The sequence below is a fragment of the Pedobacter psychroterrae genome (genome assembly GCF_004331695.1).
Lineage (GTDB): Bacteria > Bacteroidota > Bacteroidia > Sphingobacteriales > Sphingobacteriaceae > Pedobacter > Pedobacter psychroterrae.
Window position 1 is genome coordinate 864713 of sequence record NZ_SJSL01000002.1, and the last position, 57671, is coordinate 922383.

General features: G+C 42.1%; 55 protein-coding genes and 3 tRNA genes (1 of these 58 cut by a window edge). 35 read left to right on the top strand and 23 right to left on the bottom strand.

The genetic code is table 11. The annotated features are described in order from the left end of the window. The 3 genes in view from EZ437_RS12040 to EZ437_RS12050 are tightly spaced (at most 56 nt apart) and all read left to right on the top strand, a layout consistent with a single transcriptional unit that may run on beyond the window. Positions 1–1901, top strand: the 3' portion of a protein-coding gene (locus tag EZ437_RS12040) for an endonuclease MutS2 (protein ID WP_131596265.1). The gene continues 472 nt to the left of window position 1, outside the view; the window shows 1901 of its 2373 coding nt (coding positions 473–2373); its start codon lies off the left edge, out of view; the stop codon is at positions 1899–1901. A gap of 56 nt (positions 1902–1957) precedes the next feature. Further along, the gene (locus tag EZ437_RS12045) at positions 1958–2659 is read left to right on the top strand and encodes a CoA transferase subunit A (RefSeq protein WP_131596266.1); all 702 of its coding nucleotides are present in this window, start codon (positions 1958–1960) and stop codon (positions 2657–2659) included. 7 nt (positions 2660–2666) lie between these two features. Then, positions 2667–3326, top strand: a complete 660-nt coding sequence (locus EZ437_RS12050; RefSeq protein WP_131596267.1) for a CoA transferase subunit B — start codon at positions 2667–2669, stop codon at positions 3324–3326. Here EZ437_RS12050 and EZ437_RS12055 read toward each other — a convergent pair. Both EZ437_RS12055 and EZ437_RS12060 read right to left on the bottom strand, forming a co-directional pair. Next, positions 3323–3967 (bottom strand): uridine kinase family protein, encoded by a 645-nt coding sequence (locus EZ437_RS12055; RefSeq protein ID WP_131596268.1) that lies wholly within the window; start codon positions 3965–3967, stop codon positions 3323–3325. The genes EZ437_RS12050 and EZ437_RS12055 overlap by 4 nt on opposite strands. Next, positions 3954–5117, bottom strand: a complete 1164-nt coding sequence (locus EZ437_RS12060) for a LysM peptidoglycan-binding domain-containing protein (protein ID WP_131596269.1) — start codon at positions 5115–5117, stop codon at positions 3954–3956. Before EZ437_RS12060 ends, EZ437_RS12055 begins: the two co-directional genes overlap by 14 nt. Positions 5118–5303: 186 nt before the next feature. Between EZ437_RS12060 and EZ437_RS12065 the strand changes: the two genes are divergently transcribed. Continuing rightward, on the top strand, positions 5304–5783 hold the full coding sequence (locus EZ437_RS12065) for a Dps family protein (RefSeq protein WP_131596270.1): 480 nt from the start codon (positions 5304–5306) through the stop codon (positions 5781–5783). Between the two features lie 20 nt (positions 5784–5803). Beyond that, positions 5804–7633, top strand: a complete 1830-nt coding sequence (locus EZ437_RS12070) for a UbiD family decarboxylase (RefSeq protein WP_131596271.1) — start codon at positions 5804–5806, stop codon at positions 7631–7633. 91 nt (positions 7634–7724) lie between these two features. Here EZ437_RS12070 and EZ437_RS12075 read toward each other — a convergent pair whose 3' ends face one another. Further along, positions 7725–9218: an OmpP1/FadL family transporter gene (locus tag EZ437_RS12075; protein ID WP_131596272.1), complete on the bottom strand. Its 1494-nt coding sequence runs from the start codon at positions 9216–9218 to the stop codon at positions 7725–7727. A gap of 57 nt (positions 9219–9275) precedes the next feature. Further along, the gene (locus tag EZ437_RS12080; protein WP_131596273.1) at positions 9276–10241 is read right to left on the bottom strand and encodes a hypothetical protein; all 966 of its coding nucleotides are present in this window, start codon (positions 10239–10241) and stop codon (positions 9276–9278) included. A gap of 105 nt (positions 10242–10346) precedes the next feature. Here EZ437_RS12080 and proS point away from each other — a divergent pair, with 105 nt between their 5' ends. The 4 genes from proS to EZ437_RS12100 all read left to right on the top strand — a co-directional run bounded on the left by proS (position 10347) and on the right by EZ437_RS12100 (position 14463). After that, entirely contained in the window at positions 10347–11819 is a 1473-nt protein-coding gene (gene proS, locus EZ437_RS12085) for a proline--tRNA ligase (protein WP_131596274.1), read from the top strand. Positions 11820–11829: 10 nt separating this feature from the next. Next, the gene (locus tag EZ437_RS12090; protein ID WP_131596275.1) at positions 11830–12969 is read left to right on the top strand and encodes a cystathionine gamma-synthase; all 1140 of its coding nucleotides are present in this window, start codon (positions 11830–11832) and stop codon (positions 12967–12969) included. A 23-nt stretch (positions 12970–12992) separates the two neighbouring features. Continuing rightward, positions 12993–13859, top strand: a complete 867-nt coding sequence (locus tag EZ437_RS12095; protein WP_131596276.1) for a TIGR02757 family protein — start codon at positions 12993–12995, stop codon at positions 13857–13859. An 88-nt stretch (positions 13860–13947) separates the two neighbouring features. Continuing rightward, a complete protein-coding gene (locus EZ437_RS12100; RefSeq protein ID WP_131596277.1) occupies positions 13948–14463 on the top strand; it encodes a YdeI/OmpD-associated family protein in 516 nt (171 codons plus the stop codon). Here EZ437_RS12100 and EZ437_RS12105 read toward each other — a convergent pair. From EZ437_RS12105 to EZ437_RS12135, 7 genes are all read right to left on the bottom strand, one after another. Further along, on the bottom strand, positions 14460–15194 hold the full coding sequence (locus EZ437_RS12105; RefSeq protein ID WP_131596278.1) for a polyprenol monophosphomannose synthase: 735 nt from the start codon (positions 15192–15194) through the stop codon (positions 14460–14462). The genes EZ437_RS12100 and EZ437_RS12105 overlap by 4 nt on opposite strands. A 49-nt stretch (positions 15195–15243) precedes the next feature. Then, positions 15244–16797: a peptide MFS transporter gene (locus EZ437_RS12110; protein WP_131596279.1), complete on the bottom strand. Its 1554-nt coding sequence runs from the start codon at positions 16795–16797 to the stop codon at positions 15244–15246. A 26-nt stretch (positions 16798–16823) separates the two neighbouring features. After that, a complete protein-coding gene (locus EZ437_RS12115; protein WP_131596280.1) occupies positions 16824–18578 on the bottom strand; it encodes a peptide MFS transporter in 1755 nt (584 codons plus the stop codon). 113 nt (positions 18579–18691) lie between these two features. Beyond that, on the bottom strand, positions 18692–19573 hold the full coding sequence (locus EZ437_RS12120; protein ID WP_225869562.1) for a hypothetical protein: 882 nt from the start codon (positions 19571–19573) through the stop codon (positions 18692–18694). Positions 19574–19600: 27 nt separating this feature from the next. Next, positions 19601–20779: an acetyl-CoA C-acyltransferase gene (locus EZ437_RS12125; RefSeq protein WP_131596281.1), complete on the bottom strand. Its 1179-nt coding sequence runs from the start codon at positions 20777–20779 to the stop codon at positions 19601–19603. 79 nt (positions 20780–20858) lie between these two features. Beyond that, positions 20859–21035 carry an Arc family DNA binding domain-containing protein gene (locus EZ437_RS12130; protein ID WP_131596282.1) on the bottom strand — a complete coding sequence of 59 codons (177 nt, stop codon included), beginning with the start codon at positions 21033–21035 and terminating at the stop codon, positions 20859–20861. Positions 21036–21075: 40 nt separating this feature from the next. Continuing rightward, positions 21076–21933 carry an SPFH domain-containing protein gene (locus EZ437_RS12135; protein WP_131596283.1) on the bottom strand — a complete coding sequence of 286 codons (858 nt, stop codon included), beginning with the start codon at positions 21931–21933 and terminating at the stop codon, positions 21076–21078. 418 nt (positions 21934–22351) lie between these two features. On the opposite strand from EZ437_RS12135, the gene EZ437_RS12140 reads away from it, so the two are divergent. The 6 genes from EZ437_RS12140 (at position 22352) to EZ437_RS12165 (ending at position 27198) form a co-directional block, all read left to right on the top strand. Then, on the top strand, positions 22352–24358 hold the full coding sequence (locus EZ437_RS12140) for an HD family phosphohydrolase (protein WP_131596630.1): 2007 nt from the start codon (positions 22352–22354) through the stop codon (positions 24356–24358). 63 nt (positions 24359–24421) lie between these two features. Then, a tRNA-Ser gene (locus EZ437_RS12145) sits at positions 24422–24508 on the top strand. Positions 24509–24617: 109 nt separating this feature from the next. Continuing rightward, positions 24618–24691, top strand: a tRNA-Pro gene (locus tag EZ437_RS12150). A gap of 53 nt (positions 24692–24744) precedes the next feature. Continuing rightward, positions 24745–24818, top strand: a tRNA-Pro gene (locus EZ437_RS12155). A gap of 459 nt (positions 24819–25277) precedes the next feature. Beyond that, positions 25278–26501, top strand: coding sequence for a site-specific integrase (locus EZ437_RS12160; protein ID WP_131596284.1), 1224 nt, complete (start codon positions 25278–25280; stop codon positions 26499–26501). Positions 26502–26511: 10 nt separating this feature from the next. Beyond that, positions 26512–27198 (top strand): metallophosphoesterase, encoded by a 687-nt coding sequence (locus EZ437_RS12165; RefSeq protein WP_131596285.1) that lies wholly within the window; start codon positions 26512–26514, stop codon positions 27196–27198. Positions 27199–27269: 71 nt separating this feature from the next. Here the strand turns inward: EZ437_RS12165 and EZ437_RS12170 are convergent, their stop codons facing one another. Then, complete coding sequence (locus EZ437_RS12170) at positions 27270–27980, bottom strand: hypothetical protein (RefSeq protein ID WP_131596286.1); 711 nt, start codon at positions 27978–27980, stop codon at positions 27270–27272. 534 nt (positions 27981–28514) lie between these two features. On the opposite strand from EZ437_RS12170, the gene EZ437_RS12175 reads away from it, so the two are divergent. From EZ437_RS12175 to EZ437_RS12210, 8 genes are all read left to right on the top strand, one after another. Further along, entirely contained in the window at positions 28515–28781 is a 267-nt protein-coding gene (locus EZ437_RS12175; RefSeq protein WP_131596287.1) for a helix-turn-helix domain-containing protein, read from the top strand. 415 nt (positions 28782–29196) lie between these two features. Next, positions 29197–29379: a hypothetical protein gene (locus tag EZ437_RS12180; RefSeq protein WP_131596288.1), complete on the top strand. Its 183-nt coding sequence runs from the start codon at positions 29197–29199 to the stop codon at positions 29377–29379. A gap of 116 nt (positions 29380–29495) precedes the next feature. Continuing rightward, positions 29496–30044, top strand: a complete 549-nt coding sequence (locus tag EZ437_RS12185; RefSeq protein ID WP_131596289.1) for a BfmA/BtgA family mobilization protein — start codon at positions 29496–29498, stop codon at positions 30042–30044. Positions 30045–30046: 2 nt separating this feature from the next. Continuing rightward, positions 30047–31027 carry a DUF5712 family protein gene (locus EZ437_RS12190; protein ID WP_131596290.1) on the top strand — a complete coding sequence of 327 codons (981 nt, stop codon included), beginning with the start codon at positions 30047–30049 and terminating at the stop codon, positions 31025–31027. A gap of 24 nt (positions 31028–31051) precedes the next feature. Beyond that, positions 31052–31573 carry a hypothetical protein gene (locus EZ437_RS12195; protein ID WP_131596291.1) on the top strand — a complete coding sequence of 174 codons (522 nt, stop codon included), beginning with the start codon at positions 31052–31054 and terminating at the stop codon, positions 31571–31573. Between the two features lie 2 nt (positions 31574–31575). Then, positions 31576–31947, top strand: coding sequence for a hypothetical protein (locus EZ437_RS12200; protein ID WP_131596292.1), 372 nt, complete (start codon positions 31576–31578; stop codon positions 31945–31947). Positions 31948–32034: 87 nt separating this feature from the next. Next, positions 32035–32352 carry a DUF6922 domain-containing protein gene (locus tag EZ437_RS12205; protein ID WP_131596293.1) on the top strand — a complete coding sequence of 106 codons (318 nt, stop codon included), beginning with the start codon at positions 32035–32037 and terminating at the stop codon, positions 32350–32352. Next, on the top strand, positions 32307–33035 hold the full coding sequence (locus EZ437_RS12210; RefSeq protein WP_131596294.1) for a nucleotidyl transferase AbiEii/AbiGii toxin family protein: 729 nt from the start codon (positions 32307–32309) through the stop codon (positions 33033–33035). The genes EZ437_RS12205 and EZ437_RS12210 overlap by 46 nt, the downstream gene beginning before the upstream one ends. 117 nt (positions 33036–33152) lie before the next feature. On the opposite strand, the gene EZ437_RS12215 is transcribed toward EZ437_RS12210, so the two are convergent. Then, positions 33153–33674, bottom strand: coding sequence for a helix-turn-helix domain-containing protein (locus EZ437_RS12215; RefSeq protein WP_225869563.1), 522 nt, complete (start codon positions 33672–33674; stop codon positions 33153–33155). Positions 33675–33941: 267 nt separating this feature from the next. Between EZ437_RS12215 and EZ437_RS12220 the strand changes: the two genes are divergently transcribed. Beyond that, positions 33942–34616, top strand: a complete 675-nt coding sequence (locus tag EZ437_RS12220; RefSeq protein WP_225869564.1) for a BON domain-containing protein — start codon at positions 33942–33944, stop codon at positions 34614–34616. 101 nt (positions 34617–34717) lie between these two features. Here the strand turns inward: EZ437_RS12220 and EZ437_RS12225 are convergent, their stop codons facing one another. Both EZ437_RS12225 and EZ437_RS12230 read right to left on the bottom strand, forming a co-directional pair. Continuing rightward, entirely contained in the window at positions 34718–35770 is a 1053-nt protein-coding gene (locus EZ437_RS12225; RefSeq protein WP_131596296.1) for a response regulator, read from the bottom strand. Then, a complete protein-coding gene (locus EZ437_RS12230; protein ID WP_131596297.1) occupies positions 35767–37017 on the bottom strand; it encodes a PAS domain-containing sensor histidine kinase in 1251 nt (416 codons plus the stop codon). Before EZ437_RS12230 ends, EZ437_RS12225 begins: the two co-directional genes overlap by 4 nt. A gap of 254 nt (positions 37018–37271) precedes the next feature. Here EZ437_RS12230 and EZ437_RS12235 point away from each other — a divergent pair, with 254 nt between their 5' ends. The 5 genes from EZ437_RS12235 to EZ437_RS12255 all read left to right on the top strand — a co-directional run bounded on the left by EZ437_RS12235 (position 37272) and on the right by EZ437_RS12255 (position 42788). Continuing rightward, on the top strand, positions 37272–39992 hold the full coding sequence (locus EZ437_RS12235) for a cation-translocating P-type ATPase (protein ID WP_131596298.1): 2721 nt from the start codon (positions 37272–37274) through the stop codon (positions 39990–39992). Between the two features lie 122 nt (positions 39993–40114). Beyond that, positions 40115–40351, top strand: coding sequence for a hypothetical protein (locus tag EZ437_RS12240; RefSeq protein WP_131596299.1), 237 nt, complete (start codon positions 40115–40117; stop codon positions 40349–40351). A gap of 47 nt (positions 40352–40398) precedes the next feature. Further along, positions 40399–40620 (top strand): SHOCT domain-containing protein, encoded by a 222-nt coding sequence (locus EZ437_RS12245; protein WP_205942692.1) that lies wholly within the window; start codon positions 40399–40401, stop codon positions 40618–40620. Between the two features lie 35 nt (positions 40621–40655). Next, positions 40656–42038: an NAD-dependent succinate-semialdehyde dehydrogenase gene (locus EZ437_RS12250; protein WP_131596301.1), complete on the top strand. Its 1383-nt coding sequence runs from the start codon at positions 40656–40658 to the stop codon at positions 42036–42038. Positions 42039–42050: 12 nt separating this feature from the next. Continuing rightward, positions 42051–42788 carry a YoaK family protein gene (locus EZ437_RS12255; protein WP_131596302.1) on the top strand — a complete coding sequence of 246 codons (738 nt, stop codon included), beginning with the start codon at positions 42051–42053 and terminating at the stop codon, positions 42786–42788. Here the strand turns inward: EZ437_RS12255 and EZ437_RS12260 are convergent. Next, the gene (locus EZ437_RS12260; protein ID WP_131596303.1) at positions 42739–44019 is read right to left on the bottom strand and encodes an isocitrate dehydrogenase (NADP(+)); all 1281 of its coding nucleotides are present in this window, start codon (positions 44017–44019) and stop codon (positions 42739–42741) included. The two genes, EZ437_RS12255 and EZ437_RS12260, sit on opposite strands and share 50 nt — an antisense overlap. Positions 44020–44100: 81 nt before the next feature. Between EZ437_RS12260 and EZ437_RS12265 the strand changes: the two genes are divergently transcribed. Continuing rightward, complete coding sequence (locus EZ437_RS12265) at positions 44101–45033, top strand: universal stress protein (protein WP_131596304.1); 933 nt, start codon at positions 44101–44103, stop codon at positions 45031–45033. Between the two features lie 145 nt (positions 45034–45178). After that, positions 45179–48736, top strand: a complete 3558-nt coding sequence (locus EZ437_RS12270; protein ID WP_131596305.1) for a chemotaxis protein CheB — start codon at positions 45179–45181, stop codon at positions 48734–48736. On the opposite strand, the gene EZ437_RS12275 is transcribed toward EZ437_RS12270, so the two are convergent. Genes EZ437_RS12275 through EZ437_RS12295 form a run of 5 tightly spaced genes read right to left on the bottom strand, consistent with a single transcriptional unit; the run spans position 48716 to position 52793 of the window. After that, positions 48716–49744 carry a glycoside hydrolase family 130 protein gene (locus EZ437_RS12275; RefSeq protein ID WP_131596306.1) on the bottom strand — a complete coding sequence of 343 codons (1029 nt, stop codon included), beginning with the start codon at positions 49742–49744 and terminating at the stop codon, positions 48716–48718. The genes EZ437_RS12270 and EZ437_RS12275 overlap by 21 nt on opposite strands. A 21-nt stretch (positions 49745–49765) precedes the next feature. Then, positions 49766–50197 carry a universal stress protein gene (locus tag EZ437_RS12280; RefSeq protein WP_131596307.1) on the bottom strand — a complete coding sequence of 144 codons (432 nt, stop codon included), beginning with the start codon at positions 50195–50197 and terminating at the stop codon, positions 49766–49768. A 54-nt stretch (positions 50198–50251) separates the two neighbouring features. Continuing rightward, a complete protein-coding gene (locus tag EZ437_RS12285) occupies positions 50252–51262 on the bottom strand; it encodes an MlaD family protein (RefSeq protein ID WP_131596308.1) in 1011 nt (336 codons plus the stop codon). A gap of 11 nt (positions 51263–51273) precedes the next feature. Next, positions 51274–52017 carry an ABC transporter ATP-binding protein gene (locus EZ437_RS12290; RefSeq protein WP_131596309.1) on the bottom strand — a complete coding sequence of 248 codons (744 nt, stop codon included), beginning with the start codon at positions 52015–52017 and terminating at the stop codon, positions 51274–51276. 5 nt (positions 52018–52022) lie between these two features. After that, positions 52023–52793 (bottom strand): MlaE family ABC transporter permease, encoded by a 771-nt coding sequence (locus EZ437_RS12295; RefSeq protein WP_131596310.1) that lies wholly within the window; start codon positions 52791–52793, stop codon positions 52023–52025. Positions 52794–52828: 35 nt separating this feature from the next. Between EZ437_RS12295 and EZ437_RS12300 the strand changes: the two genes are divergently transcribed. The 4 genes from EZ437_RS12300 to EZ437_RS12315 are packed head-to-tail and all read left to right on the top strand — an operon-like array spanning position 52829 to position 56033. Further along, the gene (locus tag EZ437_RS12300) at positions 52829–53506 is read left to right on the top strand and encodes a DUF1003 domain-containing protein (RefSeq protein WP_225869565.1); all 678 of its coding nucleotides are present in this window, start codon (positions 52829–52831) and stop codon (positions 53504–53506) included. A gap of 59 nt (positions 53507–53565) precedes the next feature. Then, positions 53566–54447 carry a L,D-transpeptidase scaffold domain-containing protein gene (locus tag EZ437_RS12305; protein ID WP_131596311.1) on the top strand — a complete coding sequence of 294 codons (882 nt, stop codon included), beginning with the start codon at positions 53566–53568 and terminating at the stop codon, positions 54445–54447. Beyond that, the gene (locus EZ437_RS12310) at positions 54447–55292 is read left to right on the top strand and encodes a universal stress protein (protein ID WP_131596312.1); all 846 of its coding nucleotides are present in this window, start codon (positions 54447–54449) and stop codon (positions 55290–55292) included. Before EZ437_RS12305 ends, EZ437_RS12310 begins: the two co-directional genes overlap by 1 nt. Positions 55293–55313: 21 nt before the next feature. Further along, positions 55314–56033, top strand: a complete 720-nt coding sequence (locus tag EZ437_RS12315; RefSeq protein WP_131596313.1) for an LOG family protein — start codon at positions 55314–55316, stop codon at positions 56031–56033. A 40-nt stretch (positions 56034–56073) separates the two neighbouring features. Here the strand turns inward: EZ437_RS12315 and EZ437_RS12320 are convergent, their stop codons facing one another. Together EZ437_RS12320 and EZ437_RS12325 are read right to left on the bottom strand one after the other, a co-directional pair. Next, positions 56074–56859 carry a DUF6920 family protein gene (locus EZ437_RS12320; protein WP_131596314.1) on the bottom strand — a complete coding sequence of 262 codons (786 nt, stop codon included), beginning with the start codon at positions 56857–56859 and terminating at the stop codon, positions 56074–56076. A gap of 40 nt (positions 56860–56899) precedes the next feature. Then, a complete protein-coding gene (locus EZ437_RS12325; protein WP_131596315.1) occupies positions 56900–57388 on the bottom strand; it encodes a universal stress protein in 489 nt (162 codons plus the stop codon). Between the last annotated feature and the right edge of the window lie 283 nt (positions 57389–57671).

Here is a 57671-nt window from a genome sequence, read left to right on the forward strand (position 1 = left end):
TTGCTGAAATAGCCAAAGCGGAGCAGGATGTGAGGAAGCGGATGGATTCCATCTATAAGCAGGCAGTCAGCAACAACTGGGTGGCTGATGGCAGCCTGACCATACGTGACGGCAGGATGTGTATTCCTGTTCTGGCCGAAAATAAACGGAAGCTAAAGGGATTTATACATGATGAATCGGCAAGCGGACAGACGGTATACATAGAACCGGAGGAAGTATTTACGCTGAACAATAAGTTGCGGGACCTGGAGTTTGACAAGCGCAGGGAAATCATCAAAATCCTCATAGCACTGACAGATGACCTAAGGCCTTATACGCATTTACTGCTTTCTTATCATGGTTTTCTTACCAAGCTGGATTTTGTGAGGGCAAAAGCGTTGTTTGCGATTGACGTGGAGGCCGATATGCCTGTGCTGATCAAAGAAGCCAAAACGAAGCTGGTCAATGCACGTCATCCCTTGCTGCACCTTTCCTTTAAGGAAGACCGTAAAACAGTAGTGCCTTTAAATATTCATATCAATGAGCATTTGAGGATTGTATTGGTGTCTGGGCCCAATGCAGGTGGGAAATCGGTATGTATGAAGACCGTTGGGTTACTGCAACTAATGGTGCAATCGGGACTGCTAATTCCGGTGCATGAATCGTCTGAGGTTGGTGTTTTTGACCAGATCTTTGCCGATATCGGGGATGATCAGTCGATAGAAAGCGACCTGAGTACTTACAGTGCGCACCTCACGAAGATGCGTTATTTTGTGGCACATGCTACGCCAAAATCGCTGGTGCTGATAGATGAGTTTGGTACAGGTACCGACCCGCAGTTTGGCGGCCCTATGGCCGAAGCAGTACTGGAAGTGCTGAACAATAAAAAGGCAAGGGGCGTAATCACTACCCATTACTCCAATTTGAAGTTGTTTGCAGGCAATACCCCCGGACTGGAAAACGCGTCCATGTTGTTTGATAACGACCGGATGAAGCCCATGTATGTGCTGGAAATAGGCAAACCGGGTAGTTCTTATGCTTTTGAAATAGCACAAAATATTGGCTTGCAGAAAGAAGTGCTGGAATTGGCGCGTTTGAAAACCGGAACCAATCAGAACAGGATAGACAGTTTGCTGGTGGACTTAGAGCGAGAGAAAAAGCAGATTTATGATACGAAAATACACCTGGCCAATCAGCAGAACAAAGTGAAGAACCTGGTGGCAGAGAATGAAAAGCTAAAGCTGTTCCTGGATGAGAACCGAAAGATACTGATCAAGGAGGCCAAGCTGGAGGCACAGGCCATCATTAAGAATGCCAATAAGTTGGTAGAGAATACCATAGCAGAGATTAAAGAAAAGCAAGCAGATAAGGTGGTGACTAAAGAGCTGCGCCAAAACCTGCATAAGCAATTGGTGCAGCACCATGTAAAGGAAGAGAAAAAGCCGGAGCCTGTTTCGGTACTGAATACACCTATTGAGGTGGGCGACTGGGTGCAGCTGAACAATTCGGAGACCACCGGTCAGGTACTGGAGATCAACCGTGATAACCTTGTTTTGGCATTGGGCGACCTGCGCTCTGTATTGAAAAAGAACAGGGTGCATAAGATCTCTAATAAGCAGGCTAAAAAAGCGGTACAGGCCAATTCCTATACAGGAAGTATTTCTGAAGCAATTGGTAGTTTTACCGCCGAACTGGATCTTCGTGGTATGCGCGGCGACAATGCCCTGCATGAAGTAGAGAAGTATTTGGATAAATCTATCATGCTGGGTTTTCCGTTTATTAAGCTCATCCACGGAAAAGGAGATGGGATACTGAGAAAACTGATCAGGGAATACCTTAAAAAATACAGTCAGGTAAACAGGGTAGAGGATGAGCATGCTGATAGAGGAGGCGATGGCATCACCTATGTTTATTTTAATTAGTTTTTATTAGGGTCTAAGCCCATTTATAGTATAATTTAGCCAACAAAACTTTTAGTATGATAAATAAGGTTGTTTCAGGTGCTAAAGAGGCCATAAGAGATATTGAAGACGGGCATACCTTGATGCTGGGCGGATTTGGTCTGTGCGGAATTCCGGAGAATTGTATCAATGCGTTGGTAGAGAAGGATGTAAAGGAGCTGACTTGTATCTCTAACAATGCAGGAGTAGATGATTTTGGGATCGGCCTAATGCTTCATAAGCACCAGGTAAAGAAAATGATCGCTTCGTATGTAGGAGAAAATGCTGAGTTTGAACGTCAGTTGCTGAGTGGTGAACTGGAAGTAGAACTGGTACCGCAGGGAACGCTTGCTACGCGATGTATGGCTGCCGGATACGGAATGCCCGTAATATATACGCCTGCAGGAGTGGGGACTGAAGTAGCAGAAGGTAAAGAAGTCAGGAATTTTAATGGCAAAGATTACCTGATGGAATATGCTTTTGAAGCAGACTTTGCCATTGTAAAAGCCTGGAAAGGCGATACTGCGGGCAACCTGATCTACCGTTCTACCAGCCGTAATTTTAATCCGGTAATGGCCATGGCCGGTAAGGTGACCATTGCTGAAGTGGAGGAACTGGTAGCGGCGGGCCAACTGGATCCCGACCATATCCATACACCAGGGGTATATGTACACCGTATTTTTCAGGGGCAGGATTATGAAAAGAGAATCGAGCAGCGTACTGTAAGGACCAAAAACTAAATTATTTATGCTGGATAAGAATGGAATTGCGAGGCGCATCGCAAAAGAGATAAAAGACGGGTATTATGTAAACCTGGGGATCGGGATACCAACACTGGTGGCCAATTATATACCCGACGGGATCAACATAGTTTTGCAGTCGGAGAACGGACTGTTGGGTATGGGCCCGTTTCCTTATGAAGGCGAGGAAGATGCTGATCTGATCAATGCGGGTAAGCAAACAATCACTACTTTGCCGGGCTCGTCCATATTTGATTCTGCGATGAGCTTTGGGATGATCAGGAGCCAGAAAATAGACCTAACGATATTGGGTGCTATGGAAGTTTCGGAGCATGGTGATATTGCCAACTGGAAGATACCAGGCAAAATGGTAAAAGGAATGGGAGGGGCGATGGATCTGGTAGCTTCTGCAAAGAACATCATAGTGGCCATGCAGCATGTGAACAAGGCAGGTGAGAGTAAGTTGCTGCCGTCCTGTACTCTGCCGCTTACGGGGGTTAGGTGTATCAAAAAGGTGGTGACGGAATTAGCTGTGCTCGATATTTTACCAGAAGGAGGGTTTAAGTTGATAGAACGAGCGCCCGGTGTGAGTGTGGAGTATATCAGACAGTCTACTTTAGGTAAGCTGTATGCTGATGACAATACGCCGGAAATGTCTCTGGATTAATCTCTTTTACAGTATTGTACTTTTAAATCGTCTGAGATCTCCTGGGTGATCTTTATAATGTCATCGGGAGTATCATAGTTGTTGATGATCACTTTATTACATTCGTTTTTGTAGGGCAAAAGGAATTCCTTGTAGGCGGGAACTACGTGGTTGTGCCATTTATATAGTACATCATCTTCCGGATAGCCGCGTTCCATACCATCGCGTTTTATCCTTCGGCGAAGCGCAACATTTTCTTCTGCATCCACAAAAATCTTATGGTCAAGTAATGCAGCAATCTCTTTGAAATGGAGGATGAAGAGTCCTTCGACAATGATGATAGGAGCGGGATTGATTTCCAGTATCTTGACTATGGCAAGTGGGTTATTAAAATTGTATTCCTTCTTATACACCGCCTCACCCTTCACCAGCTGATTGATGTCTCGCAGGAACTGATGGTCATCAATGGTAGATGGCAGATCAAAATTATATAGCTTATTTTCTTCCTGGGTCATTTCCCCTGCGGGGATATAATAATCATCCTGAGATACCAATGTCACCTCATCATTCTTGAAATGGTGGAGGAAACAATTTAAAAAGAAGGTCTTACCTGAGCCGCTACCGCCCGCAATACCAATGATGAAAGGTTTATTTTTGTTCATTCTCCTGTCCGCCGTATGTTATGTTGCAAAAAAACCGTTTGTCCAGCGCACCCAGTGCATCGGCAACCGCTTTTGTCATTACAATGATCACATCTTTTGTAGTTTCATTCTCCGTAAATTTACCAACAACCTTTGCAAAGGTCACTCTGTTGCTCATTGGATTGGTGATTTTTATGATGCCGCCAATTGGAGCTGTGCGGTGCAGCACAAGCATCTTTGTAGGGTCCAGATCAGGATCAGTGATCCAGGTGGCAGTTCCTTTTTCATCAATCTCATTTAAGCCGTATCTGCTGGCAGGCAACCTTAATGCAGGTTTCTTAAGCGTGGAGTCTGTCTTGTCGTCGTCATCTGCCGTGGTTGGCGGTACGTATGCTTGTTTGACAGGATATTGTCCCTTGATCAGTAACTTCTGGCCTACGCGCAGACCGTTGTCTGTAAGGTTGTTTTTGGCCTTCAACTGATCAATGGTCAATTTATAGCGGGTAGCAATGGAATAAATGGTTTCATTGGATGCCACAGTATGTTCCACAAATTCTTCTGACGGCACTGTTGCCGGAGGGGCTGCTATGGTGACAGGTGCAGCAGCAGGTTTGCTGACCTGCTGTATTTGTTTGACGGGTTCTGGTTTTACTGTGGTGGTCACCACAGGTTGGGTTACCGTTTCAACTGGCGTTGTTTCCTCAGCTATATTGTTGGCCGGTATCTTTAGTATTTGACCTATCTGCAGGTTGATAGACCTAAGGTTATTGATCCTTTTTATTTCATTGACTGTGGTGCCGTATTTTTCAGCCAGCATGTTCAGGTTTTCTTTCTTTTGGACAGCATGTTCAATAAGATTGCCTTCCGGGGGTGCTTGTGTGGTTGCTGTACTTGGGGTAGCAGGCGTTTTTTCTGAAAAAGGAAGGTTGGTAGGCACCTTGATAATTACCCCTATTTGCAGGTATTTATTATCATTGAAGGCCATGATGTCTTTCGGTGGGATGTTGTATCTTCTGCCAATAGAATAGTAAGTGTCTTTAGCAACTGTTTGGTGAACGATAACTTTTTTGCCATTGTTATTTTCAATCCCTATAGAATCTCTGGTGTTTGCGTTGGCTATCGTTAGGTTTATTAGTACAGCAAAAAAAGATAAAATATAAAGTTTATACATTAATGTTCTGATAAAATTAATAGGCAATAATACGAATAATATAACGAACCCTTTAAATGATGGTTGTCTTATAAACGCTCAGTACGACCTACTATTGTCTTCAGGGAACATTTTTGAAACCAATTCAATTTAGGGTTGTTGTTATTACATGTGCTTATCAAGGCAACAAAATAAAAAATAAATATCATGGATGCAAAAGAAATAAGTTTAAATGAAAAAGAAGTAAAACCCGTAGTAGATATGCTGAATGAATATCTGGCGAATTACCACATTCATTATCAGAAGTTAAGAGGTTGCCACTGGAATGTAAAAGGCAATAATTTCTTTACTTTACATATCAAATTTGAAGAGTTATATACCAATGCACAGCAAACTATTGATGAAATTGCAGAACGTGTGCTAACACTTGGTAAACCACCACACAGCCGTTTTGCTGATTATATAAAAGAATCTAAAATAAAAGAAATAAATACCATCGGCATGAAAGACATGGATATGGTAGACGCTATTTTGGAAGATATGGCCGTGCTGATCCAGCTGGAGCGTGATGTGATGGAAGAAAGTGACAAAGCGGGGGATGATGGTACCAATGATATGGTCAATAAATTCATGCAGTTTAAAGAAAAAACTACCTGGATGCTGAGATCATTTGCCGGAAAGAAGTAAGCTTGTATCTTTGACCTGTAATGGGATATAAAAGTTTAGCAGAATGCGTTGCAGATCTTGAAAAGCATGGTCACTTGCTTCGTATTAAAGAAGAAGTGGATCCTTATCTCGAAATGGCAGCGATACACCTTCGTGTATATGAGCAAAGAGGACCGGCATTATATTTTGAGAACATAAAAGGCAGTAAGTTCCCGGCAGTTTCCAATCTGTTTGGAACACTGGAGCGATCGAAATTTATGTTTCGGGACAGTCTGCCAAAAGTGGAGCGACTGGTAAACCTTCGTTCAGATCCCGTAAAGGCGTTAAAAAATCCTTTTAAGCTTCCTGCTATCGGATTTACCGCATTGACGGCACTTCCTTTGAAACAAAGCCTTTTTAAGAACACATTTGAGAAAACGACCATTAGCGAGTTGCCGCAAATAGTAAACTGGCCGATGGACGGTGGTCCATTCATCACTATGCCACAGGTTTATACAGAGGATGTGGATAAACCCGGGATACTAAATGCCAATCTGGGTATGTACCGCATCCAACTGGGAGGAAACGATTATATACCTAATAAAGAAATAGGTTTGCATTATCAGATCCACAGAGGGATTGGGGTGCACCAGTCTAAGGCCAATGCAAAAGGGCAACCGCTGAAAGTAAGTATTTTTGTGGGCGGTCCGCCCTCGCACCCACTCGCTGCAGTGATGCCGCTGCCTGAGGGCTTATCAGAGATGACTTTTGCAGGTGCTTTAGGCAACAGAAGGTTCAGGTATTTTTATGATGAAGAGGGCTTCTGCATTTCAGCAGATGCTGATTTTGTGATCACAGGTACTGTCTATCCACAGGAAAATAAGCCTGAAGGGCCTTTTGGGGATCACCTTGGTTATTACAGTCTTACGCATCCTTTTCCTTTGATGAAGGTTCATCAGGTGTATCATAGAAAAGATGCGATCTGGTCGTTTACTGTGGTAGGGAGACCTCCGCAGGAAGATACCAGTTTCGGGGCATTGATCCACGAAATAGCAGGATCGGCACTGCCCAAAGAAATACACGGTTTGAAAGAAGTAAATGCCGTTGACGCTGCTGGCGTGCACCCTTTGCTGTTCGCAATAGGCAGTGAAAGATATACACCTTTTCTGAAAGAACGGAGGCCGCAGGAGATACTGACCATTGCAAACCATATACTTGGGAAAAACCAATTGAGTCTGGCAAAGTATTTATTCATTGCGGCAAGGGAAGATGATGAAAGTTTGGGTACACATGACCTTTCTGCTTTTATGCAGCATGCGCTTTCAAGAATGGATTTTGGCAGAGACCTGCACTTTCATACCCAAACGACCATCGATACGCTTGATTATAGTGGAGATGGCTTGAATAGCGGTTCTAAGGTTGTATTTGCTGCGGCAGGAAATGTAAAACGTTTATTGGCTGAACACCTTCCTGAGGGGCTCACATTATCCTCAGGATTTATAGCCAGGTTAGCCATCCCCGGAGTGCTGACCCTAAGCGGAAACCAATATCAGACCGCCGAAAAAACTCAACAGGAGATTGATCTGCTGAATACAAATTTAAAGGGGCAGGACCTAAGCGGTCTGGCACTGATCGTGCTTTGTGATGATGCGGATTTTACTGCTGAAAACATCAATAACCTGGTTTGGATTACTTTTACGCGAAGTAACCCTGCTATGGACATACATGGTATCGGAGCTTTTATAAAAGACAAGCATTGGGGCTGTAGTGGTCCTATAATTATTGACGCCCGTAAAAAACCACATCATGCGCCAGAATTAATTAAAGATGAGGAAGTGGAACGTAAGATCGGGCGATTTTTTGTTGAGGGAGCGGTATTGCATGCAGGTTGATCAGAAGAAATACATAGTTAATCAATTGACTATAAACAACAAAAGCCGGATCATGTCCGGCTTTTGTTGTTTATAACGAGCATTCAGGTATTTAAAATCTTACACCAAAAGTTAAGAATACATTGTTTCTTATAGTTTTAATATTGGCTACAGGTTCTTCCGGAGCACTTGCAGGTCCCACCTCATAAGGAGATAGATCTGTATTCGTTTCCATGCGCTGGTAGGCAAGATCCAGGTAATAATTGTTGACACGATAACCCAGACCACCAGTATAAAAGTTGGTGTCAAAGTAACCGCTGTCATCATCTTTTATAGCGCTTCCGTTCAATCCATATCCGCCTCTAAGACTAACCTGGCTGTTTACTTTGTATTCTGCACCAAGCCGGTAGTTTACAGCACTTTTGTAACTGTTTCTCACAATGTTGTTTTCTTCCATAATGGTTTCAGGTTCGCTTCCCTGATCGGTTGAAAAACGAATAGAACTGTAGTCGACGAAATCTACATCAGCAGAAATCAGGGCTTTACCTGCTACTACGTAACTGGCCCCAAGGGCACCTTTTAAAGGCGTACGAACCCGGTAATTAAAAATATAATTAACTGGTTGATTGGTATAAGTCCCTGGGTTGCTACCCGTGGTGATCCTCGAATCAACCACGAGCGTAGTATTGTCCTGGATAAACAACCATGAAGGAGATTGCAGGGTGGCGCCAATTCTAAAATTATCAGCAGGGCGGAAAATAACCCCTAAGCGGGCATTATAGCCAGAGCCTGTTGTCTCCTGGCTTTGACGCATGGATAGGCTGTAATCCGAAGCTTCGGTTACATTGTACCCCGACTCCACAAATTCGCTGTCATTGATGTATCTTACGTTGACCAATCCTACACTCGCACCAATATATACCTGATTAGAAATGTTTATTGCTCCTGAAGCGGTCAGTTCGGATGTGGATCCTGATCTGACTTCATTCTTCGCCTGGTCATTATTAACATCTGTTTGAGGAAAGTATCCATCGGCATCATGTCCGATAATGAATCCCTCATAGGCCATCTGTGGCAAGCCTGCTCTTAGCTGGTCTGGTTCAAGTCCAGTGCCGTTAGCCAATTCACTGAAATAGTCAGCAATGGAATTCTTTGGATTTCGGCCTTCGTAGTTAAATTCTGCACCAAAATCATTGTTCCTGTTATAACCAATTCCAAATACCGTACTGATTACCCCTTTTTGGGCATCCTGTCCTTTCATCCTGAAAGTAGGGCTGTAGAATACTACACCAATATTGTTTAAGTTCAGCCGGTCTTTAGTGGATTCTACCTGTGTGTTAAGATAGGTAGATTTTCCCATCATGCTGTTGAATTCAGGTGTTAAGCTAAATTCGGATTTAGTGAAGAGGCCAAGTCCTGCGGGATTACCGCCCAAAGAACTCATGTCGCCGCCAACACCTATTTGTGCACCGCCCATGGCTTTAAATCTTGCCGAACTCCCAAAGTTTGTCTGAGAGAATTTTAGCGCATCCGGGGCGTAGCTTTGGCCATATAATGTGCCTGTAGTAGCAGCAATTGCTACTATCGATAGCATCAGTCTTTTCATTTTAATATGTATAAGAGTTTGAATTATCCTGCAGTATCGTAACTGCAGGATCGTTAATTAGCCTCTGCCAGCCCTTGCAGGTCTTGCGGAACTACCGCTGCCACTGCTGCTGCTTGAACCCCTGCTACTTTCAGTCCTTGCCGGAGGGGGAGAACTTGGCCTGCTTTCAGTTCTTGCCGGTCTGGCAGATTCTGTTCTTGCAGGAGCTTCAGTTCTTGCCGGCCTTGCTTGCTGAGCCGGAGGTCTGGTAGTTTCCGCACGTGAAGGTCTGGTGGAACTACCTCTGTCTACTCTTGATGGCGCATTTGCGTCAGGATTGTAGCGTTCAGACCTGGTTCTGCCAGGAATCACGTTTCCATTAGCATCGGTTCTTACTACCGAGCTTCTTGGATTACCATATCTTGAGTTATATCCCACACCGTCTTCTCTTCCCAAACGTGGTCTTGAACGGTAATCAGGTACATTGGTGGTCCTGCCTGTATAGTAACCACCACCGTAGAGGCCTCCGCCATAATATCCGCCACCATAGTAGCCTCCGCCCATAAAGCCGCCACCATAGTAATTGTTCCATCCCCAGTTATTATAACCCCAGTTGTTCCATCCAAAGCCTAATCCTAAGCCCCAACCCATGTTGTTATATCCCCATGGCGAATGCATGTAACCCCAGCCCATGCCACCGTAACCGCCCCAACCGAAGTCAGAATTCCAGCCACTGTAATAGTATGGGTCGTAGTAAGTCCGCCATGGACTTGCATAGTAAAATCTGTTGATCCTTGAAGAATAATCCTGATCGTAATAAGGATCACTTGTACCGTAGTAATCATCCTCGTTATATGCAGGTTCTTCTTGTTGTTGACTTTGAGCTACAACTACTGGCGCCGGAGTATATACTTTGGCCGTCGCCGTGGTGTTATAAACATCATCATCACTGTTAGATTGCTGTGCCATTCTGGGCGCAGAGCATGACGTAACAACTATCGTTGTCAGGGCAAGCATACTTGTCAATAAATGGATAGGTTTCATAACTATTTGTGTTGTTTGTGTGTTGCAATTTTTTTGTAGGTATAAATTTATAAATTTGTAGCCTACGATACAAGTTATTTAACACAAAAAACGTTCCAACGAGACATGAGCAAAGGTATTACAAGTAAAAACGAAGATTATTCCCAGTGGTATAACGACATTGTTATAAAAGCCGACCTGGCCGAGCATTCATCTGTAAAAGGGTGTATGGTCATAAAACCCTATGGATACTCCATCTGGGAGAAGATACAGGCGGTTTTGGACCAAAAATTTAAAGATACCGGACACAGTAATGCTTATTTCCCATTATTCATCCCTAAGTCATATTTCTCCAAGGAAGCGTCACATGTAGAGGGCTTTGCGACAGAATGTGCCGTTGTGACACACTATCGTCTTAAAAATGATGGGAATGGCAACATCATCGTTGATGAAACTGCGAAACTGGAAGAAGAACTGATCGTTCGGCCTACTTCTGAAACGATCATCTGGAATACTTATAAAGGATGGATCCAGTCGTACAGGGACCTGCCTTTGCTAATCAACCAATGGGCTAATGTCGTAAGGTGGGAGATGCGTACCAGGTTATTTCTGCGTACTACAGAATTTCTGTGGCAGGAGGGGCATACTGCACATGCTACAGCAGAGGAAGCAGTAGAAGAAACAAGGAAAATGCTGGATGTGTATGCAGATTTTGCAGAAAACTGGATGGCAGTACCTGTAGTAAAAGGGGTGAAGACGGCTAACGAGCGTTTTGCAGGAGCCTTAGATACGTATTGCATAGAGGCATTGATGCAGGACGGAAAAGCCTTGCAGGCAGGAACTTCACATTTCCTGGGACAGAACTTTGCCAAGGCATTTGATGTTAAGTTTACCAATAAAGAAGGCAAGATAGAGCATGTTTGGGCAACGTCATGGGGGGTATCTACCCGTCTAATGGGTGCGCTGATCATGGCACATAGCGATGATGCGGGTCTTGTGCTTCCGCCAAAACTGGCGCCTATACAAGTGGTGATCGTTCCGATCTACAGAAGTGAAGAAGAACTTGCCAAGATTTCTGTATTTGTGGATGAGCTCATGCCTAAATTAAAACGCCAGGGTATTTCAGTGAAATATGACGACCGTGATACACAGCGTCCGGGCTTTAAATTTGCAGAATATGAATTGAAAGGTGTTCCCATCAGACTGGCGATTGGCGGCAGGGATATGGAAAATGGTACGGTAGAGCTGGCCCGCAGGGATACGCGCGAAAAGCAGACGGTACAGCAGGAAGGCCTGGATATTTTTATTCCGCAACTGCTTGAAGAGATCCAGCAGAATATCTATAGTAAAGCACTGAATTTCAGGACTGAACACATTACTGATGCCGATTCTTATGAGGAGTTCAAGACGATTCTGGATGGTAAAGCAGGCTTCGTTTCAGCCCATTGGGACGGAACACCGGAAACAGAGCAAAAGATCAAAGAGGAGACCAAAGCAACCATCAGGTGTATACCTTTAGATAATAAACTCGAAGAAGGGGTTTGTATCTATTCCGGAAAACCGTCTACACAAAGAGTATTATTTGCACGTGCATATTAATTGATAAGCTATGAAATTCGCAACTAAAGCCATACATGCAGGACAGGAGCCTGATCCTACTACAGGAGCTGTTATGACACCGATATACCAGACTTCTACGTACTGGCAGAAATCTCCGGGCGACCATAAGGGATTTGAATATTCAAGGGGGACTAATCCTACTAGAAAAGCTTTGGAAGCTTGTCTGGCCGCATTGGAAAATGCCAAGTACGGACTCGCTTTTTCAAGCGGAATGGGGGCCACAGATGCGGTATTGAAATTATTAAAGCCTGGCGATGAAGTAATCACAGGTAATGATCTTTATGGAGGTTCTTATCGCATATTTACCAAAGTTTATGAGAAATATGGGATTAAATTCCATTTCATAGATTTCTCTAAACCGGAAAATATGCTGGCGTATGTGAATGAGCGGACTAAACTTGTCTGGATAGAAACACCTACCAATCCAACAATGCAGATTATTGACATTGAAGGGGTAGCTAAGATCAGCAAGGCGAATAATCTTATCCTTGCAGTAGACAATACATTTGCCTCTCCTTATCTGCAAAACCCAATGGACCTGGGAGCGGATATTGTCATGCATTCAGTGACCAAATATATTGGCGGACACTCGGATGTGGTAATGGGAGCTTTGCTGGTCAACGATGATCAGTTATATAAAGATCTTTGGTTCATTTACAATGCCTGTGGTGCGACACCTGGCCCCCAGGATGCGTTTTTGGTATTGAGGGGAATTAAAACCCTGCATCTGCGCATGAAAGCACATTGTGAAAATGGCGAACAGGTAGCTAAATTCCTTAAAACCCATCCTAAGATTGATAAGATCTACTGGCCGGGCTTTGAAGATCATCCCAATCACGATATCGCTAAAAAGCAAATGCGTGGTTTTGGTGGCATGGTATCGGTTACTTTGAAAGATGCTGATCTGCAGGAGACATTCCGTATTGCTTCTTCATTTAAAGTATTTGCGCTGGCAGAGTCGCTGGGTGGGGTGGAGTCGCTGATCAACCATCCGGTATCTATGACGCATGGCTCTATTCCTAAGGAAGAGCGTGAAAAGGTAGGGGTAACTGATAACTTGCTACGCTTAAGTGTAGGGGTAGAGGATATTTCAGACCTGCTGGCAGATCTGGAACAGGCGCTTGCTTAATCTGATCATTTAAAAATAAGCTATTGGAATTCCTCGAACTTAAGGATTTTTTGGATGTAAAAGTTGCATTGTACAACAGACCTGATTTTATTCAGAACGATCCGGTATGCATTCCACACCAGTTTTCTAAAAAACAAGACATAGAGATAGCCGCTTTTTTTGCGGCTATTTTAGCATGGGGGCAAAGGAAGACCATTATCAATAAATGCAATGAGCTGTTTGCGAGAATGGATCACGAGCCCTATGAATTTATGATGCATCATGGGGATGAGGACCTGAAAAGGCTTTTAGGATTCAAGCACAGAACCTTTAATGATACCGATCTGTTGTATTTTGTGTCATTTTTTAAGTCTCATTACCAACAGTTTGACAGCTTGGAGGCTGCTTTTTTGCCACCGGGAGATGTGTTTCAGACTGACTTTTTATCTGAACAGGTGTTAGGTAATTACCAGAGCGGATCGTATGCTTCTTCCAGTTGTATGCTTACTGAACTCAATAAGCAAACGCCTAAAATTGAAAGGGCTCTCAATTATTTCAGGGCTTATTTTTTCTCTTTACCGGAGTACCCGGGAAGGACCATTAAGCATGTGTCTTCGCCTTTGCAGAAGTCTACTTGTAAACGTCTGAATATGTTTTTAAGGTGGATGGTCCGCAGCGACGATAAAGGAGTAGATTTTGGTATTTGGAAAACGATTAAGCCTGCTGATTTAATTTGTCCCTGTGATGTGCATGTAGATAGGGTTGCGCGCAGACTGGGGCTCATTGAAAGGAAGCAGACGGATTGGCGTACGGCAGTTGAGCTGACGGACAGGTTGCTGGAATTAGATCCTTTAGACCCTGTTAAATATGATTTTGCACTGTTTGGCCTTGGAGTAGAAGAAAAGTTTTAAAAGGCTTGTTCCTATGTCCTCACATGAACGAGCCTTTTTTGGTATAGAGCAGGTATCATCTTATTATTTTTAATAACTTTAATCCTGTATGATTACTTTAAAAGCAGAAATAGAGTGCTATGGGGAAATGGGAGAGAAGACCGGATGGAGCTATGTATTCATTCCACAGGCCATTGCCCATCAGATAAAAGCCGATTGCAGGAAAAGTTTCCGGGTGAAGGGGAAGATAGACCAGGTTGCCATAAGTGGCATGGCTATGGTCCCGATAGGTGAAGGAGATTTCATCATTGCGCTAAAAGCAAGTTTAAGAAAGGAGCTGAGGAAGGAGGCTGGGGCAGTGGTAGAAGTGCAGCTGGAAGAAGACAAGGATTTTAAGATAGAGATTCCCGAGGATCTGGAACTATGCCTTTCTGACGAAGCCCAGCTATTGGAGAATTTCCTCAAACTGCCGATGTCTCACCGAAACTGGTATATCAACTGGCTCAATTCCGCAAAGACGGAACCGACAAGGACTAAAAGGATCTTAAAAATTATAAATGCGATGGATAAACGATGGGATTTTGGAACTATGATGCGCGATGGCAAGCCACGTGAAGAAGGTTAAGCCGGCCTGTCGTATTTTCTAAACCAGCTCCATACTTTCATCTGGATCACGCCAAAAAAAGCTTCCCTAAAGATCCTTGTGCTCATCTTTGAAGTGCCTTCTGTACGGTCAGTAAAGATAATGGGTACTTCTACCACGTTAAATCCGTAGTTGATGGCAGTAAATTTCATTTCTATCTGAAAGGCATAACCTACAAATTTGATTTTGGCGAGGGGGATGGTCTTTAATACCTTACGGCGGTAGCATTTAAAACCCGCAGTTGCATCCTGTATGTTTATCCCTGTTATGATGCGTACATACATAGACGCAAAATAAGACATCAGCACCCTGCTCATCGGCCAGTTGACCACATTAACCCCTTTTACGTAACGTGAGCCTATCGCAACATCTGCACCCTTTACGCAGGCCTCGCGCAAGCGTGCCAGATCATCAGGGTTATGAGAAAAATCGGCATCCATCTCAAAAATGAATTCATACTGTGACCTGGCCAGTGCCCAGTTAAACCCATGGATGTAGGCAGTTCCCAGCCCGAGTTTTCCTTTTCTTTGTTCCAGATGAAGTGCCGGATATTCCAGTTGAAGTTGCTTTACAATCTCTGCAGTGCCATCCGGTGATCCGTCATCAATGATCAGTATTTCAAAAAAATAACTTAAAGAAAATACCTTTCTAATGATCTTCTCAATGTTTTCTTTTTCATTGTAGGTAGGAATGATAACCAGGCTGTCTGACACGTAAAATAAATTAAATGGCGAAATTATGTAATCTAATTGAATTTTCCTTTTATTTTACTTCCTGCATTAGTTTTTTTACAACCGGAGAGATCGCGATTAATATTACACCTGCAATTAACGAATAGATCGCTAATTGTTTATAACCTTCCGTATAGGACATTAGCTTCTGCAGCGGGGTATCGTGCTCACCCGCCTGTGCCATACCCGCACCTAAAATACCTGCTACATACTGACCATAAGCACTTGCTAAAAACCACATTCCCATCATTACACCCTGAAGTTTTACAGGAGAAAGTTTGGTCATAATAGATAAACCGATAGGACTCAGGCAAAGCTCTCCGAAGGTCATCACCAGATATGCGATGATAAATACATCCAGAGACGCAATCCCTGCGCCATTGGAAAAAAACCTGGTACTGTAAAAAATAAAGAAGGCGCCAGCCAGAAATATAAAACCGAGTCCGAACTTAATTACCGTATTGGGCTCGATCTTTTTCTTTGCCAGCCCTATCCAGATGATGCTGAAGAGGAAGGCGAAGATGATGACAAAAAGTGAGTTTGCTGAATTGTTTACGCCATTAGGGTCGAGGGTTATGCTTCCCAGCAATTGAGAATCCAGGTTCCTTGCGGCAAATAAAGCTAAAGAACCGCCGCTTTGCTCATATATCCCCCAAAAAATAATAGAAAACAGGATGAATATTAAAGCCGCAATTAGTTTCTTTCGCTCTGCCCATCCATATTTAGACATTTCATAAATTATATAAACAAGCGTAGCCGGCCCAATGATGTACATAAACCAATCTGTATACTGAGTTTTGGCTACCATGATCATAATGACAGGTATCACAGCAAGAGAACCGGCATATACCGCATAATCATACCATTTTTTATTGTTTGCTTTAACTTTAACGGTAACCGGTTCAGTTTGCACTTTATCTTCTATTCCAGCAACCACAATGTCATTCATTTCTTCCTCACCGGAAGGTGGGAGGCCTATTGGCCCCAGACTTTTCTGGGTAAAAACAAATGTGATTAAACTGATGGTCATCACAATAGCTGCCAGGCCAAACGCCAGGTGCCAGGAGTATTCTTTTCCAATGGCAATACAGGCATATCCGCCCAATAAGGCACCGATATTAATACCAGCGTAAAACACAGAAAAACCAGCATCCCTGCGTGGATCGTCTGCCTTGTACAACTTGCCGACCATGGTGGAGATGTTGGGTTTGAAAAAACCGGTACCGATAATGGTAAAACTTATCCCCAGGAAAAAGAACTGATGCGGGTCGAATGCCAGGATGCTGCTTCCAATAATCATCAGGATACCACCCCAGAAGAGGGATTTTCTAAATCCCAGGATTTTATCTGCAAATAAACCCCCAATGAACGTAAATGCATATACAAAAGCCTGTGTAGCACCATATTGCAAATTGGCATCCACATCACTCATCAAGAGCTGGGTAACCATGAAATACGTAAGCATGCCACGCATTCCATAAAAGCAAAACCGTTCCCACATTTCAGAAAAGAACAAGGACCAAAGTTGCTTTGGATACTTGCCTTTAAAGTTCTGAATTTCTTGAAGCGATGGTTGAAAAGCCATAGTTTGTTTATTTTTATATAAGGCGCTTACCTAACGCCGTGCATCAGACGTTTAAGCAATGGATGTAAAAGTATAACCAATATACCCAGGCCTATAGGCACTAATGTAAAGATCAGGAAGAAAGTAGAAAGTGAATATTTCTGGGTGATCTCATTGATCATACCGCCCATTGCACCGGCGGTTTTATTACCAATGGCGATGGCCAGGTACCAGATGCCAAACATCACACCGATCATCCGCGCAGGTACTAATTTACTTACGTAAGAAAGGCCTACCGGTGATAAGCACAGTTCGCCTAAAGTATGGAACAGATAGGCAAAAATCAACCAGACCATGCTCACTTTTACAGATACTTCTCCACCCACAATAGTCGAGGCACCATAAGCGAGTGAAGCAAATCCAAGTCCCAATAGTGTCATGCCGATTCCGTATTTAAATGCAGCAGGAGGGTTGTATTTACTTTCCCATATTTTGGATACCAATGGTGCAAAAGAGATAATGAAAAACGAGTTTAAAATACCAAACCAGGAGGCTGCAACAGTAGTGGTCTCTTTTTGAAACTCATTGTTCAGCATCCAGATCACCACGCCCCAGATCACTACAAAGCTGGCTCCGAGAATGATATTTCCAGTAGCAAACTTTTTAAAGGTCTGCGTAAATAATTTCCATAAAACAAAAGTGATAATTCCAAGCGGAACAACTGTAAGTAAAGTATTTACAATCTTAAAGGCAGTAGCGGCACCCCCTGAAAAATCACGTTGTGTAAATTTATCTGCAAAGATGGTCATCGAACCACCGGCCTGCTCAAATGAGGCCCAGAAAAATACTGTGAAGAAGGCAAATATGGTCACCGCAATCAGACGGTCCCTGGTTACTTTAGCATACCGGACAATTCTGCCGATCAGTAAGATTAAAAATAATACCACTCCTGTTACAATCGTAAAACTTGCCCCCTGCATACCTAAAGCAGTAAAGTCAAGCAGATTGTTGCCGCTAATTTTAGAATATGGATCGTTTAATATCCATACCAGACCTAATAATAAAGAAAGTACGATTAAGATAAGGTCTAAATTTGTAAAAGGTACCCTTTTATCACCATCATCATTGTTGGCTTTCTTTAGGTTGTCCTCTTTAGTCGGTTTCCTGCCCACATCGCCAAATATTCCCTGTGTAAAGTAAAATTGCAGCATGCCGAAGAACATGAATATACCTGCTAAACCAAATCCCCAGCTCCAGCTTACTGTTTCGCCAATATAACCACATAGCATGATGCCTAAAAATGCACCTGCGTTAACACCCATATAGAAAATGGTATAGGCACCATCTTTCTTCTCAGGATGATCTTTGTAGATGTGTGAAACAATAGAAGTCATGTTGGGCTTGAAAAAACCATTGCCAAAAATTAAGAGACCGATGCCTAAATACAAAAAAGTAGGGGTCTCAACAGCCATACTGGCATGACCCATAGTCATCAAACAAGCCCCGATCACCACTGCCCAGCGATAACCCAGGTACTTATCTGCCAGGTAACCACCCATAATGGTAGTTAAATAAACCAACGAGGTATAAGTGCCATACAAGGCCAGTGCATTCTCTTCCGGCCAGGCCCAGCCCCCTTTATCGAGGTTAGAAATCAGAAATAGCACCAATAGTGCCCTCATGCCATAGTAAGAAAATCTTTCCCACATTTCTGTAAAGAACAGAACAAACAGTCCCGCAGGATGCCCGAGTACCTTATTCTCGAAAAAATTATTTGGAGTATCCAAACTTTGTGTATTCATGTCAGTTTTTTAGTGTGTTTATGTTTAGTTTTTAGTTAGTTCAACGCGCAAGATAGGTACATGCAAGCAAACTCCCAAATTTTTAATTTTCAGTAAAAGTGTATTAATTACACTTAAAGCTTCTTTACAGGCTGATTTTTCTTGTCTGCCGGATCAGCATACAAATCATCCTGTGCATTCGGGTCATTCTTCAGTTCTATGTCTTCTATCAGTTTTAGTTTTCCGTTTACAATCTTATACGCATCAAAGCTGAGGTCGGACGCATAAAACTCAAAGTTGCCTGCCATATCAGGTGTAAAAGGGGCAAGGTGGTCAAACACGATCATCCCTACATTCTTATCTGTTTTGAGGGTCATGGAGTTGAGCTTATTGTATTCAAAGATCACCCTGTTCTTGCTATTGTCATTGCCAAAAACAGCCTTTCCAAAAACAGGCTCATCTTTAACAAAAGACAAGATGTCAATCACCTTTTTAGAGGTTTTGGTGTTGTTTCCCTTCCAGCCTATTAAAATATAGTAAGGCTGTTTGCCATTGCTTATGACGGGTACAATCTCGTAATACGTAGCTCCGTACCATGTTTTATTAGCTGTAATCTGATTAGGGTCAATGGTTTCGGTTTGGTCTATCAGCGGGTACAATTTTAGTTTGCCATCCTTTGTTGCCATTTGTATGGTTCCGAAAAAACGGTAGGTACCGTCATCTATCGGTAGATGCCAGGAAAAGATCCTGAAAGAATTGTCAGCAGACTTAACAACAGAGATTTTTTTTAGTGAATCAAAAGGAAAGGCAAAAGAGCCATGGGTTTTTAAAGAATTCACCAGTGTTTTTATGAACTGGGCATTTAGCGAAAACCGTTGCTCATTGTTATCCGCATTAAAAGTTGCTTCGTTAAGTCTAAGCAATGAATCCTGGTACTTGTTCATTACCGGGCCGTTGTTGAATGCAAAACTATGTTGCGCGGTCAATTTTCCTGCCGCACAACATAATAAGATCATTAAAAAACCCAGCCCTTTATGCATCTATTAATTTAAGTTTTCTATTACCAGTGCACTTGCGCCGCCACCGCCATTGCAGATTCCGGCAACACCGATTTTTCCCTTATTCTGGGTCAGTACGCTCAACAATGTAACGACTATTCTGGCTCCCGAAGCGCCCAATGGATGACCTAAAGCTACAGCACCGCCATTTACGTTTACATTGTCTTCAGACAGTCCCAATTCTTTGTTATTAGCCAGTGAAACTACAGAAAAAGCTTCATTAATTTCAAAAAAATCTACGTCGTTGATAATTTTACCTGCCCTGTGCAAGGCAAGGGGAATGGCCTTAGACGGAGCGGTAGTAAACCACTCAGGAGCCTGCTGTGCATCGGCATAAGCCAATATCTTTGCCAGCGGTTTTAATCCGAGTTCTTTTGCTTTATCTGCGCTCATCAATACCAGCGCAGCCGCACCGTCATTTAAAGTAGAGGCATTGGCAGCAGTCACAGTGCCGTCCTTTTTAAATACCGGGTTTAATCCTGGGATCTTATCAAATTTAACAGCAAATGGCTCTTCATCTTTATCAACAACCGTAATATTGCCTTTGCGGTCTTTTATTTCAACGGGTACAATCTCTGAATCAAATTTTCCGTTTGTCTGCGCCGTTTGTGCCCTTTTGTAAGAACTTATGGCAAAAGCATCCTGATCTTCACGGCTAATCCCGCATTCTTGGGCACATAATTCTGCCGCCGAGCCCATGTGATAGTCGTTGTACACATCCCAAAGGCCATCTTTTAATAAGCCATCTGTCAACTGCCCGTGACCTAACCGATAGCCGGTTCGTGCTTTGTCAAGATAATAAGGAACATTGCTCATGCTTTCCATACCGCCGGCTACCACAATTTCATTTTCTCCCAGCGCAATGCTCTGCGCGGCAAGCATAATGGCCTTGGTTCCCGAAGCACAGACTTTATTGATGGTAGTTGCCGGAACATCAGGCAATCCAGCAAATTTAGCAGCTTGAGTGGCAGGTGCCTGACCGATATTGGCCGACAATACATTACCCATATACACTTCCTGAACGTCAGCAGGTTTTATGCCGGCTTTTTCAACTGCGCCTCTGATAGCAACGGCACCTAGTTGAGTAGCAGAAAAACCGGATAAAGAACCCCCAAAACTTCCAATTGGTGTTCGTATAGCAGATACAATTACTACCTCTTTCATTTCGTTATTTTATGTTTTGAAAGCAAAGTTATATATTTCCTGACCTGAGGGGCAAATTTCCATCGCTATTTAACAGAAATCATTCTGTATCATTTTTGTTGGCACGCTTTTTCCTTTTAGATTTTACAGCTTCACTCAGCAAAAACTCTATCTGTCCGTTGGTACTTCTGAATTCATCACCGGCCCACTTTTCTATTTCACTTAGTAAAGCTGGACTGATCCTAAGTACAAAAGCTTTTTTATCTTTCTCCGCCATGATTGTTTATTGCCGGTGTCCTGTATTTTTAATTACACACTTAATTGTACAAAGTGCCTGTATTTACTACGGGCTGCACATTGCGGTCGCCGCATAATACTACCAGCAAGTTGCTTACCATTGCAGCCTTACGTTCCTCATCAAGTTCTACAATGTTTTTCTCTGATAATCTTTCAAGGGCCATTTCTACCATGCCTACTGCGCCCTCTACAATTAGTTTTCTTGCAGCAATGACCGCTGTAGCCTGTTGACGCTGCAACATGGCACTGGCTATTTCCTGTGCATAAGCCAGGTGTGAAATGCGTGCTTCAATTACTTCAATACCTGCTCTCGACAATCTTTCACTCAGTTCTGCTTCCAGTAGCGAACTTACTTTGTCCGCACCATCTTTTAAGGTAATAGTTGCTTCCTCGTCCTCAAAATTGTCATACGGAAAAATGTTGGCAAGGTGCCTTACCGCTGCTTCGCTTTGTATGGTCACATACTGCAAATAATCTTCCACTGCGAACATCGCTTTTGCAGTTTCCTGGATCTGCCAAACTACTACTGCAGCTATTTCTATCGGATTACCCAGTTTATCATTCACTTTTATCTGGTGACCGTTCAGGTTTCTGGCTTTCAGCGATACTTTTTTCTTAACCGTCAGTGGGTTTACCCAGAAGAATCCATCCGTTTTTACTGTTCCCACATACTTTCCAAATAAGGTAAGCACTTTTGACTCATTTGGGTTGTTGATAATGAGGCCCGGAAGGACCAGTATAAAGTTGAACAATAATACACCAACGCCAATAGCATGGTGTCTTCCTACAAAGGCTAAAACTGCAGCTCCTAAGAGCGCAAGAAACAAGAACAATGTTAAGTAGCCTGAGGGTGGGCTGATGATTTTTTCCTGATACATAATGATATTAATTTGATATCATAAAGTAAAAGAATTTATTCTGGATTTACAAGTAGAAAATCAGAATTTTTTAAAAGCATTACCTGTATCCGTTTTTGGTTTTAAAATGATCTTATCACGCTTTGTACTGCCTTAGTATAAAACAAATATATTACACGCTTTTAATAGGTATATTATAAAAATAAAGTAGGGTATTTATCCCTATGAAGTCCCTATAATCTCCCTGTAAAGTCCCTATAATTCCCCTATTAATTGAAAATCCAGTATAAGCCGTTTACGAAGCGGGGTCGTTCCTTGCCAGTACAAAAATTAATGCTAATTTTGATCTGTATATAAAGCAATTGTTTTGGCCAAAATCAAGAAGAATTCCCACAGGGTACTTTATCGAAAGTATTCATCTAATATCAAGTATATCATGATGATCATTTCTGTATTGATCATCACTGTCTTTTTGCCAAAGCAGCCCCGGTTTAGGTATGAGTTTGAAAAAGGCGAGATCTGGAAAAATAAGGATCTGGTATCGCCTTTTAGTTTTGCTATTCTTAAAACCAATCCACAGGTCGATACAGACAGGAAAGACGCCATTGAGAATGTATTGCCAATCTATACACTAAATAAATTTTTGATCAACCAGGTAGAAGAAGCGTATTCGAGTGAGTTTGACGTGAAGTGGCGGAGCAGTGCGCTTTCAGAAACAGATAAGCAAGCCGATAAGGCCGCTTCGCTTAAATTATTGAAAGCCATTTATAATAAAGGCATCATAGCCCTTACCGCCAAACATCAGGATGGCAATAAGTACTACGATTTTTCTCTGCTGGACAACAATGTTACCAAAGTAATGAGTACTCAGGACGTGTTTACTGTTAATTTGGCACTTGAATACTTTAAGCAGCAATACCAGTCTATAAATCTCAACGCTAAGGAAGTTGTGTTCAACCTGGTAGAAGATCACCTGACCCCAAACATCGTGTTTGATGAGAAACTTACTGCCACCGTTCAGGAAAGTGCATTAAACAGCCTTTCTACCACACGGGGTATGGTGCAGAAAGGGGAGCTCATCATTGCCAAAAACAATGTAATCGATGATGAGGTATATCAAAAGCTGCAATCTTTTAAGGAAGTATATGAGGCACAAACAAGAACGATAGGGGATAGCAGGCAGGTTTATTTCGGACAGATCCTGCTTGTTGGCTTTATTGTTAGCCTGCTCATGGTATTTCTAAAGCTATTCAGGAAAGATATTTTTGCTGATAACCGTCAGCTTTCTTTATTATTGCTGGTCACTACCACCATGTTGTTGTCTTTGACCTGGGCCATCAAACTTAATTTACCAAGCCTGTATTATATTCCATTTTGTATTGTTCCAATTATCATCCGGATTTTGTTTGATACGCGTCTAGCGCTATACCTGCATCTGCTGGTGATATTGATAGCAGGTTTTTTTGTGCCGAATAGCTTTGAGTTTGTGTTCTATCAGACCACTGCTGGCATGGTGGCTATTTACAGTATCCGGAATTTAATCAAGCGGGAGCAGTTGCTCCTTTCTGCGATGTATATTCTTTCTGCCTATTTCATTTCCTTTGTAGGCATAGCATTGCTTAGAGAAGGGGCTTTCAGCCAGATCCAATGGGTTAATTTTATTCCTTTTGTAGTGAGCGTGTTGCTTTCATTACTGGCGTACCCGCTAATCTATGCGTTTGAAAGGATGTTTGGGATTACTTCTGATGTGGCGCTGATAGAACTTACCAATACAAATAATAAGCTGCTCAGGGAGCTTGCATTTAAGGCTCCTGGAACGTTTCAGCATTCGCTGCAGGTGGCCAACCTTGCTGAGGCTGCCATATTTAAGATCGGGGGAAATTCTTTGCTGGTGAGAGCAGGGGCATTGTATCATGATATTGGTAAGATAGAAAATCCGCAGTACTTTATCGAGAACCAGAATACGGCCCTGAGTCCGCATGATAAGCTGCCTTACGAACAGAGTGCCCAGATCATCATTAAACATGTGCACAAAGGAATAGAGATCACCAGGAGGCATCAATTGCCAGAGAGTGTGATTGACTTTATCAGAACGCACCATGGCAATACTAGGGTAGATTATTTTTACCAGTCTTTTTTAAAGAATTCTCCTGAAAAGTTTGTAGATGAGAATATTTTCCGCTATCCGGGGCCGATTCCTTTTTCTAAGGAAACAGGTGTTCTGATGCTGGCAGATTCGGTAGAAGCGGCTTCAAGAAGTCTGAAAAATCCGGATGCCCAAAGCATAAATGACTTGGTAGAACGCATAATTGACTACAAACTGGAGCAAAAGCAGTTAGATAATTGTGATATTACATTAAAAGACCTTGAAACTATTAAGCTGATATTCAAGACAATGCTTATGAGTATCTATCATGTACGCATAGATTATCTGCAAACTGTGTAATTTTTTTTTGCAAACATCAATGAATTGCTATATTTGCAACCTCAAAAGGGAGCTTTTGATATTGGAGGGATGCCTGAGTGGCCGAAAGGAACAGTTTGCTAAACTGTCGTACTGGCAACGGTACCGAGGGTTCGAATCCCTCTTCCTCCGCTGAATGAATTTATATTGACTTGTTAATATAAATGGATTAAAGTTAGTATTTGTGATATTAAAGACTAACTTTGCAATCCCTTCGAAAAAGGGAAAAGAGATACCAGTTCGGGGTGTAGCGTAGCCCGGTATCGCGCCTGCTTTGGGAGCAGGAGGTCGTAGGTTCGAATCCTGCCACCCCGACAAAATACTTAGAAAGGTATTTTAATTTTGACCAGTAAAAACAGATACCAGTTCGGGGTGTAGCGTAGCCCGGTATCGCGCCTGCTTTGGGAGCAGGAGGTCGTAGGTTCGAATCCTGCCACCCCGACACAAGCTAGTGCTGAAAGGCACCAAAAGCCCTTAAAATCAATGATTTAAGGGCTTTTTTCATTTATATTAAGCCATAACTTATCAATCAAAATCAAAGAAAATGTGCCCTATTCGGTGCCCCAATTTTATTATTTATATTTGGGTACTTTTTTGAATTAAATAACTGATTAACAATTAATTACGTACTTAATTTTGTGTGTTTTTGATGTGTTTTGTACCCGTTTTTAGAAAAAGGGCATAGGGCACAGTATCAAAAGAAAAGATAGCGAACCAAACTGTACCCTAAATTTTATCTACAAATGTAGGGCACAAATTACAGTTCAACTATTTGATTTACAATTAATTAAGTGCTTAAAATTTGGTTGTTTTTAGTGTTTTTTGTGCCCTCTAGTATTCAAGGGGCACAAAAATACGGAACCAAAAAGATTGATCAGTAAACAAATTAAATGATAAGAATATGAAGCACAACACTTTTAGCGTAATCTTCTATTTAAGAAGATACAAAACCGCCAATGATGGTAGGACACCTATCTATGCAAGAATTACAGTAGATGGTAAGCGTTTGGATATTTCAGTAAAAAGATCAATTGAAGAAGGAAACTGGAATGTTAAAAAGGGAATGGCCAGGGGTAGTAAAAAGGAGATCGTGATGCTGAATAACTACCTTGAGAAGTATAGATCATCTATTGTAGAATGCTACCAACAACTTTTATTACAGAAAAAGGTAATAACTGCTGACCTTATTAAAGATACTTTTTTGGGAGGGGATCAAAAGAATTTCACCGTTTGTAAACTAATCGACTACCATAATAGTGAAGAAAGGGACAATTTAGAATGGGGTACAATGAAGAATTATATGACGACCCAAAAATACATTAAATCTTTTTTAAAGGATCGGTATGCTACCACAGACAGATTTTTGTCAGAGCTAAACTATAAATTCATCATTGACTTTGAAAGCTATCTTAGGCAGCTTAAAAATAAGAAGGGGAAAACAGCTATGGCGAACAATGGGGTTATGAAGCATCTGGAGCGTTTCTGCAAGATGGTTAATCTCGCAATAAAATTGGACTGGATTGAAAGAAATCCGTTCCAGGCATACCAGCTGAAATTTGAAAATGTAGAGCGTGAGTGTTTGACCAGGGCTGAATTGCTAAATTTAGAAAAGAAACAATTTACCATTCCACGCCTCGAAGTGATTAAAGACTTGTTTATTTTCAGTTGCTACACCGGACTTGCTTATATAGACGTGTTTAATTTAAAGCCATGTCATATCGTGGAGGTTGGAGAAGGTGATTTTTGGATCAAGACCACTAGGCAAAAAACCAATACTCCGGTAAGGGTTCCAATTTTGCCTAAAGCTCAGGTAATCATTGAAAAATATAGGAAACATCCAGAAGCAAATGCAAAAGGTAAGGTTTTCCCTGTTATGTCCAACCAGAAACTTAATAGCTATTTAAAGGAAATTGCCGATCTTTGCGGAATCACCAAGCCGTTGACTTTCCACATAGCCAGGCATACATTTGCTACTACCATTACGCTTACTAATGGTGTACCAATGGAATCAATTAGCAAGATGCTTGGCCATAAAAAACTTAGCACTACTCAAATCTATGCTAAAGTGGTAGAAAGCAAACTCGGGTTTGATATGGCGCAGTTACGGGAACGATTACCGGCGTAAAGAGAATTATATGAAACATATTTTTATAGGTGATCTGCATGGCGAAGATTTCTGGAAGGAAATAAATGTCCGCAAGTATGAAAAGCTCGTATTCGTGGGTGACTATGCAGATCATAAAACTTATTCTGACTTTAAGTTATTCAAGAACCTACAAGATTTGATAAGGTTTAAGCTACGGCACCCGGACAAAGTTATTTTAATATTGGGAAACCACGAAGTGTTTTATAAGTACTTTCCGCAGTTCCAATGTTCGGATACCCGCCCTACCATGCAAAAAGATTTAACTAGATTGCTTAATAGGCATAAAGATTGCTTTCAGGTAGCATACCAAAGGGGCAATTATATCGTCACACATGCGGGGATCACAAATGCCTGGTATGCAGATTTCGCAAGATTTCCCTTTCTAGAAAAGATGAAGCAAGAATACCCTACGCTGGCAGACCAGTTGAATAAGGTTGATCAGGGAAGTGAGCGGTATCTTTTGCATACTGCCGGACATGCAAGGTATGGTTATGGTAAAGGGGGGATTACCTGGGCTGATAAATCGGAAACGTCAACAGATATGTTGGCTGGCTATCATCAGATAGTTGGTCATACAGTTGTGCCGGAAATTGAAACGATCCGAAACGGTGATGCGTCGGTGACTTATATTAATGTTGCAAAGCACAATGGTACTTTTTACGAATTGGATATTTAAAATCCAAATGTGTATTCGATGGCTTTTAGTTAAACTGTATAATTGTTTTGTATTATATATTTCGCCATTACTTAGATATAGGTGTGCCATTTGCTCACCTGATCCATAATTTCGATGGTATCCTTCTCCGAATAATGTCTAAGCAAATGCTTTTTTAATGCCTCAACAGATCCTTCTAATTGAAGATCCATTACCGTAAGAATTTTTAATGGCCAGTGTTTGATTTCGTCCATATACTCGTATAAGGGAAGATACGGGGGGGCATAATAAAGAGAATTTTCGATAAATTTCTTATATAGTTCTGGTTTAAATGCCCGTCTCATACTTCTGACAGCATTAAAAGCAATGACATCCCTACTGCCATGAAAAGAAAGGTCTCCCAGGCCCGGATAGCCATCATCCCAAAAGAATGTGTACATATACTTGAAAAATAAAGGTTCAAGCTCGGCGATTAAATCAATACTAACAATATCATATTCTTCTTTAAAGAGTTCTAGCGAAAAATCATCCTGGTGTTTTTGTATAATGTACTCGATAACCTTGTGTTCCTGTTCTATACAATGTTCCACCGTTGGCATCTTATCTGTAATCCCTGGAATCCTCAATCTAAATCGAGGTTTTCCCAGCAGATCAAAATAATAACTTTTGAAAAAAATTGACTTTCTGTCGTAAGTAATCTGGATGTATAATGGGTATGTGGGGGTACTATGAAACAATACCTGCTTCAAACGATCATTGAAATAGGTCTTGTATGTAATTTTTTTTGATTTTTTTTCAAACATTTTTTTTGATGCGTTTTAGCTGAAAATGCAACTCAATTTTGAAAAAGCTTATCCCTTATCAGCACAAATATCATCAAAACCCATCAAAATTAATATGCACTTTTTTACAAATAACACAGCAAATATAACCAACTGTTTTGACAAATTTGCTTTTTATCAAAACATATTTTACTTTTGTTGAGCAAAACGAAGTGGATGCTTCGATTTGACACAAACTACGTCCCGTAAGGTGTAGGCAAATCGTCCGATTTTTTACCTTTTAATTCCTATTGCCGATGACAGCTATTGAATTACCTACCAAAGAAGGAGGTGATATGAACTAGTGTAATCTTAATTTCGGAAACAGGCAAATGGCAGTGTATTATCTAAATGCAGGAAGTCCCCATTTTACTTGCCATGTTCTCTGTTTCCAATTCCACAATTTTACCGCAAGCCTAATTGCTAATGGCTGATCATTTATGGATCACTAGTAGAGATGACAGCGAAAGAATTAAATGCTATTTGCAAGTATTAACAATTTAAAACAAGGTGCGTATGACAGCAATTGAATTGATCACTAAAGATGATCTGAAGAATTTTAAATCCGAACTCTTAACAGAGATTAAAGCAATGTTGAAACCCTCAGAAGGGGAAAGTAAGCGTTGGCTAAAAAGCTCTGAGGTAAAAAAGCTACTAAGTATCTCTCCAGGTACACTGCAAAATCTTCGGATCAATGGTACACTACGGTATACTAAGATGGGTGGCATCCTATACTACAAGTCGGAGGATATTCAAAAAATTATGGAGGACAACTTAAGGTGATGAAAAATATAGGTGGGCATTTCATGTTGCATTTTTAGATTGGAGATGCCCATCTATAATTTCAATGAGTGATTGAACTAATTAGGCCAGTAGCTTTAAGTTCACGCCAGAATTCTAGTACCCTGGTAGGCTGATAGGCTGATAACCTGATAGGCCACATAGCCAATAGGCTAGCGACCTGATAGGCTGATTACCTAGTGACCCAATGAGCCAATGAGCTGATGACCCAATGAGCCAGTGAACTGATGACCCAATGAGCCAAGGAACTATTGACCCAATGAGCTAGTGAACTGTTGACCCAATGAGTTGAAGTAGATTTTAAACAGATAAATATGTGTGTTCACATTAAAAATAAACTACCTGTCACAACTCTGACAGGATCGAAAATAGCCCTTCTATACTACTCTGAGGGGTTATGCGATATGCAAAAAGTCCATACCCTCTTCGGGGTTATGGAGCGAGCGGAGGTTGGGCAAAGCCCTACCTTTCTCGCCCCACGCTATCGCCAGTGGGGTTGGAAGCACCCTCCTGGGGTGCTGTAGGCGCACTGAAGCGCAATAGGATAAGATTTTTGCACCTCATGGAAGGTGCAATATAACTATATACAGCTATGCAGATCTATAGCTATGCAGATATATAGCCTATTAGTAAGCTGACCAAGTATTAGGCAAGCCTATCAATAGGCAGGAACATTTACAGTAAATAAAATGAGTTATGAGTAGCGACACATTAAGATCAATTAAGTATTCAGAGGCCGAAGGATTAAAGCTGGATAAAATAGCTCTGAAATTGGGCAGGGCAAAACGACAGGTCTTTTTGCAGATGATAGAATATTTTTATCGGACTAAGAAAGACCCACTGGACATCAACGATGACCTGCTGAAAACCACCTTGCTCAAACAGCATAGAGATTATGTAGGTTTTATCAAGACCCAGGAAAATGACCTGCTCATTCCGACCAAGCGTGAAGTTGAACGCATGACTGAATCTCAAAGAAAAGTTATTAACGGCTTTAATGGACTTTTAAAGCAGAATGAGGTGATACCTACGTTAATGGATAAGCAGAATCAATATTTATATCAGTTGGAAGTCCATTACAAGGCTATCGTAGCCCAACTTAAAACTAAGGAAAACCTCAAACGTTCGTTCCTGAATATTTTTGATGGCTATGCTATGGCTCGTGATAACATATCGAGCATTGGATCAAGGAAAGAGAAGGACCAGTTACTAATCACGACACAAAACCAGATCAAACTTTTGTAAGCATGTATATCAATATCACAGACAGTAAAACGGCGGATAACAAAGGAAGCAGTGGGCAATTGGTGAATTACTTGGAGAAAGAAAACAAATTGCATCTGAAGGAATTACCGGAACAATGGTTCAACCATCTTGGCCAGCAATATGAACCGTATCAGGTGCGTACCCGGATTGACAAAAATATTGCGAAGCTGGGAAAAGATGATGCTAAATTTTTCCTAGTCAATATCAGTCCAAGTCAGAAAGAATTGAAGCACCTAGAAGACAAGTTTGGTGAACAGGGCATGTCCGAAATGTTTAAAAAGTATGCTGTAAAAGTCATGGATGAATATGCACGCAACTTTAACCGACCGGGAATTAAAACCAGTAAGGATCTGGTTTGGTTTGCCAAATTAGAACACCACAGGTATTATACCCACAATGATAAGGAGGTTAAGAACGGCACAAAAAAGCGTGGCGAACTTAAGCAGGGTGATCAAAGCCACATCCAGGTTATTGTAAGCAGAAAGGATTTGACTAATAAGATTAAGCTAAGTCCGATGAACAGCTCCAGAGGCAGAAATGTGGAGCACTCAAAAAAAATAGGGCAGTTTGACCGTGTGGCCTTCAAACAGTGTGGAGAACATCTTTTTGACAAAGAGTTTGGGTTTGAACGTGGATTAAAGGAGACAATGGCCTATGCAAACATTCAAAAGAATGGGACTTTGGAGCAAAGAATACAGCTCGATACCTTATCTGCGGGAGTGCCTTTTAATCATGACCCAAATAAGCTGATACTGGAGCTTGTGCAAGACGTATCGAATGGAATGTTTGAAAGCGCTTCTACCATGCTTGAAGTAGTAGGATCAACGGTTGGAAAATTCCTTGACATAATGTTAGAGCCGGTATATACGCCGGGAAAAGCTCAAACGCCTGAACAACCTAAACGGAAAAAGAAGAAAAAGAAAGGCAAATCCCATGAGCAATCCTATGGACATAGCATGTAATTATTATTTATTAAAGCATAAATTATGAGTAACCAAATCACCCAGGCCCAGGACGGCCACAACCAAGAACCTGTATACCCTAGAATTTATATTCCTGACTATACTGATGAATTCAAATTTCTAAATAGGCAAATACAGCAATTTTTAGAGAGCGATCATTATCAGGTGTTAAACGCTACAGCACTCAGGATGGAAAAGTATGCTAAATCTATACCGTTGGTATTCGATGTAAAGAATCACCACCATTTTGAATGGGGTTCAAAAACCCTAATGTTCCTGATCATCGGGTGTGTTTTATCTACATTTGGATCAATCTATTTTGGGGTTAACAGGGACAATGAGTTAAAAAAAGTCAATGCAAGAAATCTTGCTTTACAGCAGCAAAGTGCCCGCAACGCAGACGAAGCACAATATTTCTACCTGGTACGTGGCCACTATCCGGAAATTGTTAAACAGATTAATAAGCGGATAGCCCAAGATTCAATTGGATACCTGAAGGCAGCAGATGAAAAAATCAAGGCACAAAATCTAAAAAAAAGGAAATAAATATGAACATTCAACCAGAAAACAGTCAGGAATATTTTTCACCCCTTGCTTTAATGATTGTGACGGATCGGTATGATCGTCCAATAAGTGTAGCAGTGCCACTAAGCGATTGGGAAAAGTTGCGTCCTTCGCTACACCCAAAGTCTCCACTATACCTATTGATGCAAAAATTATGCGCAGAGACTACAGATAGTGAAGTGCCGTATGTTTCTGCTTCTAGCGGTGAGACTGAAAAGATAGAGCAGAGAGAGATTGTCTACAAGAATGAGCTTTGCACCGAGCCAGGTCTTTTTGTTTTGGAAACCGCTAAACAGAAGGATTTAATCATGGCAAGATACACCTCGGAAACCTTCGGGTTTGTAGAAAGATTATAACTAACGAGTACCGTCATCAGCCATTTAAAGCCCATTTAAGTTGCGCTTTTGGATATAATTGCGTATTTTTGATTAACATTACTGCTTATGTATTTTGACAACTATATACAATTTCCAGATGCCAAGTTAGACGATAAATTACTTTGGGAGTTTGATCCTAAAAAAATTGATCTGGCCGGTATGCGCAATATTGTTGTCCAAAGAGTAATCGAACGTGGCAGACCTGATGACTGGTACTTTATTTTGAACTATTACGGTATCGAAGATGTTAAAGGGGCTATCAAAAAAATTGCCTATTTAAATGACAAGGATATGCACTTTGTTAGTCACCAATTCGATATTCCTTTAAATGAAATGAAATGCTACGAAAAGAAACAGTCAATGACGCTACACTGGAACTCCTAATAACTTTAATGAATGACCAATTACTACAAGACTTTTTTCTTGTAGGTGGTACCGCATTAGCCTTGCAAATTGGTCATAGAAAAAGTATAGACCTCGATCTGTTTTCACAGAAAACATTTGATGCGGAACAACTGCTTGCAGAATTGGAATCAAAATATCAATTTCAGTTGAATTATCAGGCTAGGAATACACTCAAAGGTAATATAGAGGGTGTTCAAGTTGACCTGATTACGCACAACTACCCTTTGGTAAGTCCACTTTTGAACGTGGAGGGTGTTAGGATGGCCTCAGCTTCCGATATTGCGGCTATGAAACTGAATGCCATTTCAGGAAACGGTACCAGGCTTAAGGATTTTATTGATATTGCTTATTTGTCATCCTCAATTACACTCGCTGAAATGATTGAAAGCTTTGGTGAAAAATATGGATCAAGAAATCCGGTCATGTTGGTAAAAGCCCTGGATTACCATCAGGATGTTGATTTTCAAGAGTCTATTCAAATGTTGGGGAACAGTTACAATTGGAAGACAGTTGAAAAAAGGCTTGGTGAAATGACCAGGCATCCTCAACAATTGTTTCCTGGATTGGGTGAGCAAAAACGGGAAAAGGACTTTTTCAGAACTAAGGATAAGGATCGAGGTAAGGACAATGACTTAGATCAGAGCCAAAGGATCAGTATTTAGTTGCTGATCGTATTAAACCGTCTTATAATTGCTGTCGTTGGGTCTTTTGAAAGAAACTGCCTTAGTCCGATGGATAGGGTTGAAGCAAACCCAAATAAATACCGGAAGATAGCTCTTCTAATCTATGTTTTCGAGCGGAATCCGGCTAATAGTGGTAGCATCCTTGTAGCGAGATACTGTCAGTCCGGTTATCTGTTTGAACTGCCGTGATAAATGGGCAACGCTACTGTAGTTTAATAAAAATGAAATCTTAGTGAGACTGAGTTCATTATCGATGATTAGCTCTTTTACCCTTTCTATTTTATGTCTAATAATATAGTGTTCAATGGTGGTTCCAGTTTCCCTAGAGAAAATGTTAGCCAGGTAAGTATAATCATAATGGATTTTGTCACTGATATAATTGGAGTTTTTAATCTTCGGCATTTCGGATGTATGATGTACCATGTCGATGATAATGTTCTTTATCTTTTCTATCAGCATACTCTTTTTATCTGCTATTAATTCGAGTCCTGACGCCAACAGGGCACACCTCAGCAACTCACATTGCCGGGGTGTTGGACTTATTTGCATTTCCACTTCGCCAAGATCTATTTTCCGATAGCTTAAACCAATCTTATCCAGTTCTCTTTTAACCGCCATTTTACACCGGTTACTAACCATGTGCTTAATATGTAGTACCATTCGGATTAATTTCACAACCGAAGCTGTCCGGAACAAAAGTCAGATTTTGGTTAAGTCTTTGAAATGATCAGCGTCACGATTATGATGATGGTCATCATGTTTGCAGATGATGCAAATAGTTCCATTTTATGTGAATTGTGCAATTGTTTTCTATAAATGTGTAAGGATGTTGGATTGAAATAGAGCAACCTTTGAAGTGTGAAATATTTCACATGAAAATCATTTATGATGAAAAACAACGAAACATTGCAAAAAAACGTTCAGGATGCCATAAAATGGGAGCCATTGTTACATGCTGCTGAAATTGGTGTAATCGCCAATGATGGGATAGTTACCTTAACCGGCATAGTTGACAGTTATGCCAAGAAATCCGAAGCAGAGGACGCGGCAAAAAAAGTTGCTGGTGTAAAGGCTGTAGTTGAAAGAATAGAGGTTAAGTATCTTGGTTCTATCCATAAAGAAGATGAAGAAATCGCCAGAGAGGTTTTAAACGCCTTGAAGTGGAACTGGCAGGTTCCCGGGGAAAAAATTACAGTTAAAGTTGAGGATGGTTGGATAACACTGACAGGAACCATTAACTGGAATTATCAAAAAGACGCCGCAAAAAATGCGGTTAAAAATCTTTTGGGCGTTAAGGGGGTGACCAATAACATCACCATTGAATCCGAAATCCATGATGCCGTGGAAAAGAAACAAATTGAAAGTGCCATCGACCGTAACTGGTCAATAAATGCCCAGGACATTCAGGTGAAAGTTTCGGGAAACCGGGTAACCTTAACCGGAACGGTAAACTCTATCTACCAAAAAGACGAAGCACAACGAATGGCATGGAATGCGCCGGGAGTCTGGTTTGTAGACAATGAGCTTGAGATCGAGTATGATTACTCATTGGTTGACTAAATTACTGAACGGGAGTTAAGGCTCCCGTTCATTTTTTATTATAAGAAAATTAAAAACAAAGTGCTCATATCAGGAAGGAACTCAGGTATTGGGTGGTGTGGTTAATTTTTCATTTTTGACAGCCTTTCAAGATCAAGGATTGTAATGGTGATCCCTTGCCGGTCGATCAATTTTTCATCTTTAAAGTCGGACAAGGTTCTACTCACCGTTTCGGTTGCCATACAGGCCATTGCTGCTAAATCTTCCCTTGTAATGGAAAATTGCTCATTTTTAATGTTTTGCTGATGATACAACCGAAGAATGGCTCCGGCCATTTTTTTTCTTACCGAATCGTAAGCCAGCTGAAGCAGTTGTTCTTCCTTATCCTGGTTATCACTGGATAGCAGATGAATAAATTTTCTGGCAACATCAGGATATAAACTCAGGACTTTTTCCATCTCCTCAATTGGAATCATACAGACTTTACTGTCTTCGATAGCTGTGGCGGTATCAGTATACGGACTGTTACTCAAAGCCGCATTTATGCCGATGTAATCCCCGGCGATATACATACCAGTCATCAGTTCACGTCCGTCCTGTGACAACTTGATGGTTTTTACTTTTCCCTCTATGATTAGATACAAGCCTCGGCCTAAGTCTGACTCATAATAAATGATCTGGTTCTTTCTAAATTCACGGGTTCTGTGGCCTTCTATGAGCTTGGTAAATTCAGCTAGGCCATCTGCCTTGGAAATGAGCGCCTTGAATTCATTGGTTTTATTTTGCTGCTGAAGTTCGGTGTAAGCTTTTTTTCTAAGACGTATATCGATCGCGTTGAGCAATTCCATATCGTCAAATGGTTTGGTTAAGTAGTCATCTGCTCCCATTTCCATTCCTTTACGCAAATCGCTGTGATCCGCCTTTGCCGTGAGAAAGATGAAGGGAATTGAAGAGGTTTCTGCATACTTATTCAGCATGTGCAACACGCCATAGCCATCAAGCTCAGGCATCATAATGTCACACAAGATGATATCTGGAAGGTGCTTTAGTGCCATCTCGACGCCAATTTTTCCGTTATCGGCTTCATAGACTTTGTAATTTGCCATTTCAAGGATCTCCACAACATTCTCCCTTATGGCATCATTGTCTTCTATGATCAGTATTTTCTTGTTCATATTATAGGAAATGTAAGGATGAAAAGCGTGCCCTTATTAATTCTGCTCCTAAAGTCTACCTTTCCCTTCATCAGGTCAGTGTACCGGGACAGGATACTCAAGCCTAGTCCGTTACCAGATATTTTTCCAGTATTATGGGCACGAAAAAACGCTTCAAAGAGATGCTTTTGATCATCAGCAGGTATTCCAATACCGTTATCGCAAATTCTGATGGTGCAATTGTTCTCATTGATTTTGGTGTAAAACTGTATCTCACTTTCTGCGCCGGAGTATTTGATGGCATTATCAATGAGTATGACAATACAGTTTTTTAAAAGATTCTGATCCAGCTGAATGGTCACTCCTGGCCCCCTGTGTTTATATATTATTTTTTGCCGGCCCTTCAATGCAATTTGCATTTCATCAGTAATTTCACCGGCGAGATTTTCCAGGTTAAATGTATCCCGCTTGGTTTGAGTTTTTCCGCTGTCCAGCTTTTCCAGGGAAAGAAAGTCATTTAGGATAGCCGTCACATTCAATACTGCCTCTTTTATCTTTACCACATGTTTTCCAATATTTTGGTTTTCGTAAGGAAGTGCATGACGTTCGATTAAGGATGCTGACAACTGGACCAAGCTTAACGGGGTGCGGAATTCATGAGAGGCGATAGAGACAAACCTGCTTTTGAGTTTGCCGAGTTCTTTTTCTTTGTCTAATGAAAGATTGAGTTCCCTTTGGGTTTGCTCAAGGACACCTACTGTATCCCTTAAATGCTCAAGGGACAGATTCAGCTCTATTTTGGTTTGCTCCAAAACAGCAACGGTTTCTCTTAAGGAAAGTGTGCGTTCCTGTACCTGCTCTTCCAGCATCGAGGCATAGTCCTGTAACTTGGATTCGGCTTCTTTTTCCCTGCTCAAATCATGAATAAAGCCTGCATAGATGATTCTCCCTGAGTATTTTACCTCACTCACGCCAAGCCTGAATGGAAACTGGGTTCCGTTTTTTGTCAGGCCTGTCAACTCTCTTCCTATCCCGATGATACTAGCCTCCCCTGTTTTCTTATACCGGAAAAGATAGCCATCATGATGTGCACGATCAGGTTGCGGCATCAGCATAGAGATGTTTTTTCCTAAAACTTCAAGCTCAGTGTACTTAAAAAGTTTGCAAGCCGAGGGATTTATAGATTCAATTATTCCATACTCGTCTATGGTAATCAGACCGTCTATCGCATTATCGATAATCGCTTTAAGCAGAACAGCTTTTTCCATAAATAATTGATTTACAGATTATCTCAATCTGTGCTTTAAAGATACAATCTAAAGCCAGCATTGTTTGGATAATCTTTTCGACCTGTTATCCAAACCGATGATCACCATCACGATCTTTCGGGGGCGCTGTCATTTCCGGTGAGTGATCAGTCGCCTACATTTAGCCCACTCAGGAGTGGTTTATCAAAAGAAAATCTATATATACATATATCTCAACCAACCTGGAGGACATGCCTGAAATTTAAAAACTGGAAATGGGAAATGAAATAACGTATCCGTTGGAATTCAGCTACGCGCTAAACGTCGCTGAGGTATGCAAGGTACTTGACACCGACCAAACATCGGGAATTACAAATGCAGCAGCAGAAGAGCGGGCATTGAAATTTGGGTTAAATATTTATCAAAGCCAAAAGAAGAAAAGTATATGGATGATGCTTATCGGACAGTTTAAAAGCCCGATTGTGTATTTGTTGTTCGCCGCTGCCTCTGCTTCGTTGTATTTTGGAAATCCCATAGAAGCCATTTCGATCCTGGTGGTTATTTTACTAAATGCGCTCATCGGGTTTTTTATGGAGCTACAGGCACGGACCTCCATGCGCGCACTGAAAAAAATGGACCAGATCTTTTCCAAGGTGATCCGGCATGGAAAGCTTAAAGAGTTGCCATCGGAACAAATCGTTCCGGGGGACCTGATGGTACTGGAGGCCGGGGATATGATCGCTGCCGATGGGCGGATCGTTCAGTTCAATCAATTACAATGCGATGAATCTGCCCTTACCGGCGAATCTTTTCCTGTTATGAAGCAGCTCGAAGCTATCTCAGGAGAGGCAGTACTGGCGGATAGGATCAATATGGTATTCAAAGGAACTGCTGTAATGAACGGCAATGCTAAAGTAATGGTTACCGCTACTGCTGAAAATACGGAGCTGGGGAAAATTACCTCATTGGTGGATCACGCTCAGGTTACCACTACGCCACTGGATCTAAAAATTAATCAATTAACTAAAAAGTTGATTTGGATCACTTTGATCATGACCGGGCTATTTTCGCTTTCGGCGGTGCTGGAAGGAAAATCCTGGTTAGTCATCCTGGAAACTTCAATTGCCCTGGCGGTCGCAGCTTTCCCCGAAGGCCTGCCTATTGTTGCTACCGTTGCTCTGGCTTATGGTATGCTGCTTATGGCCCGGAAAAACGTTATTGTAAAAAAGCTCTCTGCGGTAGAAACTCTTGGCGGGGTAAACGTGATTTTAACCGATAAAACCGGGACATTAACCGAGAATAAGATCTATGTGGAGCTACTTGGCTTTCCGGATGAAATTTTGCGGGTGAGCATTGAGCAAGGAGTATTGAAATACCTTAGCGGTTCTTCTCAAAGCAGCGAGGAGAATTTGCAAAAGCTGATCCTGGTTGGAACTTTATGTAATGATGCGTCTCTGGAAGATAAAAACAGCGGAAAGAAGGCTATTGGAGATCCGGTGGAAGTGGCGTTACTTCATTTGACGGAGGCCACAGGCACCTCTTCGGCGCAGCTGATCGCTGCCTATCCAAGAATTGCTGAAACTGCTTTTAGCGCGGAAACTAAAATGATGGCTACACTAAACCAGCATAAAAATCTGAATTTTGTTGCTGCTAAAGGCGCTGTGGAAAGCATACTGGAAAAGTGTACACAAATTCAATCCGGAAAAGAAACCCTGCCGTTAAGCGCTGATCAAAAGGCGGCTATTATTTTGGCTGCTGAAAAGATATCTGCGGACGGACTGCGTGTACTGGCTTTTGGATTTAGAGAAGCTCCCGGAATTTCAAAAGAGCACTATTTGGAAAAACTGGTGTATGCAGGCATGGTTGGCTTTTTAGATCCTGCAAGGCCTGCTGTTAAGGATGCCATTTCCACCTGCCGGTCGGCTGGAATTAAAACGGTGATGATTACCGGAGATCATCCCATGACCGCATTGAATATTGCGCTGAAAACCGGAATCGCTACTCAGCAGGATCAGGAAGTGATCAAGGGAGGTGAGTTGCCTGATATGGGTTCACTCAGCCAAACATGGCGTAAAAGAATCCTTTCGGCAGTGGTGTTTGCAAGGACCACACCTAAACAAAAACTGGAGATCGTTGAGGTCTATCAAAAGGCGGGTTATCTGGTTGCCATGACAGGAGATGGGGTTAATGATGCGCCAGCGCTCAAACAGGCAGACATAGGTATTGCGATGGGATTAAGAGGTACCCAGGTGGCGAAGGAAGCGGCAAGCATTGTGCTCAAGGACGATTCATTCATTTCGATAGCAAGGGCGGTCGCCCATGGCAGAGAAATATTCCAGAACATACAACGCTTTGTGATTTACCTGGTTTCCTGTAATCTGAGTGAAATTTTTATTGTGACACTTTTAAGTTTTCTGGCACCTCAGACGATATTACTTCCTTTGCAGATTCTTTTTCTGAATATGGTCACGGATGTCTTTCCTGCACTGGCGCTGGGGCTGGGAAAGGGGGATCCAACAGTGATGCAAAAGCCACCAAGAGACCCTAAGCTAGCTATCATTTCAAATAAAAACTGGCTCATCATCGTGCTGTATGCCATGCTGATTACCGCTTCGGTAGTTTTAGCTGTATTCTATTGCAGTTCATTTGTTTCCCGTGATCCTGATATACTGAACAATGTTGCTTTCATCACCCTGGCTTTTGCCCAGCTCTTTCATGTGTTTAATATGTCCTCTAATCATGCTGGGATATGGTCAAACGAGGTGACTAAAAACAGGTTTGTGTGGCTGGCATTGTTGATATGCATCCTGCTGATCTTTTTGGTGTACTTATTTCCTCAGACACGTCTTGCCCTTGATTTGTCTGTGTTTTCTATAGATGCGTGGATGGTAGCTATTTCGGCAAGTTTGCTGCCCCTGATTCTAGTACAACTGTACAAGATCATTTGGGGAAAAGCAAATGGGAATTCCCTTCCCGGTAAGACTGGGTTGATTTGATGATGAGTATCTGCTAAACAGATGATTCCCGTCATTTCAGGTGCTGGTAATTACACAGACCTTTAGGCTTTATCTACTTGAGGTATTCAAATGCAGTCCTCAATAATAAAATGATCATCAATATGGCAAACCTAAGTGAAAGTGAAAATTCTTTATTTGAGAATCCTGGAAATGTTCCTTATCGGGACCAGATGATCCAGTCTGATGAGAAGTTTAGTAAATGGGAACGTAAAAGTTTCTCTGAACGGCAGTCTGTATTCAAAAAGGTGACTAATCTTCGCGGGTATTCCGAAGATCTGTTGTCAAATTGGATTAGTGAGCAAATGGACATCCTACTGGCTAAAAGTGTAATGGGCTGAAATAATCCTCATTTTAGGTTGAATTAAAATAACAAAATAAATAAATCATGTTTTATACAAATCATTTTTTTGGAATGGACATCATATGGTGGTTCATCTGGGTAGTCATATTGGTGTGGATATTTTTAGTGCCTTATGATATTCCCGGACAGCGGAATAAGAAAGAGCGGCCACTGGATATTTTGCAGAAAAGATTTGCCAGGGGCGCGATTGATCTTAAGGAGTATCAGCGAAATAAAGCTGTTCTGGAAAATGATGCCGTTCACTAAGGACGGTTACAAAGTTTAAATAAATAACAAATATTATGGCAATACAAACCATTAATCCTTTTAGTAATGAGCTTATTAAAAGTTTTCAGGAAATGTCTCCGGAGGTAGTAGCGGTAGAAATTTCTATCGCTGATGAAACTTTTCAGAGCTGGCGTAAAACCAGTTTTCCTCGCCGGGCAGATCTTTTACATGGTATTGCGAAGTTAATGCGGAAGCAAACAGACGAGCTCGCTAAACTGATCACGCTGGAGATGGGCAAATTACTTGCTCAAAGCTACGCAGAGATTGCACTCAGCGCCGATATTATTGATTATTACGCCACAAATGGGGAATCGTTCCTGAGCGACCAAAAGCTGGAAACTGAATTTGGCGAAGCTTACATCAAGAGTACCCCAATTGGTGTACTGCTTGGGGTTGAGCCCTGGAATTTTCCTTTTTACCAGGTTGCCCGTTTTGCTGCGCCTAACATTATGGCAGGCAATGTGGTGCTGGTTAAGCATGCTTCAAATGTTCCTCAGTGTGCACTGGCCATTCAGGAGCTGTTTGTACAGGCCGGGGCACCAAAGGGTCTATATACCAATTTATTTGTCAGCGGAAGCCGCATAGAACAGGTCATAGCCGATCCCAGAATTAAAGGTGTCGCCCTTACCGGGAGTGAAACCGCGGGCGCAAGTATTGCCGCTGCTGCCGGGAAACATTTGAAAAAGTCAGTGCTTGAACTTGGGGGAAGCGACGCCTTCATTGTTTTGGAAGACGCGGATATTGATAAAGCCGTTGATTGGGCTGTGGTCGGAAGGATGAACAATACGGGACAATGTTGTGTAGCCGCTAAGCGGATCATTGTACTGGAAGCAGTTGCGGACGAGTTTTTGGACAAGTTCAAGGCTAAACTGAGCGACCTTAAAGTTGGAGACCCAATGGATGAGGCGACTGAATTAGGACCTTTGAGCTCAGAAGGAGCAGTTATACAGTTGATCGAACAGGTACAGCGTACGGTAAGGGCTGGCGCAAAGGTGTTGTTAGGGGGTAAACTAATTGACCGAAAAGGAGCATTTATTGAGGCTACCATTTTAGGTGACATTAAACCGGGAATGGCTGCTTATCATGAAGAGTTATTCGGCCCCGTGGCCTCGTTTTACAGAGTAAAGAGCGAACAGGAGGCAATTGACCTGGCCAATGACTCCCCTTTTGGTTTGGGTGGAAGTATATTCACCAATGATATCGAACGCGGAAAACGCCTGGCTGAAAAGATTGACACAGGCATGGTATTTATCAACCATCCGACCTGGACGCAGCCGGACTTACCTTTTGGCGGAACAAAAGGGTCTGGATATGGAAGGGAATTGTCCAGTCTTGGCATACAGGAGTTTGTGAATAAAAAATTGATCAGGGTCAGTGAACTGACGGATCCATTTTAAAAAGGAGGGGAAATGCTTAGACATTTTGGGACTAAAAGAACCTATGCGCATAACCTCAGGCTGGCAGTTTTATTGTGTTTAACTGCCGGCTTTGTAAATGCCGCAGGGTTTTTAGGTTTTTCTACCCTCACCACTAATGTAACCGGTCACGCCGCGTTATTTGCCGAGCGAATTGCCCAGCAGGATTGGGCTGATGCGGGAACAGTTGCCATCTGGATGCTCTTATTTCTTGCCGGCGCATTATGTTCAAGTTTGATCATTACCAGGATAGGTCACCATGCGCGCTTTTCTTTTGCCATTCCCATCCTTCTGGAGCTGGGTATTTTGATCTTTTGTGCCTTTTACGACAGCGGGAATAACCAGGTTTTCCCCAAGGGTTTTTTCATTGGCAGCCTTCTTTTTGCCATGGGCTTGCAGAATGCATTGGTTTCTGTTATATCTGGCTCGGTTGTAAGGACGACCCATTTGACCGGTACTTTCACGGACCTGGGAATCGAGCTCGCCCAATTAAAAACAGGGGATCAGGCCGGACAACAGGAGCTGCACTCTAAAATCAAATTGCGTGTATCGATCATCATCTTTTTTATGCTGGGCGCCCTATCAGGTGCTTACGCATTTAGTCAGTTAAGCTTCAGGGCATTTTTACTTCCATGTTTTATGTTGTGTTTCACCCTGTTTTTTGACGTTTTTCGTTTGCATGTTAAACGGTATTATACGCATCTGGTTCATCGCAGTAAAAAGAACTATTGAGTCTGTGCTGGAGATTCTCATCCAGCGCGGCCAGGAATTCTTCCGTATATAAATAGTGTTTCCCATGCTCCACCCTATTCCCATGGATGCAAACAGCCAGATCTTTAGTCATTTTTCCGTTTTCAACCGTTTCCACGCATACCTGTTCTAAAGCATGACAGAAACTGATCAGCTCCTGATTGCCGTCCAATACGCCGCGGAACGCCAGGCCTCTTGTCCAGGCGAAGATAGAAGCAATCGGATTTGTTGAGGTTGGCTTTCCCGCCTGATGGTCACGGTAATGGCGGGTTACTGTGCCATGGGCGGCCTCAGCTTCCATCGTTTCTCCGTCAGGGGTAATCAGCACAGATGTCATCAGGCCTAATGAACCGAAACCCTGGGCTATGGTGTCAGACTGCACATCACCGTCATAGTTTTTACAGGCCCAGACAAAATTGCCGTTCCATTTTAATGCGGAAGCAACCATATCATCTATCAGGCGATGCTCGTAGGTAATCCCGGCTTCCATAAATTTAGTCTTGAAGTCACTTTCAAATATTTCCTGGAAGATGTCTTTGAAGCGGCCATCATACTTTTTAAGAATGGTATTTTTTGTGGACAAATACAGCGGCCATTTTTTTATTAGTGCCTGGTTAAAACAAGCATGAGCGAAACCACGAATGCTTTCATCGGTATTGTACATAGCCATTGCCACCCCATCACCTTTGAAGTCATAGACCTCAAATGACTGAACCGGTCCCCCGTAATCAGGACTGAAAGTTAGCATAAGCCTGCCTTTTCCCTTGATTATCATGTCAGTAGCCTTATATTGGTCTCCGAAAGCATGTCGGCCGATACAAATCGGGGCAGTCCAGTTTGGGACAAGCCGTGGTATATTATGAATCAGAATGGGTTCTCGAAAAACAGTGCCATCCAGAATATTGCGTATGGTTCCATTTGGTGATTTCCACATTTGCAGGAGATTGAATTCTTTCACGCGCTGTTCATCTGGCGTAATGGTTGCGCACTTTATGCCAACATGATATTTCTTAATTGCTTCTGCAGCATCGATAGTTACCTGATCTGCAGTCAGGTCCCGGTGTGATATTCCTAGATCATAATACTTGATGTCCAGTGTAAGATAAGGAAGAATCAGTTTGTCTTTGATGAACCTCCAGATGACACGCGTCATTTCATCGCCATCCATTTCAACAATGGGATTTAGAACTTTTATTTTTTCTTTCTGTCTCATATTAATAAGTGATGAAGTAATGGGATGCAAATTACTGATTAGCGTCAGCTGGGCTGATGACGAAAAACATCTTGAAATGTGATGCTGCTCAAGGAATTTATAAAGACCAATACCCAACTTTATCAGCTCAATGGAAGGGATATGAAAAACTTACTGGTACTCACCGATTTCTCTAAGTCTGCAGCGCATGCGGCACGCTATGCCTATAGCCTGGCCAGGCAACTGAGGGCGGGTGTCACCTTATGCAATGTGGTTGTTGTTCCGGCAGAAGTTCCTCAGTCGGGTCTTTTAGTTTGGCCACTGGAAGAATCTGATGTTCTTTTAAGAGAAAGTGAGCAAGCGCTAGAAAAGCTAAAAACCCAGCTACAAAAATCAGATGAACCGGATGGAGTTAATCCCGCCATCATTGTGAATAGCTTTACCGGAGTTTTACAGGATCTTGTAGAGAATGTATCCGCAGAGAACCAGATTGACTATATATTGATGGCTGCACATGGGCATGCAGGATTAAGCGGGCTCATGCTGGGGAATCACAGCAGGATTTTGATCGATGACATAGGCCCCCCGCTTTTTATTATCCCACCGGCAGCAAAAATAACTCCGATAAAAAAGATATACTTCGCTATGGACTTTATAGATCCTGACCAGGATTTGAAATTTGTCAGAATGCTCGTTGTGCTGGCGGCCTCACTCCAGGCGGAAATTTTTATCACACATGTTTACAAGGATAGTGTGAATAGCCAGGACGCTAAATCTGTTCAAAAACTCATGCTGAACATTTCCTGTGAGAATGATTACCCCCTGATTCATTACAAGGCCATTGAAAATGTAAAGGAAAAGCAAGGGCTGGAGTGGCTAATGGTTCATGGAGATATGGACTTGCTGGTTATGGTTCACCATCCCCAAGGTTTCTTTGACAGATTAATAAAGGGCAGTCTGACCCAAAAGCTCGCGGAAGAACTAACAATTCCATTACTGATCTTTAAGAAAGAACCTGATTCACCACCAGTTTAAGAATTAAACCCTACCTTTAAGAAGCTTTAGCTTACTGGAACATTTCCTTTTTTTGACCGTCATTTTTCTCCTTAGCGGTTGTCAAACCAGATTTAACACCATTCAAATCCATGAAAAATATAATTGCCAGTAACCATTTAGGGTTATGAATGAACCAGAATACATTATCGCGATCGGTGCTTCAGCCGGTGGCCTGGAAGAAATCAATTCTTTCTTTGATCATACCCCACTGGATGGTGTGTCTTATATTGTTGTCCAGCATCTTTCCGCTTCCTTTAAGAGTAGAATGGTTGAGGTACTGGCTAAACACAGCAAGCTGGTTGTAGAAGAAGCTACCGATGGCAAGCTCGTGGAGTGCAACCAGGTTTACCTTATTCCGCACGACAAATACATGACCATTGAAAACAACAGGTTGCATTTAAGAGATAAGGATAAAGCCAGTGGCGCGCACCTGACCATCAACATATTTTTTAATTCTTTAGCCGCAGACAGCGGAAATAAAGCGATTGGCATCATTCTTTCCGGTTTAGGAAGCGACGGATCTGATGGTTTGGTTGCCATCAAAAATGCCGGTGGAATGGTAATGGCCCGGAATCCGGAAACCTCCGCTTTTCCCAGTATGCCATCTAAGGCCATCGCTACCGGAATGGTAGATTTTGTATTGGAGCCCGCGGCAATGCCGGGAGCAATAGAAGATTATGTAAAACATGAGGGTGTTTTGCAGGCGGAGAGCCATAACGATGAAGTTAGCCTTAAAGCAATAGTGGAACTGATCAGGCAGCGTTCCCCTCTTGATTTTTCAGATTATAAATCCTCTACCATATTAAGGCGCACCAAAAGAAGGGCGGCTTACCATGATTTTAAGACGCTCGCAAAATACCTGGAATTTTTAGAGTCCTCCCCGGAAGAAATTGAGTTGTTGTCAAAGGATTTTTTGATCAGTGTCACCTCTTTTTTTAGAGACACGGAAGCTTTTGAATACATACGGCATAATATATTGCCGGGAATCTTGAAAAAACTGGCTCCAAAGGAAGAACTGAAGATCTGGGTGGCGGGTTGCGCTACCGGTGAAGAGGTGTATTCCCTGGCTATGCTGATTGCCGAACAACTGACCAATGGACTCGAGCACACAGTGGTTAAAATATTTGCAACCGATATTGACAGTGCTGCATTGGTTCATGCAGGAAAGGGCATCTACCAGCAAGAAACGATTAAGGATGTATCGCCCGAACGGCTAAAAAGGTATTTCATAAAAGAGGGGAATCAATACCGGATCAGTCCGGTTCTGCGCAAGATGGCCATTTTTGCGCAGCATGATCTGGTCAAAAACCCGCCGTATTGTAATATGCATTTTATAAGCTGTCGCAACCTGCTGATTTACATGGCGCCTGTGCTGCAAAAAAAGATATTTTCAATGCTGTTGTTTGGGCTTAAAATGGATGGCTACTTGTTTTTAGGATCCAGTGAAAATCCCATGCCGATCATCCAGAACCTGGAAGTGGTGAACAAACAATACAAGCTGTATAAGAACATAAAGTCAAACCGGATTGTCAGCTTTGATGCTTTTTCAATGCCGGATTCACTTGAGGTCAGAAATAAACCTATCTATGCGGGCCAGGAGGAAGTGAACAACAATCCGCTACAATCACTCTCCGAGATGATGCATACCAGCCTGGCTAACGAGCAGGATTATCTGGTGGTTTGCGTGGATGAAAACAAAGAAGTAATAAAATCCTACGGAAATACCACAAAATATTTGCTACCTAAACATTTTGAATCTAATCTTGAGCATTTATTGCCAAAAAAACTAAGCATGGCCTTCAATACCTTAAGCATTAAGGTACTCAAGACAAATGAAAGAGAAAATCTGAACGGAATAAAAATAAAGCTGGCTGATTTAATCGTAAAAGTAAATATAACTGTTAGTCCTCTGGTTAGTAAGAGCAAACAGCAAAAACTGCTCATGGTGACTTTGACAACGGACAAGTCGTTTAAAGCCAGTGTTGAAGAAAGCGCTGATTTTGATGAGAAAGTCTTCCATGATGAGTATACCCTTAATCTGGAACAGGAACTAAACGAGGTAAAGGAGAAACTCAGTTCTGCTTATCAGCAGCTGGATGCTTCCAACGAAAATATGCAGTCCTTTAATGAGGAAATGATCTCTGCCAACGAGGAAATGCAAAGCACAAACGAGGAAATGCAGTCTGTCAACGAAGAATTGGATACGATCAATTCAGAATACCAACTGAAAAACAAGGAGCTATTGGAGACCAATGATGATCTGAATAACTATTTCAGGAGCAATATCAACGGGCAGTTGTTTATCAATAATGAACTCCTTTTGATGAAGTTTTCGCCAGGCACGGTAAAACAGATCAACCTGCTTGAAACCGATATCGGCAGGCCGCTGAGTAACATTACGACCAATATAAAGTTTGAGACGATCATTGAAGACATAAAAAACGTGCTTCGCGAGGGAAGTGTCATTACCAAAGAGATCGAAACCAATAATGGAAAATGGTACCAGGTGATGACTATGCCGTATTTACGCCAATCCGATCAAAAGAACAGCGGTGCGATCATTACTTTCAACGACATTACCGAACTCAAAAAGACCCAGCTGGAGCTTGATATCAGCAGTAAAATGCTTGGAATGACCATAGATGCCGCGGAATTGGGTATATTCTCTATTCATGCAAGGACAAGGGAGTTTCAACCCTCAGCGCACTTTAAAACAATTTTTGGTTTCCATTCAACCGAAGAGTTAAGCTATCAGGCAGTCATTGAGCGAATCGAGGAGGACTATCGGAAAATATTTTCTGACGCGATTGATAACAGCATAAACGAAGGTGATAAATGCGATTTAGAACTGCCTATAAGGGATTTTCATGATTCCCGCTTGCGCTGGGTAAGGATAATTGGGAATCTTTCCTACGATCATGAAAAAAGTCCGGCCTATTTCACCGGAGTGTTAAACGACATCACCGTCCATAAACAGGACGAACTCCGAAAAAATGACTTCATCGCAATGGTAAGCCATGACTTAAGGTCGCCCCTTACTTCAATTCAGGCATACCTGCAATTGATTACTTTAAAAGTTAAGAAAACAGATGATTCCTTTGTTCAAACTTCGCTATCCAGGGTAAGCGTCTTAATTAAAAAGATGAACAGCATGATTAACGGGTTTCTGACTGTTTCCAGTTCGGAAGGAGGAAAAATTCACCTGGATTCGGAGATTTTCCATATGAACGGTTTAATTGACGAAATTATTGAGGAGTCTATCCTCGTAAATAAAGGAATTGATATTGTCTTCACTAAAGGACCAGACTTGACACTGGAAGCGGATCGGGATAAAATTGGCCAGGTACTGAATAACTTTTTGAGTAATGCCATCAAATACTCTCCAAATCAGAAGGTAATTGAGATTTCCGTAGAGAAGACGGCGGGAATGGCACAAGTATGTGTGAAAGATAAAGGATTGGGTATAAAAATTGAGGATCAGGCAAAATTATTTGACCGCTATTTCAGGGTAAACAGTGTGGATACGAAATCTGTTTCAGGCTTTGGCCTGGGACTGTACCTGTCGGCTGAGATTATAAAACGTCACAACGGGAAAGTCTGGGTGGAAAGTAAGATCGGCAATGGCTCCTCATTTTATTTTAGCCTGCCGGTTGCAGAAAAGTTATTGCCTAAAGCTCAGTAACTCATTGATAAGCATGGGTAAGTTTACTGAGGCGCAGGCGATTTGTTCATCTGCGGCACCATAATAAACATAAATGGTATCTTCAAACAAGGCGGTACCCGATGGAAAACATACATTATTCACTTCGCCTGATAACTCCCACTGGGTTTCAGGCTTGAACAAGGGATAAGGAAGCCGGGCGATTTCTGTTTCGGGATGCTCCAGATCCAGTAATGCGGCACATGCGCAATATACATACCCTTCGGTGGTGTCATGAACCCCATGATAAATGACAAGCCAGCCTTCAGCTGTTTCTATTGGCGGACACCCTCCTCCGATATAGCTGACTTCATGTGCATATTTGGGCGCCAGAACGATATGACTATTAAAATTTAACAGGTAGTTTTTCCAGAATGTTTCGTTTAAATCCGAGATTTCATTGATACTGGCGATTTGTATATCCGGTTTGATGCGGTGCAGAAAGTACAGCTGACCATGTATTCTCCTGGGAAAGAAAACCAGGTCCTTATCCCAAACCAGCAGCTTGACATCCATCATCACCTCAGTTTTATCGTGAGAGAATCTTGAATATTTTTCATTGAGCTTCCCTGTATTCTCCGCAAGGGCCTTAAATTCGGGAAATGATATTACAGGAACGATAGTGCCATGTCTTTCAAAAGTCTTTAAATCCGCTGATGTGGCCAGGGAACCTAAAGCATTGAAACCATCAAAGGCGGTATAGGTCAGGTAGTATTGCTCATCTATTTTTACGATCCTGGGGTCTTCGATTCCTTTTGATTCACTGTCTCCTATGGGCGAAAGGACCGGGCAATCGCTTCTATAGGCGATCTCCAACGGACCGTTCAACCGGCAAAAGCCAATGGTTGAGTAATTGCCTTTGCTGACTGCCCTGTAAAACAGGTGGACCACTCCATTTAGTTCAACCGCAGCAGGATTGAGTACCGCCTCACTTTCAAAATCCAGGGCAGTCTTTCTCAGAATAACACCTTCTTTTTTTACTTGTATCAAAATATACGATTTAAGTTTTTATTAACTGGTGACCGGAATTACAATGACGGTTTTTTTGGAATGCCTGATCACATCTTCAGCAACGCTGCCCAATAATAAATGGGGCAATCCCTTCCGCCCATGTGTGCCCATGACGATGATATTTGCTCCCCATCTTTCAGCGGTTTCCAGGATTACCTTATAGGGTGTACCTGTCTTCACAAAGCTTTTTACCGGAAATGTTTTGAAGACATTTTCAATCACGGCGAGCTGACTACGGTTCAAATTATGTTCCATCATATCATCCAGCTCCCTTGGTGTGGGAGGATCTTGATCAGTGGGATCATCAGGGTCGACGATACTGACCAGCGCGACTTCCGCATTCAATTGTCTGGCAAGTTGAAGGCCATTCATTGCAATTCTCTCTGCACTCGGGTTATTGTCAATGGCGATTAAGATTTTATGAAATTCCATTTGATCGGGTTTATTGATACGGTAAATTATTTTTTCCCGGTGCGGCCACCGGCATTATTTCTTTTGTGATACTTCAAGTAATCTGGCCTGCTCCTTTTTCTTTTGACGCTCCAGGCCTCTGAAGTATCCCCTGAACAAAAAGTTATGTTTCAGTGCTTCCATGTTCTGATTGAATCCATCTGTACCTTTCTGCAAATTCTCCATGGTCAGGCTGATGTTTTTGGCCATTAATGAGTCTTTTAATAAGGTGTTGACCGGACCTTTTCCATCTGTAAGGGTGTGACTCAAATCTTTAACCGTGGCATTCATCTGTTTGGTCATCTCATTGGCATTAATACTGGCGCTTCTAATTTGCAGGACTGCATCCTGTAGGGTTGCGGTCATTAACGTGTCGGTAAGCAACATCCCGGCAGTTCCTTTGCCTTTTCTGATACCGCTCACCAGCTGGTTTAATTCAAAAGTCATTTGGTTGGCATTGCTTGTAGTCTGATATATCTTTTCCAATGAGCCTTTCAAACTGATTCCAATAGCTTCATCGTTGATCAGTTTCAAAATTGCGCTGCTGTCGATCCGCATTACCGTTCCTTTAAGCACTTCCGATATACTGGCTACATTGTTATTGGTCTGAGATAATTTCTCTATGATCTCATCCATATTGGCCATGTTCTTTGCCTGCAGGAGATCTCCTTCGGAAACCTTTTGGCTGACACCCTTGACAGGGCTGATGTTGACCACTTTATTTCCCATAAGGCCTTCGGTACCCACAGCAGCAACTGCATTCTTATTGATAAATGATTTCACTTTGCTATTGATCTGCATGATCACTTCAATCGTGCTGTCGTTAATGAGTTCAATTTCTTTTACTGTTCCGGCTTGAAGCCCGGAAAAAAGCACGTTATTGCCCTCTGTCAGGCCATTCAAATTGGAGAACCTCACTTTAAGTTTAAATTCGTTGCCAAACAGGTTTTTATTTTTGCCGATGATGAAAAAGGCCAGTATGAGCAGGACTAACCCTGATAGCACAAATGCCCCGAGCTTAATATTATTTACTTTCTGATTTGCCATTTTATGTGATTTTATTCAAAAAACTGTTTGATATTCTGATCTGTTGACTGTTCCAATTCCTGATAGGTTCCCTGGATATAGCATTTTCCTTCCAGCAGCAATACCACTACATCAGCGGTATTTTTTACGCAGTTCATATCGTGGGAAATGATGATGGAAGAAGTATGGTTCTTCTTTTGCAGTTTTAAGATCAGGTTTTCGATTTCCCTTGAAGTGACCGGGTCTAACCCGGTTGTGGGCTCATCATAGAGAATGACCTCGGGCCGCAGGATCATGGTTCTTGCCAGGGCAACACGCTTCAACATTCCACCTGAAAGCTCGGAGGGCATCATGTCCAGGGTATGGAGCAGATCTACATTTTCCAGGGCCTCACTGACTAACCTGTCCACTTCTTCTTTTTTTATGTCAACCCAATGCCTTAAAAGTGGGAACTCTAAATTTTCCCGGATCGTCATGGAATCATAAAGCGCATTGCTCTGAAACAGAAAACCTATTTTCGAACGGGCCTGGTCCAGTTCATCCTCGTTCATCCCCGGGATATTTTCCTCAAATACATGGATGCTTCCGCTATCAGGCGCCAACAGGCCGATGATACATTTAATCAGCACAGATTTACCTGAACCCGATTTACCCAGGATGACAACATTGCTGCCTTTTTCTACCGTCAGATTAAATCCATCCAGTATGACTTTATCGCCGAAACCTTTGACCAGATCTTTGATCACAATTACCGACTTACTTTTTACTGCTTCCATAAGTATTAATTAAGTCCCAGTAATTCAGTGATCTGAACTGCCAGTAGGTCAATGATAAAAATCAAAACAGAGGAAAGAACCACAGCTGAATTGGCTGAGACTCCGACTCCCTGAGTGCCTTTGCTCGAATTAAAGCCCTTATAACATCCTACGATGCCCACTGCAAAACCAAAAAATAACGTTTTAATGATAGCAGGTAATACATCGCTAAAATCCAGGCTTTTAAAAACTTGGAGAAAGAACAGATCAATACTGGTTACCGAGCGTATGTTTACGCCCAGATACGCACCAAACAAGGAAATTCCATCTCCAAGAATAGTAAGCATGGGCAACATTAATGTGGTTGCCAAAACCCGGGTGGCAACCAGGTATTTATAAGGCTTAATGCCGCTTACCGTCATGGCATCTATTTGCTCGGTCACTTTCATCGAACCCAGTTCAGCGCCTATGCTGCTGCCAATCTTTCCGGCAAAAATCAAGGCAGTGATTACTGGTCCAATCTCCCGCACTATGGCCAGGCCGACCATTACCGGCAACTGCGATTCGACCCCATACTCAACAAGAGAGGGTCTGAGTTGCATAGTAAGCACCAGTCCCATAATAAAAGCAGTCAATGCAACCAGGGGAAAAGACAGGTAACCAATATTGTAACATTGGTTTAGTAATTCTCTGTTCTCATACCTGGGCTTCATGCCCACTGAAAAGAAGCGGCCGGTAAAACGGGCTATATTTCCGGTCTCATCAAGAAATTTCTTAAAACTAACGATTAGCGCCATGGCTGTAAAGGTAAGGCCGGGTAAAACTCCCTGCCATGACCGCAGCACGAAGCCTGATGATGCTAATCATTGTACAGAGTGACTGTAGTCATTTTCCTCCCGATATAAGTGCTGCATTTTTGCCATTGAGGTATTACGGCCTTTCGAAAATATGCAGAATGGAAAATAAATCAGATGATCTGGTCTCCAAAGACGAAAATGAGTTTCTGAGTAAACTTCATAAAATTGTCGCTGAAACCATTAAGGAAGAAGATCTCATCCTCAACAATCTGCTGCATCCCGCAAAGGATGTGCTTTCCGGGGGTCAAAAACTTTCCGATCAGGTCGCCCGCTTTGGCGGTAGCTGGAAGTTCATTATACTTTTTGGGATCATCCTGATCCTTTGGATCATTTATAACGTCACTGCCATCGGTAGCAAGGCATTTGATCCCTATCCTTTTATCCTGATGAATCTCATTCTCTCCTGCATTGCCGCGCTTCAGGCACCTATCATCATGATGAGCCAAAACCGAAAAGAGGAAAAAGACCGGATGAGGAGCGAGAATGATTACCTGATCAATCTGAAAGCGGAGATGGGGATTCGCAGTTTACATCAGAAAATGGATCTTTTGCTGGGCGAGCAGATTAAAAAATTATATGATCTACAGGCTATTCAAATCCAGAAACTGGAAGAAATGAGCGGAAAACTGGATTCAAATCATAAGCTTCCATGATGCTGATCATGGTTTATTGAGTTAATAATCAGAATATTTGATCGTTAATTCGAACGCTTATGAAAACTGTTTCGGCCATTTTCTTCCTGTTGGTCCCCTTGCTACTTATTCTCAAGCCTTCTCAGGGACAAAGTGTTTCCTTTTCCAGGGAACTGTCTGCACAGCTAAATGACAGGACTAAACAATCCAAATTGTACTACCGTAAATCGGTGAAAGGGTACTATCAGCAAAATGATTTTAAGCCTGCCTGGATCAAAAATAAAGATCAGCCAAAACAGACCTTTTCGGCCATGATGCTGCTGGACTGTGTACTCCAGTTCGGGCTGGCGCATGCGGATTACCATCCGGATGAGTTGATCTATGACAATCTGCAGACCATGATCGACACACCTGAAAAGGTAAGTGTCCAGCAGCGCGCGCGGTTTGATATACTTCTAACTGATGCCATCATCACTTTAATCAATCACCTGCATTATGGGAAATTGAACCCCGATTATTCAGCAAAAAGAATTGATGGTCTAATTAATTTGTCTGGCTTTAACGCAATTACTGAACTCACAAAAGCAAACGGCGAAGGGGATTTTATGGACGCCATATTAACTGCGCAGCCAAAATCAAAAGCCTATGCCGATCTGCAGCGCTATATGCGACTCGTCAAAGGACAGAATGCAGGCGATTGTTATGAAGTGCCTGAATGGGAAATGAGAAAAGTCGCCATCAATATGGAGCGGCTGCGTTGGTGGGAGTTTGGCGGAAAGAATGCCCACCAGAGAAAAAAACCTTACCTGACTTGTAAAATAAAAGATGGGCTTCCGGTATTTAATGAAGACATCAGGAAGCTGGATCCGGCCCTGGAAGCTGCGCTCTACAACACAGCGAAGCAGCAGCCAAAGAAAAAAATTCCGCTGATCCTACCTAACATACATCTTAAAAAAGACTGATGAAAACTATCCTGGTCACAACCGACTTTTCGGCGCCCTCACAAACCGCCGGCCGTTTCGCATTATATCTGGCCAATGCGCTGAAAGCAGACCTTACTTTGTGTCATGCGGTAAAAAGGGTTATTGCCTCCGTAAGCCCTGTTTTGACTGATCAATACGCAGAACAAAGAAATTCGGCATTAGAACAACTCGAATTCCAGGCTTTGGATTTAAGGGCAGATCAGCAGGAATCGGGTATTTCAGGGCTGCAAATTGATTGTTGTAGCGCTCCCGGGCCGATAACGGATCTGGTGAGTAGCCTTACTGTGCAAAAAGAAATAACTTTAGTGGTCATGGGTATGTTTGGTGCGGGGATGATAAACAGGATTTTGTTAGGCAGTAACAGTCAGGATTTGATCAATAGCGCTAACTTTCCGGTGCTGCTGATCCCCTTTAAAAAGTTTCCGGAAAAAATCGATAAGATAGCCTTTGCAAGCGATTTAAGCACAGGAGATATCGGTCTGATCAATTCCCTTGCTGGATTTGCCCGTGCTTTTAACGCTGAAATCCTGATCGTTCATATCGGTGAAACAAAAGTGGACCAGGCCCAGGTGGACAGCTTTTTAAGTGAGGTGACCGGTAAAGTCAAATATCCCAAAATTTATTACCGTCATGTTGAAGACAAGAACGCCAGCCGCGGGTTAAACTGGATTGCCAAGAACGGTTTCATTGATATATTTGCTATGGTACACCGCAAACAGCATTTTCCTGGTAATTTGTTCAGCAGCAGTCATACACAAAAGCTCTCCCGGGATATTGAAATACCGCTGCTGGTTTTCCAGGAAAACCAATACCCGGTATTTTAAGACAGTAATAAAAATAATTAAATGAATAAATCAGAAATCGTTTTTTTGAGCGGCCCCCACTCCAGGTGGACTGAATTGAAGTTCACCGTAAACATTCTGATAGAAATGATCAGAGGGTTTCGTGCGCTTCATTTTATCGGCCCCTGTATTACTGTATTCGGATCTGCCCGTTTTAAGCAGGATCATCCATACTATGAGCTTACCAGAAATGCCGGCGCAGCATTCGCAAGACTGGGGTTTACCATTCTTACCGGTGGCGGTCCCGGGCTGATGGAAGCTGCTAACCGTGGAGCCAGAGAGGCGGGCGGACGGTCGGTCGGCTGCAATATACAACTGCCTGTAGAACAGAAACCCAATCCTTATCTTGACAAATGGGTTTACCTGAAGCACTTTTTCGTGCGTAAGATCTTGCTGGTAAAATACTCCTTTGCATTTGTAGTCATGCCCGGAGGCTTTGGTACTCTTGATGAATTCTTTGAAGCATTGACCCTGATCCAAACCCGCTCCATCAGGAATTTTCCAATCATTATATTTGGAAAATCCTACCACCAGGAACTAATTGAACATATTGAACTCATGAAGAAAAACTCAACTATCGGGGCGGAGGATACACATTTGTTCCTGGTTACTGATAGTATAGATGAGGCGGTAGCTTTAATTATGGAAAAGAGCATTAAGGAATACGGACTGCGGCCGGAGAACAAGGTTAAGCCTTTCAGCTGGCTTTTCGAGCACAAATAAATTTCTGGTCAGTTAGGGATATAGGCCAGTCATTATGGAGTTAAAGCTCAGCAATTGCAGTATGATTGAATTCAACAGCTTCGATCTCCCCTTTAAAGTATTCGAAGTCTCCCTGGCTGGTATGCCATATTGCGCTGAATTCACTTGGAATCCTGATGCCATTCCTGTTTACATAATTTTTGGCCGTCGCGGTCCAGGGTGTTTGTAAATACGTGTTGTTCTTAGTCATATACCTGTCCTGGGTTCTGAACTGAGTGCATTCATGGTCAGAGTTGAACTGAAATATTCCTGCAGCTGTTATTCCGTTATAGCTGATCATCCCCTTTAAACTAAAAGGACCAAGAACTTCCCATGTGATGTATTTTTGTAAAGCGTAATGCGGAACGATCATAGTTTCAGCCAGTACAGTAACTAATTCCGCTTGATCCATTTCTTTTCCTTTGACGTCATTAACGGTAAACATTCCTAGGATTTTAACGCACATACTGCCCCGGCCATCCTGAAATTTGTCAAGTGCCTCAACTGGTACCAAGCCATACATTTTCATACTCATATAGGCCAGCCTTACCGGCCTGCATAAAAAGTTCATCTGGCAGCAGGACATGGATTTCCATTTCGATCCGGCTGTAAACCTGATGGCTGCATTTTTCCATTTGATGTGCGCGCACTCTGCTTTTTCAGTTCCAGAATAGCCACAACGCTGGAAAAACTGCTTCAGCAGCTCTGGTAAGCTCTCAAAGGAGTTAAGATCAGCCGGCGCTGCATAAGCACATCGCTGACCTGCTAAATTAATGGATTGCAGAAATACCTTTTTAAGCGGGAGCATATAGCATGTAGAATTTATATTTAAAATGAAAGGATTTGCGTTAACATAACAGACATTCTGATTCAGGTATAATCAGGGTTGGGCACTTCACCTTATTGAGGACCTCGGCGATTTCAACGCCAAAAAGAACATCATCATTACCATTGGCTTTGCAACCGCCCATTATAACCATAAGGATGTTTTTTTTCTCCGTAATGATCTCGCACACATTTTCCGCAATGGTGCCTTCGTTACTCAGGCTGTTGATTGTTGGCTTGAATTCCTTATTATTGTCCTTAATGATGCTTTCTAGCCGGGCTGCCTCCTTGTCAAGGCTGATTTTACTTTGCTGGGACAATAAAGTCTGATCGCCGGAGGACCATGAGTCAAAGCCCTGGTCTGGGATGAGGTAGGAATTAAACAATATAATATTGGCATGAAGCTGCCGTGCCAGAAGGACCGCGTAGTCAGCAGCATTCTTTGCGCTCCCGCTGAAATCTGTTAATACCAGTATTGATCTGTTGGTGTGAAATATATCTTTTGTGTTCATGAGTCTTGCTATTTCTATAAAGTTGAGATTATATGCGTTTTTGTGCAATGATTTAGATCATGGCAAACATTGATCCTATACAAGACATAGTCATGACGAGCATCATTTGTTGCAGGAGTTGAGATGGGTATTTGTTTTCTGAAGATGACCTTTACAGCCAAATAAAAATGAAAAACAGAACATGATATAAATAACATTTATGAAAACAATATTACCAGATTTTACATGCCTTAAATTCTGGCGAGGCATAGTTGATTTTTAATTGATGTTAAAACCTGTTTGA

Bases quoted from the DNA above. Each gene is read 5' to 3' on its own strand.
- EZ437_RS12210 (WP_131596294.1), top strand. From the start codon at position 32,307: ATGCTACGAAAAGAAACAGTCAATGACGCTACACTGGAACTCCTAATA.
- EZ437_RS12160 (WP_131596284.1), top strand. From the start codon at position 25,278: ATGAAGCACAACACTTTTAGCGTAATCTTCTATTTAAGAAGATACAAA.
- EZ437_RS12050 (WP_131596267.1), top strand. From the start codon at position 2,667: ATGCTGGATAAGAATGGAATTGCGAGGCGCATCGCAAAAGAGATAAAA.
- EZ437_RS12310 (WP_131596312.1), top strand. From the start codon at position 54,447: ATGAAAACTATCCTGGTCACAACCGACTTTTCGGCGCCCTCACAAACC.
- EZ437_RS12325 (WP_131596315.1), bottom strand. From the start codon at position 57,388: ATGAACACAAAAGATATATTTCACACCAACAGATCAATACTGGTATTA.
- EZ437_RS12205 (WP_131596293.1), top strand. From the start codon at position 32,035: ATGTATTTTGACAACTATATACAATTTCCAGATGCCAAGTTAGACGAT.
- EZ437_RS12110 (WP_131596279.1), bottom strand. From the start codon at position 16,797: ATGGCTTTTCAACCATCGCTTCAAGAAATTCAGAACTTTAAAGGCAAG.
- proS (WP_131596274.1), top strand. From the start codon at position 10,347: ATGAGCAAAGGTATTACAAGTAAAAACGAAGATTATTCCCAGTGGTAT.
- EZ437_RS12235 (WP_131596298.1), top strand. From the start codon at position 37,272: ATGGGAAATGAAATAACGTATCCGTTGGAATTCAGCTACGCGCTAAAC.
- EZ437_RS12225 (WP_131596296.1), bottom strand. From the start codon at position 35,770: ATGAACAAGAAAATACTGATCATAGAAGACAATGATGCCATAAGGGAG.
- EZ437_RS12190 (WP_131596290.1), top strand. From the start codon at position 30,047: ATGTATATCAATATCACAGACAGTAAAACGGCGGATAACAAAGGAAGC.
- EZ437_RS12315 (WP_131596313.1), top strand. From the start codon at position 55,314: ATGAATAAATCAGAAATCGTTTTTTTGAGCGGCCCCCACTCCAGGTGG.
- EZ437_RS12120 (WP_225869562.1), bottom strand. From the start codon at position 19,573: ATGATCTTATTATGTTGTGCGGCAGGAAAATTGACCGCGCAACATAGT.
- EZ437_RS12065 (WP_131596270.1), top strand. From the start codon at position 5,304: ATGGATGCAAAAGAAATAAGTTTAAATGAAAAAGAAGTAAAACCCGTA.
- EZ437_RS12295 (WP_131596310.1), bottom strand. From the start codon at position 52,793: ATGGCGCTAATCGTTAGTTTTAAGAAATTTCTTGATGAGACCGGAAAT.
- EZ437_RS12285 (WP_131596308.1), bottom strand. From the start codon at position 51,262: ATGGCAAATCAGAAAGTAAATAATATTAAGCTCGGGGCATTTGTGCTA.
- EZ437_RS12090 (WP_131596275.1), top strand. From the start codon at position 11,830: ATGAAATTCGCAACTAAAGCCATACATGCAGGACAGGAGCCTGATCCT.
- EZ437_RS12195 (WP_131596291.1), top strand. From the start codon at position 31,052: ATGAGTAACCAAATCACCCAGGCCCAGGACGGCCACAACCAAGAACCT.
- EZ437_RS12270 (WP_131596305.1), top strand. From the start codon at position 45,179: ATGAATGAACCAGAATACATTATCGCGATCGGTGCTTCAGCCGGTGGC.
- EZ437_RS12215 (WP_225869563.1), bottom strand. From the start codon at position 33,674: ATGGCGGTTAAAAGAGAACTGGATAAGATTGGTTTAAGCTATCGGAAA.
- EZ437_RS12070 (WP_131596271.1), top strand. From the start codon at position 5,804: ATGGGATATAAAAGTTTAGCAGAATGCGTTGCAGATCTTGAAAAGCAT.
- EZ437_RS12290 (WP_131596309.1), bottom strand. From the start codon at position 52,017: ATGGAAGCAGTAAAAAGTAAGTCGGTAATTGTGATCAAAGATCTGGTC.
- EZ437_RS12170 (WP_131596286.1), bottom strand. From the start codon at position 27,980: ATGTTTGAAAAAAAATCAAAAAAAATTACATACAAGACCTATTTCAAT.
- EZ437_RS12300 (WP_225869565.1), top strand. From the start codon at position 52,829: ATGACCGCAGCACGAAGCCTGATGATGCTAATCATTGTACAGAGTGAC.
- EZ437_RS12075 (WP_131596272.1), bottom strand. From the start codon at position 9,218: ATGAAAAGACTGATGCTATCGATAGTAGCAATTGCTGCTACTACAGGC.
- EZ437_RS12265 (WP_131596304.1), top strand. From the start codon at position 44,101: ATGCTGCTCAAGGAATTTATAAAGACCAATACCCAACTTTATCAGCTC.
- EZ437_RS12185 (WP_131596289.1), top strand. From the start codon at position 29,496: ATGAGTAGCGACACATTAAGATCAATTAAGTATTCAGAGGCCGAAGGA.
- EZ437_RS12100 (WP_131596277.1), top strand. From the start codon at position 13,948: ATGATTACTTTAAAAGCAGAAATAGAGTGCTATGGGGAAATGGGAGAG.
- EZ437_RS12260 (WP_131596303.1), bottom strand. From the start codon at position 44,019: ATGAGACAGAAAGAAAAAATAAAAGTTCTAAATCCCATTGTTGAAATG.
- EZ437_RS12115 (WP_131596280.1), bottom strand. From the start codon at position 18,578: ATGAATACACAAAGTTTGGATACTCCAAATAATTTTTTCGAGAATAAG.
- EZ437_RS12255 (WP_131596302.1), top strand. From the start codon at position 42,051: ATGCTTAGACATTTTGGGACTAAAAGAACCTATGCGCATAACCTCAGG.
- EZ437_RS12125 (WP_131596281.1), bottom strand. From the start codon at position 20,779: ATGAAAGAGGTAGTAATTGTATCTGCTATACGAACACCAATTGGAAGT.
- EZ437_RS12200 (WP_131596292.1), top strand. From the start codon at position 31,576: ATGAACATTCAACCAGAAAACAGTCAGGAATATTTTTCACCCCTTGCT.
- EZ437_RS12045 (WP_131596266.1), top strand. From the start codon at position 1,958: ATGATAAATAAGGTTGTTTCAGGTGCTAAAGAGGCCATAAGAGATATT.
- EZ437_RS12130 (WP_131596282.1), bottom strand. From the start codon at position 21,035: ATGGCGGAGAAAGATAAAAAAGCTTTTGTACTTAGGATCAGTCCAGCT.
- EZ437_RS12180 (WP_131596288.1), top strand. From the start codon at position 29,197: ATGCGATATGCAAAAAGTCCATACCCTCTTCGGGGTTATGGAGCGAGC.
- EZ437_RS12060 (WP_131596269.1), bottom strand. From the start codon at position 5,117: ATGTATAAACTTTATATTTTATCTTTTTTTGCTGTACTAATAAACCTA.
- EZ437_RS12245 (WP_205942692.1), top strand. From the start codon at position 40,399: ATGTTTTATACAAATCATTTTTTTGGAATGGACATCATATGGTGGTTC.
- EZ437_RS12165 (WP_131596285.1), top strand. From the start codon at position 26,512: ATGAAACATATTTTTATAGGTGATCTGCATGGCGAAGATTTCTGGAAG.
- EZ437_RS12230 (WP_131596297.1), bottom strand. From the start codon at position 37,017: ATGGAAAAAGCTGTTCTGCTTAAAGCGATTATCGATAATGCGATAGAC.
- EZ437_RS12175 (WP_131596287.1), top strand. From the start codon at position 28,515: ATGACAGCAATTGAATTGATCACTAAAGATGATCTGAAGAATTTTAAA.
- EZ437_RS12135 (WP_131596283.1), bottom strand. From the start codon at position 21,933: ATGTATCAGGAAAAAATCATCAGCCCACCCTCAGGCTACTTAACATTG.
- EZ437_RS12220 (WP_225869564.1), top strand. From the start codon at position 33,942: ATGATGAAAAACAACGAAACATTGCAAAAAAACGTTCAGGATGCCATA.
- EZ437_RS12320 (WP_131596314.1), bottom strand. From the start codon at position 56,859: ATGCTCCCGCTTAAAAAGGTATTTCTGCAATCCATTAATTTAGCAGGT.
- EZ437_RS12140 (WP_131596630.1), top strand. From the start codon at position 22,352: ATGATCATTTCTGTATTGATCATCACTGTCTTTTTGCCAAAGCAGCCC.
- EZ437_RS12055 (WP_131596268.1), bottom strand. From the start codon at position 3,967: ATGAACAAAAATAAACCTTTCATCATTGGTATTGCGGGCGGTAGCGGC.
- EZ437_RS12080 (WP_131596273.1), bottom strand. From the start codon at position 10,241: ATGAAACCTATCCATTTATTGACAAGTATGCTTGCCCTGACAACGATA.
- EZ437_RS12280 (WP_131596307.1), bottom strand. From the start codon at position 50,197: ATGGAATTTCATAAAATCTTAATCGCCATTGACAATAACCCGAGTGCA.
- EZ437_RS12240 (WP_131596299.1), top strand. From the start codon at position 40,115: ATGGCAAACCTAAGTGAAAGTGAAAATTCTTTATTTGAGAATCCTGGA.
- EZ437_RS12250 (WP_131596301.1), top strand. From the start codon at position 40,656: ATGGCAATACAAACCATTAATCCTTTTAGTAATGAGCTTATTAAAAGT.
- EZ437_RS12305 (WP_131596311.1), top strand. From the start codon at position 53,566: ATGAAAACTGTTTCGGCCATTTTCTTCCTGTTGGTCCCCTTGCTACTT.